At 70.5% G+C, this 57,671-nt stretch carries 47 protein-coding genes (2 of these 47 running past the window's edge); 18 read left to right on the forward strand and 29 right to left on the reverse strand.

The features are described from left to right. The 4 genes in view from ACFQV6_RS03410 to ACFQV6_RS03425 are tightly spaced (at most 2 nt apart) and all read right to left on the reverse strand, a layout consistent with a single transcriptional unit that may run on beyond the window. Nucleotides 1-349, reverse strand: partial view of an SCO2521 family protein gene (locus ACFQV6_RS03410; RefSeq protein ID WP_378025825.1) — the beginning only. 599 nt of this gene lie to the left of the window's left edge; the window shows 349 of its 948 coding nt (coding positions 1-349); it begins with the start codon at nt 347-349; its stop codon lies off the left edge, out of view. Next, nucleotides 330-1,382: an SCO2522 family protein gene (locus ACFQV6_RS03415; RefSeq protein ID WP_378025826.1), complete on the reverse strand. Its 1,053-nt coding sequence runs from the start codon at nt 1,380-1,382 to the stop codon at nt 330-332. Before ACFQV6_RS03415 ends, ACFQV6_RS03410 begins: the two co-directional genes overlap by 20 nt. Next, nucleotides 1,382-2,308, reverse strand: coding sequence for an SCO2523 family variant P-loop protein (locus ACFQV6_RS03420; protein WP_378025827.1), 927 nt, complete (start codon nt 2,306-2,308; stop codon nt 1,382-1,384). Before ACFQV6_RS03420 ends, ACFQV6_RS03415 begins: the two co-directional genes overlap by 1 nt. Before the next feature lie 2 nt (nt 2,309-2,310). Next, nucleotides 2,311-4,173 (reverse strand): SCO2524 family protein, encoded by a 1,863-nt coding sequence (locus tag ACFQV6_RS03425; protein WP_378025828.1) that lies wholly within the window; start codon nt 4,171-4,173, stop codon nt 2,311-2,313. Nucleotides 4,174-4,482: 309 nt separating this feature from the next. Here ACFQV6_RS03425 and ACFQV6_RS03430 point away from each other — a divergent pair, with 309 nt between their 5' ends. Continuing rightward, nucleotides 4,483-9,489: a pentapeptide repeat-containing protein gene (locus tag ACFQV6_RS03430; RefSeq protein WP_378026250.1), complete on the forward strand. Its 5,007-nt coding sequence runs from the start codon at nt 4,483-4,485 to the stop codon at nt 9,487-9,489. 5 nt (nt 9,490-9,494) lie between these two features. Here ACFQV6_RS03430 and ACFQV6_RS03435 read toward each other — a convergent pair whose 3' ends face one another. The 6 genes from ACFQV6_RS03435 to ACFQV6_RS03460 form a co-directional block, all read right to left on the reverse strand. Further along, nucleotides 9,495-13,682 (reverse strand): SAV_2336 N-terminal domain-related protein, encoded by a 4,188-nt coding sequence (locus ACFQV6_RS03435; protein ID WP_378025829.1) that lies wholly within the window; start codon nt 13,680-13,682, stop codon nt 9,495-9,497. Next, nucleotides 13,679-14,698, reverse strand: a complete 1,020-nt coding sequence (locus ACFQV6_RS03440; RefSeq protein ID WP_378025830.1) for an AAA family ATPase — start codon at nt 14,696-14,698, stop codon at nt 13,679-13,681. Before ACFQV6_RS03440 ends, ACFQV6_RS03435 begins: the two co-directional genes overlap by 4 nt. Beyond that, a complete protein-coding gene (locus ACFQV6_RS03445) occupies nt 14,685-16,568 on the reverse strand; it encodes a trypsin-like peptidase domain-containing protein (protein ID WP_378025831.1) in 1,884 nt (627 codons plus the stop codon). Before ACFQV6_RS03445 ends, ACFQV6_RS03440 begins: the two co-directional genes overlap by 14 nt. 157 nt (nt 16,569-16,725) lie before the next feature. Beyond that, a complete protein-coding gene (locus ACFQV6_RS03450) occupies nt 16,726-18,414 on the reverse strand; it encodes a capsular polysaccharide synthesis protein (RefSeq protein WP_378025832.1) in 1,689 nt (562 codons plus the stop codon). A gap of 267 nt (nt 18,415-18,681) precedes the next feature. Continuing rightward, nucleotides 18,682-20,220 carry a serine/threonine-protein kinase gene (locus tag ACFQV6_RS03455; protein ID WP_378025833.1) on the reverse strand — a complete coding sequence of 513 codons (1,539 nt, stop codon included), beginning with the start codon at nt 20,218-20,220 and terminating at the stop codon, nt 18,682-18,684. A gap of 207 nt (nt 20,221-20,427) precedes the next feature. Then, nucleotides 20,428-20,784, reverse strand: a complete 357-nt coding sequence (locus ACFQV6_RS03460) for a nuclear transport factor 2 family protein (RefSeq protein ID WP_378025834.1) — start codon at nt 20,782-20,784, stop codon at nt 20,428-20,430. A 107-nt stretch (nt 20,785-20,891) separates the two neighbouring features. On the opposite strand from ACFQV6_RS03460, the gene ACFQV6_RS03465 reads away from it, so the two are divergent. The 4 genes from ACFQV6_RS03465 (at nt 20,892) to ACFQV6_RS03480 (ending at nt 24,144) form a co-directional block, all read left to right on the forward strand. Then, the gene (locus ACFQV6_RS03465; protein ID WP_378025835.1) at nt 20,892-21,350 is read left to right on the forward strand and encodes a hypothetical protein; all 459 of its coding nucleotides are present in this window, start codon (nt 20,892-20,894) and stop codon (nt 21,348-21,350) included. Between the two features lie 86 nt (nt 21,351-21,436). Continuing rightward, on the forward strand, nt 21,437-21,790 hold the full coding sequence (locus ACFQV6_RS03470; RefSeq protein ID WP_378025836.1) for a VOC family protein: 354 nt from the start codon (nt 21,437-21,439) through the stop codon (nt 21,788-21,790). Nucleotides 21,791-21,931: 141 nt separating this feature from the next. After that, nucleotides 21,932-22,558, forward strand: coding sequence for a TetR family transcriptional regulator (locus ACFQV6_RS03475; protein ID WP_378025837.1), 627 nt, complete (start codon nt 21,932-21,934; stop codon nt 22,556-22,558). Next, a complete protein-coding gene (locus ACFQV6_RS03480; protein ID WP_378025838.1) occupies nt 22,555-24,144 on the forward strand; it encodes an MDR family MFS transporter in 1,590 nt (529 codons plus the stop codon). The genes ACFQV6_RS03475 and ACFQV6_RS03480 overlap by 4 nt, the downstream gene beginning before the upstream one ends. A gap of 90 nt (nt 24,145-24,234) precedes the next feature. Here the strand turns inward: ACFQV6_RS03480 and ACFQV6_RS03485 are convergent, their stop codons facing one another. Next, nucleotides 24,235-24,591: an STAS domain-containing protein gene (locus ACFQV6_RS03485; protein ID WP_328461928.1), complete on the reverse strand. Its 357-nt coding sequence runs from the start codon at nt 24,589-24,591 to the stop codon at nt 24,235-24,237. Between the two features lie 283 nt (nt 24,592-24,874). Between ACFQV6_RS03485 and ACFQV6_RS03490 the strand changes: the two genes are divergently transcribed. Then, a complete protein-coding gene (locus ACFQV6_RS03490; protein ID WP_378025839.1) occupies nt 24,875-25,864 on the forward strand; it encodes an AraC family transcriptional regulator in 990 nt (329 codons plus the stop codon). A gap of 150 nt (nt 25,865-26,014) precedes the next feature. Here ACFQV6_RS03490 and ACFQV6_RS03495 read toward each other — a convergent pair whose 3' ends face one another. Beyond that, the gene (locus tag ACFQV6_RS03495) at nt 26,015-26,344 is read right to left on the reverse strand and encodes a hypothetical protein (protein ID WP_378026251.1); all 330 of its coding nucleotides are present in this window, start codon (nt 26,342-26,344) and stop codon (nt 26,015-26,017) included. Between the two features lie 338 nt (nt 26,345-26,682). Then, nucleotides 26,683-27,594, reverse strand: a complete 912-nt coding sequence (locus ACFQV6_RS03500; RefSeq protein ID WP_378025840.1) for a Gfo/Idh/MocA family protein — start codon at nt 27,592-27,594, stop codon at nt 26,683-26,685. A 66-nt stretch (nt 27,595-27,660) separates the two neighbouring features. Here ACFQV6_RS03500 and ACFQV6_RS03505 point away from each other — a divergent pair, with 66 nt between their 5' ends. Both ACFQV6_RS03505 and ACFQV6_RS03510 read left to right on the forward strand, forming a co-directional pair. Then, nucleotides 27,661-28,026: a hypothetical protein gene (locus ACFQV6_RS03505; RefSeq protein ID WP_378025841.1), complete on the forward strand. Its 366-nt coding sequence runs from the start codon at nt 27,661-27,663 to the stop codon at nt 28,024-28,026. Continuing rightward, nucleotides 28,019-28,450: a hypothetical protein gene (locus ACFQV6_RS03510; RefSeq protein ID WP_378025842.1), complete on the forward strand. Its 432-nt coding sequence runs from the start codon at nt 28,019-28,021 to the stop codon at nt 28,448-28,450. Before ACFQV6_RS03505 ends, ACFQV6_RS03510 begins: the two co-directional genes overlap by 8 nt. Nucleotides 28,451-28,636: 186 nt before the next feature. Here ACFQV6_RS03510 and ACFQV6_RS03515 read toward each other — a convergent pair whose 3' ends face one another. The 6 genes from ACFQV6_RS03515 to ACFQV6_RS03540 all read right to left on the reverse strand — a co-directional run bounded on the left by ACFQV6_RS03515 (nt 28,637) and on the right by ACFQV6_RS03540 (nt 34,518). Beyond that, nucleotides 28,637-30,091 (reverse strand): glutathionylspermidine synthase family protein, encoded by a 1,455-nt coding sequence (locus tag ACFQV6_RS03515; RefSeq protein WP_378025843.1) that lies wholly within the window; start codon nt 30,089-30,091, stop codon nt 28,637-28,639. An 11-nt stretch (nt 30,092-30,102) separates the two neighbouring features. Next, nucleotides 30,103-30,522, reverse strand: a complete 420-nt coding sequence (locus tag ACFQV6_RS03520; protein ID WP_378025844.1) for a hypothetical protein — start codon at nt 30,520-30,522, stop codon at nt 30,103-30,105. Between the two features lie 130 nt (nt 30,523-30,652). Continuing rightward, nucleotides 30,653-31,417 (reverse strand): 3-oxoacyl-ACP reductase FabG, encoded by a 765-nt coding sequence (gene fabG, locus ACFQV6_RS03525; protein WP_378025845.1) that lies wholly within the window; start codon nt 31,415-31,417, stop codon nt 30,653-30,655. Nucleotides 31,418-31,467: 50 nt separating this feature from the next. Beyond that, nucleotides 31,468-33,114: an alpha-amylase family protein gene (locus ACFQV6_RS03530; RefSeq protein WP_378025846.1), complete on the reverse strand. Its 1,647-nt coding sequence runs from the start codon at nt 33,112-33,114 to the stop codon at nt 31,468-31,470. Further along, nucleotides 33,107-34,174: a hypothetical protein gene (locus ACFQV6_RS03535; RefSeq protein ID WP_378025847.1), complete on the reverse strand. Its 1,068-nt coding sequence runs from the start codon at nt 34,172-34,174 to the stop codon at nt 33,107-33,109. The genes ACFQV6_RS03530 and ACFQV6_RS03535 overlap by 8 nt, the downstream gene beginning before the upstream one ends. Then, entirely contained in the window at nt 34,171-34,518 is a 348-nt protein-coding gene (locus ACFQV6_RS03540) for a PadR family transcriptional regulator (protein WP_378025848.1), read from the reverse strand. The genes ACFQV6_RS03535 and ACFQV6_RS03540 overlap by 4 nt, the downstream gene beginning before the upstream one ends. A gap of 100 nt (nt 34,519-34,618) precedes the next feature. Here ACFQV6_RS03540 and ACFQV6_RS03545 point away from each other — a divergent pair, with 100 nt between their 5' ends. After that, nucleotides 34,619-35,275: a DedA family protein gene (locus tag ACFQV6_RS03545; RefSeq protein WP_378025849.1), complete on the forward strand. Its 657-nt coding sequence runs from the start codon at nt 34,619-34,621 to the stop codon at nt 35,273-35,275. Between the two features lie 39 nt (nt 35,276-35,314). On the opposite strand, the gene ACFQV6_RS03550 is transcribed toward ACFQV6_RS03545, so the two are convergent. From ACFQV6_RS03550 to ACFQV6_RS03560, 3 genes are all read right to left on the reverse strand, one after another. Then, on the reverse strand, nt 35,315-36,517 hold the full coding sequence (locus ACFQV6_RS03550) for a chitinase (protein WP_378025850.1): 1,203 nt from the start codon (nt 36,515-36,517) through the stop codon (nt 35,315-35,317). A 25-nt stretch (nt 36,518-36,542) separates the two neighbouring features. After that, nucleotides 36,543-37,859: a chitinase gene (locus ACFQV6_RS03555; protein WP_378025851.1), complete on the reverse strand. Its 1,317-nt coding sequence runs from the start codon at nt 37,857-37,859 to the stop codon at nt 36,543-36,545. A 156-nt stretch (nt 37,860-38,015) separates the two neighbouring features. Next, the gene (locus ACFQV6_RS03560; protein ID WP_378025852.1) at nt 38,016-39,416 is read right to left on the reverse strand and encodes a carbohydrate-binding protein; all 1,401 of its coding nucleotides are present in this window, start codon (nt 39,414-39,416) and stop codon (nt 38,016-38,018) included. A gap of 158 nt (nt 39,417-39,574) precedes the next feature. On the opposite strand from ACFQV6_RS03560, the gene ACFQV6_RS03565 reads away from it, so the two are divergent. Together ACFQV6_RS03565 and ACFQV6_RS03570 are read left to right on the forward strand one after the other, a co-directional pair. Further along, on the forward strand, nt 39,575-40,732 hold the full coding sequence (locus ACFQV6_RS03565; RefSeq protein WP_378025853.1) for a glutamate--cysteine ligase: 1,158 nt from the start codon (nt 39,575-39,577) through the stop codon (nt 40,730-40,732). A 443-nt stretch (nt 40,733-41,175) separates the two neighbouring features. Then, complete coding sequence (locus tag ACFQV6_RS03570) at nt 41,176-42,462, forward strand: polysaccharide deacetylase family protein (protein WP_378025854.1); 1,287 nt, start codon at nt 41,176-41,178, stop codon at nt 42,460-42,462. A gap of 7 nt (nt 42,463-42,469) precedes the next feature. On the opposite strand, the gene ACFQV6_RS03575 is transcribed toward ACFQV6_RS03570, so the two are convergent. Next, the gene (locus tag ACFQV6_RS03575; protein WP_378025855.1) at nt 42,470-43,312 is read right to left on the reverse strand and encodes an Fpg/Nei family DNA glycosylase; all 843 of its coding nucleotides are present in this window, start codon (nt 43,310-43,312) and stop codon (nt 42,470-42,472) included. Nucleotides 43,313-43,493: 181 nt separating this feature from the next. On the opposite strand from ACFQV6_RS03575, the gene ACFQV6_RS03580 reads away from it, so the two are divergent. The 4 genes from ACFQV6_RS03580 (at nt 43,494) to rocD (ending at nt 47,165) form a co-directional block, all read left to right on the forward strand. Then, nucleotides 43,494-44,099: an ATP-dependent Clp protease proteolytic subunit gene (locus ACFQV6_RS03580; RefSeq protein WP_378025856.1), complete on the forward strand. Its 606-nt coding sequence runs from the start codon at nt 43,494-43,496 to the stop codon at nt 44,097-44,099. 117 nt (nt 44,100-44,216) lie between these two features. After that, nucleotides 44,217-44,801, forward strand: coding sequence for a hypothetical protein (locus tag ACFQV6_RS03585; RefSeq protein WP_378025857.1), 585 nt, complete (start codon nt 44,217-44,219; stop codon nt 44,799-44,801). Nucleotides 44,802-45,058: 257 nt separating this feature from the next. Beyond that, nucleotides 45,059-45,865, forward strand: coding sequence for a dimethylargininase (ddaH, locus tag ACFQV6_RS03590; protein ID WP_378025858.1), 807 nt, complete (start codon nt 45,059-45,061; stop codon nt 45,863-45,865). Between the two features lie 85 nt (nt 45,866-45,950). After that, on the forward strand, nt 45,951-47,165 hold the full coding sequence (gene rocD, locus ACFQV6_RS03595; RefSeq protein ID WP_378025859.1) for an ornithine--oxo-acid transaminase: 1,215 nt from the start codon (nt 45,951-45,953) through the stop codon (nt 47,163-47,165). A gap of 216 nt (nt 47,166-47,381) precedes the next feature. Here the strand turns inward: rocD and ACFQV6_RS03600 are convergent, their stop codons facing one another. Continuing rightward, entirely contained in the window at nt 47,382-48,530 is a 1,149-nt protein-coding gene (locus ACFQV6_RS03600) for an FHA domain-containing protein (RefSeq protein ID WP_378025860.1), read from the reverse strand. A 202-nt stretch (nt 48,531-48,732) separates the two neighbouring features. On the opposite strand from ACFQV6_RS03600, the gene ACFQV6_RS03605 reads away from it, so the two are divergent. Further along, nucleotides 48,733-49,545 carry a hypothetical protein gene (locus ACFQV6_RS03605; RefSeq protein WP_378025861.1) on the forward strand — a complete coding sequence of 271 codons (813 nt, stop codon included), beginning with the start codon at nt 48,733-48,735 and terminating at the stop codon, nt 49,543-49,545. A gap of 90 nt (nt 49,546-49,635) precedes the next feature. On the opposite strand, the gene ACFQV6_RS03610 is transcribed toward ACFQV6_RS03605, so the two are convergent. Together ACFQV6_RS03610 and ACFQV6_RS03615 are read right to left on the reverse strand one after the other, a co-directional pair. Continuing rightward, nucleotides 49,636-50,691, reverse strand: coding sequence for a 1-acyl-sn-glycerol-3-phosphate acyltransferase (locus ACFQV6_RS03610; RefSeq protein ID WP_378025862.1), 1,056 nt, complete (start codon nt 50,689-50,691; stop codon nt 49,636-49,638). Next, entirely contained in the window at nt 50,691-51,545 is an 855-nt protein-coding gene (locus ACFQV6_RS03615) for a patatin-like phospholipase family protein (protein WP_378025863.1), read from the reverse strand. Before ACFQV6_RS03615 ends, ACFQV6_RS03610 begins: the two co-directional genes overlap by 1 nt. A gap of 128 nt (nt 51,546-51,673) precedes the next feature. On the opposite strand from ACFQV6_RS03615, the gene ACFQV6_RS03620 reads away from it, so the two are divergent. Both ACFQV6_RS03620 and trxA read left to right on the forward strand, forming a co-directional pair. Then, nucleotides 51,674-52,054: a MerR family transcriptional regulator gene (locus ACFQV6_RS03620; protein ID WP_378025864.1), complete on the forward strand. Its 381-nt coding sequence runs from the start codon at nt 51,674-51,676 to the stop codon at nt 52,052-52,054. Further along, a complete protein-coding gene (gene trxA, locus ACFQV6_RS03625) occupies nt 52,036-52,383 on the forward strand; it encodes a thioredoxin (protein ID WP_378025865.1) in 348 nt (115 codons plus the stop codon). Before ACFQV6_RS03620 ends, trxA begins: the two co-directional genes overlap by 19 nt. A 219-nt stretch (nt 52,384-52,602) precedes the next feature. Here the strand turns inward: trxA and ACFQV6_RS03630 are convergent, their stop codons facing one another. From ACFQV6_RS03630 to ACFQV6_RS03640, 3 genes are all read right to left on the reverse strand, one after another. Then, nucleotides 52,603-52,758 (reverse strand): hypothetical protein, encoded by a 156-nt coding sequence (locus ACFQV6_RS03630; protein WP_378025866.1) that lies wholly within the window; start codon nt 52,756-52,758, stop codon nt 52,603-52,605. A 137-nt stretch (nt 52,759-52,895) separates the two neighbouring features. Continuing rightward, nucleotides 52,896-56,069: a cyclic nucleotide-binding protein gene (locus ACFQV6_RS03635; protein ID WP_378025867.1), complete on the reverse strand. Its 3,174-nt coding sequence runs from the start codon at nt 56,067-56,069 to the stop codon at nt 52,896-52,898. 233 nt (nt 56,070-56,302) lie between these two features. After that, on the reverse strand, nt 56,303-57,671 hold the 3' portion of the coding sequence (locus tag ACFQV6_RS03640) for a trypsin-like peptidase domain-containing protein (protein WP_378025868.1). It continues 332 nt past the right edge of the window; only the last 1,369 of its 1,701 coding nucleotides appear in the window; its start codon lies off the right edge, out of view; the stop codon is at nt 56,303-56,305.

The following is a 57,671-nucleotide window of genomic DNA, read 5'->3' on the forward strand; positions in this document are numbered from 1 at the left end:
TCGTCTCCACCACGCCGGGTTGCGCGAGATAGTGCGACCAGGGGCGCCGATGCCCGCCGGCCACCGGCACGATCCGGGTCAGCGCCGAGCCCTGGAGCACGCGTCCCCCGGTGAGGCAGACCCGGCCGGTCAGGGTACCCACGCCACGCACCCGCGGGCCGGAGCGGGAGACGATGCGGCAGTCCACCCCGGTGAAGGTCATCGGGCTGACCGCGAAGCCGATCGGGCGCTCATAGACGCGCACCCGCTCTCCGGGCAGCAGTGCCAGCGCGCTCTCCGCAAGCTCGCGGGGCACTCCGGCGGAGTGCCGCAGCGCCGCGGTCTGCACCTCACCGAGGACCAGCACCACGCACCGGTCCGGTGTCCACGAACAGATATTCGGTACGGTCGACCACCGCGGCCGGCAGATCGAGTTTCTCGTCGGTGGCGCGGGCCTCGATCTGTTCGAGCACCTTGGGGTCCACGGCCACCTGCTGGAGGATGGTCCGCACCGCGTTCTCGACCGGCAGGAAGAGCGGGGCGCAGACAGTCATGGTGCGGTACGCGCTGAACGGTGCCGGGTTCTCGGTCAGCTGCAGCACCATCGGCAGAGCTCGCCAGTCCTCCGGGAGGTTGTCGTTGGCGAGGTCGTCGTCGGGGAGCGGCTGCGGCACCGTCAGGCGGCGCCCGTTGTCCCGGAGGACCCCGAGCCGCAGGAGCTGCCAGACCGCCGCCAGCATCGCGCACGACCAGAGCCGGCCGTTGTCGCCGTCGCGCCACAACTCGATGTCGGCGAAGATCGAGTGGTTCACCGCCGCGTTCTCCGAGGGCGGCAGCCACGACGCCGCCCGCTTCATCGCCTCGTGGTGGTCGGTGGACGGCGAACGCTGGCCGTTACAGAGCCATCCGGTCTGCTGCACCGGGGGCCGCGCCCCGGTGGTCTCCGGCGGCGGGTCCTCCACGACCCGGGCCAGCACGAGTTCGGCCGGCGACAGATTGTCCGGCGGGTCCGCCATCGGCTCCGCGAGATCGGTGGCGGCCGGTTTCGCCGGGTCGGCGCAGCCGCTTTCCCGCGCCAGATAATCTATGGTCAAGCCGCTCTCCCGAGCCGCCGCACGCAGTTTCGGAATGAGTATCCGGGGCGAGTCCAGCTCACCGAAATAATCGTCGATCAGGACGCAGGTGCTGACTCGAGCGGTCTTTCTGCTGAGCGAGTCCTGACAGGCGGAGCGGGCCACGTCGGCCCATCGGCCGATGCGACGGAAATGGTCGACGAAGAACTTCACATCTCGATCCATGTCGGGCGCGTAGAAGTGACCCACCTCAACCGAGAGGTGCGCCAGCGGTATGGATTCGACCCGTGGATCGGCTGTCGATTCGAAGAATTCGGCGTCGGCTCTCATCAGCTTGCCCACATCTCGTCGTCCACCAGGCTGCTGGCCAGATCGTCGAACGCCTCCACCGTCTTGCGGTTCGCGATGTCCCTGGCGACGACATCGTTGTCAGACAGAAGCTGCTCTCGCCACTGCAGCACCGGATCGAGCGGGACCGAGCCGAGCAGCGACGGCAGGCCGACGTGGTTGTCCGCGGCGAGGCGGCGCAGATCCTGATCGCAGTCACGCAGCCAGGCCACCTGCGCCGGGCGCAGGCCGCGTAGTTCGGCCGAGTCGGGATCGACCACCGCGGTCCGGACGAACTTGACCGACTCGGCCAGCCGCTTACGGCTGTGGCCCGCGCGCTCGCCGACGTCGAGGATCCCGTCCTTGCCGAAGACCAGCCCGGACGCGGCCGGAATGTGCTGCCGGGTCCAGCGGTGGAAAACCAGCCAGCGGGCGATCACGCCACGCAACGCGTCGTCCGCCGTCGCCTCCAGGACGAGCTGAGTCGCGTACGACCGGCCGGCGCTGAGGTCGATCAGGCACATGTCGAACTCTTCGTCCAGCTCGAGGAGGAGCCGGATACACCGGCGCAGGGCTTCCTTGTCCGGGCGGAACTCGCCGCCGTCCTGGTTACCGGGGAAGAGCATCAACTGCCCGGCTCCGGGCGGCCGGTGGCGCAGGCTGGCCCGGGCGGAGTTGTTCCACACGTCTATCCGTCGGGGCTCCTCGAACGCCTTCTGATCGTTCTCCATCAGGTACGAATGCAACCCGCCGTCCCGGACGCCACGGGTCGCGTCGACGATCTGAAAGATCGATCCGGCGGTCGGTGAGCCGAAATCGAAGTCGAGATAGCAGACCTCGGCGCCGGCGAGCGCACGACGATAAACGACGTTGCAGCTCGTGACCGACCTCCCGGTGCCGCCCTTGTCGGACGCCGCGAAGACCAGCACCCCTAGTCCCCAACCTCGCGTTGCCGGGCCGCGGCGAGCTTGTCCAGCTCGCGCAAGACCTCCATGACCAGGGCAGCCGAGGTACCGGGGCGGGTCGGTAGCAGCACGCGCGCCCTCTTCAGGTTGCTCTCCTGCCGGCTCATGCTCTCCCGCAGCGCGGGACCGCCCTCGCTCGAGCCGCGCAACAACTCCTCGTCGAAGACGTCGTCGGCCTCGATCAGCAGCTCGGAGGCGAGCCGCGCCAGTCCCTCACCGGGTGGCGGCTCACCCCTGATCAGCTCGGCCGCGGTGCCCATGCACTGCACCACGCGGTTGGTGAAATACCAGCTCGGCTCCTCGCGAGGGGCCAGGGACGTGAACACGTTGCTCGCGTTGTCCCAGAGGCCGGTGCCCTTGCCCTTGCGCAGCCGGCGCCGGGCCAGGTGGCGCCACACGTCGTCGGAGAGGCTCAGCAGCCGGGCCCGCAACTGGTGGTCGTTGACCTGGCCGGCGAGGGCGAGCGACCGCCCGAGGAGCAGCGTGGCCAGCTCGCCCAGCCGCCACCCGACTTTCGGCGCACCGGGCACCACGGTCTCGGCACCGACCAGCCGGACCCAGGTCCCGGGCTGGTGCAACCGGAGCGCCGGATCGTTCTCCAGCGGCCTGCGCCGGATCCGTCCCCGGTCGGCCAGGTCCTCCAGCGTCTTGGCGATCCGCCTGAGCTCGTCCTCGGGGGCGTTCCGCTCGGCCAGCGAGTGCCGCACGAGGGAGAAGACCAGGAGGCTGTAGTAGTCGCTCTCCTCCTCGTCCGTGGTACGCCAGGGCAGCTCCTCGATCGGCCAGCGATCCGAGCCGAAGGTCGCGATCGTGGACCAGAACCTCTGCGCCAGCTCCCACTGCAACTGCAGGGTACGAGCGAGGTCCTGCTGCTCCTGGTCGAGGATGCCCAGAAGGCGCGTGTCGGTGTCGAGCAGGTCGCGGATGCCGTCGACGGCGACCACGGTGAAGTACAGGTACGGAGCGGACTCGGCGAACCCGGGCTGCGCATAAGCCGTGGTCAGCGTCTTGACCGGCTCGGCGCCCTTCACGATGCCCCAGGACCAGCCACACTCGAAGAGCAGGTCGCGGTCGGCCAGGAGGTTGGCCACGTCGTCAGCGATGCCGCCACCCTCCCGCGGGCCGGCCAGCTCCCGGAGACCGGCCGTCACGTCGTTCAGCGCCTGGCGGAGCCGGCCGACCAGCGCCGGGGAGTAGCCCTCTTCCGAGCTGACGGTCTCGCAGAGCGCGCGGCCCTCGCGGCTGTCACCGGGAAACACGCTGATCGTGAAACTGCGCTGCAGCGCGGCCATCGCCGCGGTGAGGCGTTTCCGCGTCTTGGCCTCGACCTCGTCGATCTCCTTGACGAACGCCTCGCGGGCCTGCGGCCGGTAGCCGCGCAGGAAGTGGATGACGGTGACGCAGAAGACGACGGAGGTCGCATAGGCGTCCACCACCTCGAGCTGCTCCTGCTCGGGCGTGGGCTCGGTGTCGTCGTCGGGCGCGGTGCTCACATATCGGCCGACCGTGAAGACCGGCAAGTCGTCGTTCTGTGGATCCGTGTAGCGATTCAGATAGACCGCGATCAATCGGACGATCTTCTGCGGGATCTCGACCGGGCTGCCGAACGCCGCGAGGGCGGCCCGGACGTCCGGCTTGGTCTCGTCGGGGCGGTCATAACGAATCCCGGGCAGCTTCTGCGGGGGCAGCAGCAAGCAGAGAAGCAGCTCGGAGTCGCTGATGGAGTTGCGCCCCGCACGGTCGTCCCAGAAGAAGGAATCCGGTGAACCGCAATATCTTGATATCGATTTCCACACCGACAGCAATTCCTGGCGCGGCTGAAGTCTCATCGGTCAGCATCCACCGTTCGATTTCTCCCTGGAATGCGGCGCGCGGCGACGCCAAGATCGCACGGCCGCCCTCAGGAACAGCTCCCGTCTGCTGCGCCGTAGCATATCCCGCCCTCCTCTCTCCCGGCAGCCCGTACATTTAGGACATACAGCTTTTTCACCCGTAAAAGGTAATGTGTTGCTAATGGATCATCGACAATTGGTAAGCTCGGCACCGCGCATGGTCATCTGACGGTGCTTCTGGACGCGGTCCGCGTGCCGCACCGCCCACCCGCCTCTTCAGGGGAAAGGCTCCCGCAAGTGGGAGGAATGCCGGTCAACGCACCACAGCCGATCATGATTCTGCACTGCCGGGACTTTCTGGCCACGGCGCGCAAGATCCGCTCCGAGAACCGTTCGCCGTCCGCAATCGTCGAGGACGTTCTTGATCAGCTCAAGGCGCCCGGTGCCACGGCTTCTCCCGATCTTGTGGTGATCACCGGAAATCTCGCCGAGCGCGCCACGCCGGGCGAATATGAAATCGCACGTCAGCTGCTGAGTGCCCTGCGTGACACGCTGGGTCTGGACCACCGGCGAATAGTGCTGGTTCCCGGCACCAGCGACGTGAACAGGCTCAAGTGCCAGGCCTATTTCCTCGAGTGCCAGGGCGACGAGAAGGAGCCGGCTCCGCCGTACTGGGAGAAATGGCAGCCGTTCTCCACCATGCTCAGCCGATTCCACGGGACCGAGTTGCCCAGGGACGAGCCCTGGTCCCTCACCGAGTTCCCCGACCTGCGGGTGGTCGTCGCCGGCTTCAACTCCACGATGGCGCTGAGCCACCTGCCGCAGGACGAGCACGGACTGCTCGGCCCGGAGCAGCTCGACTGGTTCGCCGACCGGCTGAGCGCCGGGGAGCGCGGCGACTGGCTGCGGATCGGCGTGCTGCACCACCGGCCGGACGGGCGGGACGTCGGCGCCGCGCGGCTCGCCGACGCCGACCGCTTCGCCGCGACCCTGGCCCCGCACCTGGACCTGGTGGTGCACGGCCAGCCGGACGAGCCCGCGGTCTCTCGTCTGGCCGGCGAGTGGGCACCGATCATCGGCGGGAGCGCCGCCTGGCAATTGATCGAGACACATGGTGACCACGTGCGGGTGCGGGCGCTGCCGGCCGGCCCGCACCCGGCCGGCAGTGACTCGATCGCGCTGCCACATCCCGCACCCCGGCGGCCGGACACCGTCGCCCACGAGCCCGCGCAGCTGACCGAGTTGCAGCGCGTGACCGATCAGGTGGCCGAGGTGTGCCGCCTGCGCTTCCCGGACGCCGAGGTCACGCTGGTGCCGCAGCCGGATTCGGAGCGGGTCGCCTACCTGCGGATCTCCCCCGACCGGGCGAACAACGACCGTGGCCCGGCCGAGCAGCATCCGATCGGTGTCTGCGCACCGGGCCCCGGCCCGGACGACATCGAATGGTTCGCCCGGGTGCTGGACCGATTCCGCACCGGGGGCACCGGGCGCACCGCGACCCTGGTCCACGCGGGCCCACCGGCCGGCAAGGACCTGATCGCGGCGGCACGCGGCCGGGGCATCACCCTGGTCTCGTTCGCTGATTTCCAGCTCGGGCCGGACCTCGACCGGTTCGCCGAGCGCCAGGCCGCCGCGCTGGACAGCGACCCGGTCTACCCTCCGGCCTCCTACGTGCCGCAGCGCTACACGGAGTTCCTGCCCGGCCCGCGAGCGCCCTCCGAGGCGCCGCCGTCCACCGACCTGCTCGCCTGGCTGCGCGACTGGGTCGACGCACCGGAGGGCCGCCTCGTGGTGGTGCTGGGCACATTCGGGCACGGCAAGACGTTCCTGCTGCACGAGCTCGCCCGGCGGATGCACGACGACGGCTCGCGGACCGTACCGGTGCTGATCGACCTGCGCGGCTTCGAGAAGGCTTACAGCCTGGACGAGCTGATCGCCGTCCAGCTCTCCCGGCACGGCCAGCGGCAGATCGACCTCGACGCCTTCCGTTACCTACGCCGGGAGGGCCGGGTCGCGCTGCTCTTCGACGGCTTCGACGAGCTGGCCACCCGGGTGAGTTATGACCGGGCCACGAACCATCTGGACACCATCGTGCAGGCCGCCGAGGATCGGGCGAAGGTCATCCTGACCAGCCGGGACCAGCACTTCCTCACCGACGCCGACGTCCTCGCGGCACTCGGGGCCCAGTTCGGCGCCGGCCGCCGGCTCGTGCGCCTCGCCGACTTCGACGACCACCAGATCCTCAGCTACCTCACCCACCATCTGCGCGACCCGGCCCGCGCGGAGCGCCGCCTCGAGTTCCTGCGAGAGGTCAAGGACCTGCTCGGGCTCTCCCGAAACCCCCGGATGCTCAGCTTCATCACCGATCTGGAGCTGGGTGAGGAGCCGCTGCCGGCACCGGACGACGCCCGCGACCCGATCACCGCCGCCGAGTTGTACCGGCAGGTGATCGAGCGCTGGCTGAGGTACGAGAGGGATCGCCTCAAGCGGCTGGGCCCGCGGGCACCCGACGAGCACGTGCTGATGGACGCGGTCACCCTGCTGGCGCTGCGACTGTGGGACTCGCCGGACGACAGTTTGAGCCGCAAGGACCTCGGTACCGCGGCGGCCACGCTGTCCGACCTCACCGTCACCACCGCCGGCGAGGCGGCCGGTCTGGAGCCGGAGGAGAGCGCCCATCTGCTCGGCTCCAGCACGCTGCTGGTCCGGTCCGGGGAAGGCCGGTTCACCTTCGTCCACCACTCGGTCCGGGAGTGGCTGATCGCCCGGCACATCGCTCGTCAGCTCACCGACGGGGGCGGCGCCTCACCCGGGCTGGTCGGCAAGTCCATGCCTCCCCTGATGATCGATTTCCTGTGCGATCTGGCCGGGCACGATTTCATCCGTAACTGGGCCGAAGAGGTTCTGGCCGTGCAGCCGACCGCGCGTGGCATGGCGCGCAACGCCATGGAGATCCTCGCCCACATCGGCGTCCCGTTCGCCCAGCGGCTCAACATGCCCGGCCAGGTGCTGCGCGGCAAGGACTTCTCGGGCCAGAACCTGGCCCGCGCCGATCTCAGCGGCGCCGACCTGACGAACGCCCGGCTCGTCGGCACCAACCTGCAGGAGGCGAACCTGAACCAGACGAACCTGGCCTGGTCCCGGATCGATCAGGCGTCCCTGCGCGATGCCGACCTGACCGCGGCGGACCTGACCGGGGCACGGATGCTCGGCACCGACCTCACCGGTGCGAACCTCACCCGGACCCGGTTGCGCCGCGCCGCGATGGTGGCGGCCGTCGGGACCGACGCCGACGAACTGCGCTCCGCCGACACGCTCGGTGCCGCCCTGCCCGGCGTGACCACCGCCGAACCACAGATCGCGTCGTCCGCTGTCGTCAACGCCGTCGCGGTCTCCTCCGCGGTGCGGCTGCTGGCCGGTGGCGGGGAGGACGGCGTCGTCCGGATCTGGGACGCGGCGAACGGCTTCCCGCTGCGGGTGCTGCCCGGGCACACCGGCCCGGTCCGGGCCGTCGCCTTCACCGCCGACGGGCGCTGTCTCGCCAGCGCCGGTGACGACGACGTGATCCGGATCTGGGACATCGCCACCGGCCGTACGGTGCGCGAACTCACCGGGCACAGCAGCCGCATCCGCAGCCTCGCCTACAGCCCGGACGGCGGGCACCTGGCCGGCGGCGGGGAGGACGAGAAGGTCCGGGTCTGGAACACCGCCACCGGGCGTACGGTGCACACCCTGACCGGGCACAGCGGTGGGATCCGGTGCGTCGCGTACCGGCCCGGCGGGCAGCACCTGGCCAGTGCCGGTGAGGACGAGTCGGTCCGGATCTGGGACACCGCCACCGGCCGTACCGAGCACACGCTGATCAGGCACACCGGCACGATTCACGCGATCGCGTGGGCGCCGACCGGTGACCGCATCGCCAGCGCCAGCGACGACCGGCAGATCTACCTGTGGGACGTGGCGGCCGAGGCGACCGTCCAGACCATGGCGGGGCATCGCGGCTGGGTGCGTACCCTGTCGTTCTCCGCCGAGGGCCGGCGGCTGGCCAGCGCCGGCGACGACGGCACCATCCGGATCTGGGACAGCGACAACGGCCGGACCGTACACACCCTCACCGGCCACACCGGGCTGGTGCACTCGGTCGCCTATTACCAGGACGGCCCGACCCTGGCGAGCGCCGGCAGCGACCGGACCGTCCGGATGTGGGACACCGTCGAGGGCCACGGCCTGCGCACCCTGCGCGGCAGCGCCGAGGACTCGCGGTCGCTCTGCTTCTCGCCACGCCGCGACGACCCGTGGCTGGCGGTCGGTTCGGACGACGGCTCGGTACGGATCTGGAGCCCGGTGGCCGGCGAACAGCCCCGCGTCCTGCGCCCGCCGGGTAACCGTGACGTGGCAGTTTCCGCACTGGCGGTCTCGCCGGACGCGCGGCACCTCGCCTGCTCGGGACCGGACGGCTCCATCCGCATCTGGGACCTGACCACGGACACGCTTGTCACGCCGTTCCTGCCGGTGCGACCCGGCGCGGTGCACTCGATCGCCTTCGCTCCCGGCGGACGGCATCTCGCCAGCGGCGGTGCCGACGACATGATCTACCTCTGGGACGTCGTCGACGGGGTGCAGGCGAAGACCTTCGCGGGCCGGCACGGTGCGGTCACCACGCTGGCGTTCACCCCCGACGGCAGCCATCTCGCCAGTGGTGGCCGCGACGGCACGGTGAAGATCTGGCCGCTGGGCGGCCAGAGCAAGCGCCAGATCGTGGTCCGTCACGCCAACCAGATCCAGGCGATCGCGTTCTCCCCCGACGGCCGCCGGCTGGCCAGCGCCGACGAGGACGGGACGATCCGGATCCGGAGCACGGTGAGCCGGGAGGCGCCGCTGGTCCTGAGCGGACACAGCGGCTCGGTGCACACGCTGGCGTTCAGCCCGGACGGCAAGCGGCTGGCCAGTGCCGGCACCGACGGCACCATCCGGATCTGGACCGTCGAGACCGGCCTGCTCGCCGTCACCCTGGCCGGGCGGACAGGCTGGATCCATTCGCTGAGCTACAGCCCGGACGGGCGGCACCTGGCCTGCACCGGCGGGGACCGGGCGATCAGGATCTGGGACACCGTTCACAACCGGCTCATCGCCCTGCTGGTGCCGCTGGCCGCCGGCGGCTCAGCGGTTCTGCTCGACGATCAGTACATGCTGGACGCCACGACCAGCGGCGAGTACTGGTACGCGATCGGCATGTGCCGGTTCGAGCCGGGTGAACTCGACCCGTACCTGCCGCAGCTGAACTGGGCACCGGCGGGCGCCCGGCTCTGGTGAGCCGGCTACTGGTTGCGTTCCAGGTGTTTCAGCACCTGGCGGGCGGCCGCCTCGACCTCCACGGGTACGGCCGGATCCGCGACCGCGGTCATCGCCCACCTGCGGGCGAGTCGGTGCCCGGCGAGGTCGCAGAGGAACTCGACCATCAGCGGTGACAGCTCGCGGTGCAGCAGCCCGTGCAGCCGCCCGGTGTGCCGCCCGGGCTCCAGGTACCCGGCGATCTCCTGAGCGACGAGCCACTCGAGGATCGAGTGGTCGACGAAGTGGAAGCGGTACGACGGGTCGCGTACCAGAAGAGTGCCCGCACCCAGCAGGCGCGCGGTCTCCCGCCGGCCCGGGGTGTCGGCGCCGGCGACGCGGGTCAAGACGTCCGCCGCGGCACCGAGCGCGTCCGCGCCGAGCGCCGGCTCACCCGACTCCCAGAGCCGCCGGGCCAGGTAGGTGACCGCCTGCGCCAGATCGTCGAGCCGGGTGGTGCCGAACCCGACCCCGCGGGCGTCCTCCAGCCACTCGGTGATCAGATACCGGTAGAGCCCGGCCACCGTCGTCTGGCCACCACCGGAGGCAGCCGAGCGCAGCAGCGCCTCATCGATGTGGGCGATGAAGGCGAGCATCCGCGGGTTGCGCGCCATCCCCATCAGGCCGCCGACCTGTTCCAGCAGCTCCATCCTGGCCTGTGCCCGGCCGGCGTCGCCGAGCCGTCGCACCAGGAACTCGCGGATGTTGTCCGGTCGCAGACCCACCAGCTGCATCCAGCGGGTGGTCACACCGGCCGGATCCCCGGCGGTGTACGGCCGCAGCGCGTCGGTGAGCAGATCGGCGTCCCGGCTCACCAGGATCACCTTGCCCCGGCCGGGACCGGTCCGCGCTCCCGCCTCCCAGTCCCGCAGGCGGTCGTGGACGGCGCGCGCCGCGAGGTCGTCGAGCCCGTCGCAGAGCAGCGCGACCCGGCCCTCCCGCAGCAGGTACCGGCCACGTTCCAGATTCACCTCCCGGATCCCGCCGCGAGCCAGGTGCAGTTCCACGAGCTCGTCCAGGCCGACCCGCCAGTCCAGGTTCCGCAGGTCGACCAGAACCGGCAGAACCGGGTCGCGACCGGCGTGCAGCCTGCGCGCCAGCTCCCGGAGCAGGAACGTCTTACCGGTACCGGACGCACCGGCGACCGCGATCATCTGACCCTCCGGCAGGGACAGCCAGCCACGGAGCCTGCCCAGGGCGCCGATCGCGGGGTCGGCCTGCCTCGCGGACCACTCCCCCGTCTGCGGATCGAGCACGACGCAGGGCTGCGGAACGTAGAGTGCGGCGGGGAACTCGGTGTCCGCCGCGAGAGCCGCGGCCTGCACCTGCGCGTATCGCAGAACGTCGCTGCCGAGCTGGAAGTCGGCGAAGCTCACCAGGCGGACACCCTGGCCGCGGGCCCGCTCCAGCAGTCCGGCGTCGTCCGGCGCCGTCCGGCAGACCAGCACCGCGTCGCGGCCCGGCACGCCGAGCCGGACGACGTCGTCGAGGAAACGGCGCACGATCTCCGGTCCCGGCTCGCCGTCGAAGACCCCGATCCGGTACGGGACACCGGAGTCAGCCGGCGTGATCACGAGGTATCCCGCCGCCGCGCCACCAGCCACCGGCCACGGATGCTCCTCGATCGGCACTCCGGGGGTACGGGCCCGGAACGCCTGAACCACCCGTGCCACCAGATCGGTCCGGTTCTCCCGCGGCGGCTCCGCGACCGGCTCCGGCACGGCGGCCGGCCACCAGTGGTCGCCGTACGCGTACGCCTGCTCCCCCGGCAGCACCCGCAGCGTCCCCGGCCGCAGATCCACCACCTGGAGCCGCCCGCCCTCGTCCCGGGCCGCTCCGACCGCCGGCACACCGGTGTACTCGATCTCCCGCACACCGCCGCCGTGCGCGTGCAGGACCACGTCCAGATGGGGCACGAGCGCCAGCGCGAAGTCGTCAGCGTCCCGGAGCCCTCCCGCGGCCGGATCGTGGTGGAGCGCACCCACTCGCAACCAGCCGCGTCTCTCGTACTCCCGCAGCCGGCCGGCGAACCAGCGAAGCTGATCATGGCCGAGCTCGCCGTACGCATCGCCCTCGCGGTGGCTGACGGCCATTGTGGAGTTGAGTGCGGCGACCACGGTCCGCAGGGCCGGGACCGGCAGCAACTGCCACGGCTGGTGCTGCTGGAACGGCGTGGCTCCGGGCAGTCGCGCGGTGAAGTCGGCGAACGGCTCCCACTTCGGCCAGTACGGCGGTATCGGCTCCGCACCCTCGGCGGCCTGGGAGAGGAAGTGCGCCTGGCAGAGCGCCAGGTTGACGTCGGACAGGCCGGGCACCGCGACGATCCGCCCGGCGGGCAGCGCCAGGGCCGCCCGCAGCTCGTCCAGCTGCCGGACGACCGCCTGGTACTCGGTCCGGGTCGCGCGCTCGGCGGCACCGCCGGTCAGCACCACGAGGTGCGGTGAGATCCCGTCCCGGCGGCACTGCGCGACGATCTCCGCGGTGGTGTCCCGGGGACCGGTCAGGTGCAGCACGGTGAGACGGGCGGTGGCTCCTGCGGGCGCACGCCGGCCGGCCGCAGTCGACGGTGTGCCGGGCTCGGCCACCGTTTCCTGGTCGCCGGCCAGGCGGCGCAGCACCTCGGTACGGACCCGGGCGAACGGCTGCCGCAGCGCCGGGAAGTTCAGGCTGCCCACCGGGGCCGCCACCACCGCGGTGAACGACGCGCCGGTCCGCTCGAGGTGCCGCTCGACGTAGCTGGAGACCTCGGCGAGCACCCGGCCCGCCTCGGCGTGGTCGAGCGTGCCCAGCAGTGCGTCGCGGATTCCCCGGCGGAAGTCGAAATGCTGCTCGTCACCGGCCCGCGCACCCATCGGCACCGGCTCGAGCAGCCCGCTGTAGAGCACCTCGGCCAGATGCGAGGGGCCGGAGTCGGGCACCATCACCGCCTGCACCACCCGCATCACCGCCAGGTTGAGCGGGACGGCCGCGGACAGGTAGCGGGCGAGCTGGTAGGCGGGCGCGGTGGCGCCGCCACGGAAGCGGCTCACCCGCAGCTCGGCCTCCCGCCGGGCGGCACCGGGCGCCGGGAGCTCGCCGGGCGGAAGGTCCGGCGCGAGTTCCGGCGGTCGGGTCAGCGGGAGGTCCTCGGCGACGGGTACGACCATCGCGTCGATGCCGCCGACCGCCCGGCCGGCGACGAGGTTCGCCCAGGGGCGCAGCCAGCGGGGTTCGATCTCCAGGACCGGCACCGGGAAGACCTTCTCCGGCCAGGGGCGGCGTCGCAGGGCGGAGACGAACCCGTAGTTCGCGGCCGGGGCGCCGGGCCGCGGGGCGGAGAGCCGCCCGGGGACAGGATCGATTCCGGTACGTGACCACAGCCGCTCCGGCAGCGGCTGGAGGATGGCGACAGGTGCTCGCGCCGCCCATCGCCCGAGCAGCCGGGCCGCCTCCCCGCTGTGCCAGGGACCGCTCACACAGTCGCTGAGCACCAGGAGCAGTTGCGCGTCCGTACGATCGGCCAGGCTGCTCAGCGAGCCACCGAACGTGCCGTCCTCGCGCAGGCGAAGGTTCACCACCCGCATGGTCCGGAACGCGCCGAGCCGTTCCAGCACGACCCGCAGCTCGTGCCCGAGCCGGGTCCAGACGCCGCCGACCGAGCTCTGATCCAGCACCAGGGTCAGGTGCAGCCAGCGGTTCGCCTCCGGCCGCCAGACCGGGGTCCACACTCGACGCTCGGCGATCTGCCGCGCGGTGGCGTCCTCGTCGATCGTGACGCGGTGGCCCGTACGTGTGCTGCGCTTGAGAGGGCGCAACGCACGCAGCACCCGTCCACTGTCCGGCAGGGCCGCGGCGCTGCGCAGCAGCAGCGGCCAGCCCGGCACCGGGTCCAGGCCGAGCGGAGCCGCTCCACCCGGGTCCCGCTCCACCGGCTCATCCCGCGGAGCTTCGCGCGGTTCCGCCGCCGGCTCGGCCGGCCGGGGCTTCGGCAACCGCACGTCGACCCGTTCGGTCGCGGTGTCCCCGGGCGGCGCCGGGCCTGTGGCGGGCCGCTCCGCCGGCGGTTCCGGGCCGGGTATCGCGCCGCTCACGTCCACCCGCATGGCGAGCCAGATCGCCTCGGCCACCTCGGCCGGGGTCAGCCGTACGCCGGCCGCCTCCAGGACGGCGAGCAGGCGCTCTATCGGGGTGCTCATCCCGGCGGCCCGTCCAGCGGGCGCAGGATCACGTCGCTCAGCTCGTCCCGGTCGATCCGGTGGTCACCACCGGCCCTCACCTGTAGATAAATCATGTTGAGCAGCTGGTCGATGGAGACCTGCCCCTGCTCGCGCCGGACCAGGAAGTCGTTGATCACGCCGTCCGCCTCATCGGCCGCCTCGTCGCCGAGGTGCGCCCGGACGATCGCCTGGATCCGGCGCTTGTCGGGCTCGGCCAGGTTCAGCTCGATGCACCGGCGGCGGAAGGCGGGCGGGAACTCCCGCTCGCCGTTGCTCGTCATCACGACGAACGGGAACTCGCGGCACCGGACGTACCCGTCCTTGATCATCACTCGGCCGCCGTTGTCGGCCGGGCGAACCTCCACGGCCGATTTACGGTCCGCGATCCGCTGCAGCTCCGGGATGGTGTACTCACCCTCCTCGAAGATGTCCAGCAGCTCGTTCGGCAGGTCGATGTCGCTCTTGTCGATCTCGTCGATGAGCAGCACGCGCGGCGTCCCGTACGGAGCGAAAGCCGTGCCCAGCGGCCCGAGCCGGACGAACCGGCCGATCTCGGAGTACCCGTCACCGGCCTGCCCGCCGGCCCGGACGTTGGCCTCCTCGATCCGGGCCACCGCGTCGTAGTGGTAGAGACCCGAGGTCAGCGTCGCCCGGCTGGTGATCGGCCAGCGCAGGACCCGGCCGAGGCGCAACTCGTGCGCCACCGCGTAGGCCAGGCTGGACTTGCCGGTGCCGGGGTCACCGGTGACCAGCAGCGGCCGGCGCAGATGCAGGGCCAGGTTCACCATCGTGACGGTGCTCGGGTCCGCCTGGTACGGCACAGCCCTGGTCCGGTACTGCAGGCGCTGCCCGACCGGAGCCTTCCGGTCGAGTACCGCCACCGGTTCCCCGTCGAACACCCGCCACGGTGGTGGTGGGGGCAGACGCCGAATCGGATCGTCATCGTCGTCGGCGACCCCGGTCCCCCGGTAGATCAGAAAGTCATCCGGTTGCATGCCCCTCCCCCATCGGGGACAGCATCCGGGGCCGCGGCAGCCGCCGGCCCGGATCGTCCCAGAGCAGTACGACGTCGTGCCCGCACTCGGGTTCGCCCTCGGCGCCGGCCCGGTTGCGCAACCGCATGATCCGTTCGGGTACGTCGTCCCGGCCGCCCCCGGCCAGCTCGGCCTCGACCGCCTTGGCGAGCCGGCTGCCCGGACAGTCCTGATGGGACTTCTCCGGCTCGCCGTCACACCCGTTGCGCCGCCAGACCATGACCGGTACGCCGCAGTACAGGCCGACCTCGAGCACCGTACGCGTGATCGGCGCCCGCAACGGCCGGGGCAATGTCAGGGCGGCCCTAGCCGGATCAAGCCGGAACAACGAGTACAGCGCCCGGTGGCCGCGCTGCTCCAGGCAGCTCACCGTGGTCAGCGCCGTGCCCATGTCCCGGTCCGCCAGAGCCTGCCAGCGCTGCCGCCAGTCCTCGGTACGCTCCTCCGGCTCGTCGAAACGCTCCAGATCGCGGACGACCACCGGATTGGTCTGCCCGAGAACCGACCACGGATTGCGGTCCGGCGCCTCGGGCCACTGCTCGACATCCTCGTCGAGCAGCTCGTACGGCAGGACCAGCTCGATCATCGGGCGCCCCTCACCGGACACGGCCCGGGCCAGTGCCGGCAGCCGCTCGCGCAGATATCCGCGGAGTTCGCCGAGGGAGCGGTCCGGTTCCTCGGTGGCGATCGGCACCACCTCGTCGGCGCCCGCGTAACGCCACAGTTCGCAGTGGTACCGCTGCCGGTCCTGCCCGGCGGGACGCACGTAGACCAGCACCGACGGCAGACGGGCCGGGCCGGCCGGTGCCGCCTGCCTCTCGCCGGACAGGCGCTTGGCCACCTCGTCCTGGTCGCGGCGGTTCCGCGGGGTCATCCTGGCCCACTGCCGCAGCAGCTCGGCGAGCAGAACCGGCTGCGCGGAGCGGGAGACCTCGATCGCGTACGTCAGCAGGTGCGGGAACCCGTCCTCGGCCGGCAGCAGCCCGGCCAGCTCGGTGACCACGTCGCCGTGATCGTGCAGCGGGTGCCGGGGCGGGTCGGGCAGGTCACCGGCGACCGCCCGGAACGCCGCCAGGTGCTGATCGTGGCCGGCCTCCGGCAGCCGGGCGAGGATGGCGCGCAGCTCACCCTCCGCGCGGCGGCCGACCGGACCACCGCAGCGGGGCAGCTCGTGTGCCAGGCCGGTCCAGCGCCGGTTGCGGCGGTGATAGGCCTCGTGACCTCGGCGCAGCAACCGGTACGGCCCGGGCTCCATGACCTCCCGAAGCGCCCGCACCGGAACCGCCACACCGCCCGAGGGCAGGCCGGGCTCCTCGTTCGCGGTCGCCTTGGTGATCGCGCACACCCCGCCGGTCTCCGCGTTGAGCACCGGGGCACCCGACATCCCCGGCGAGATCTCGTCGTCGATCAGCCGGATCATGTCGCCGTACTCACCGCCGGCCTTGAACCAGCCGGACTTGCGCGCGGCCTCCGGTGTGAAGGTCCGGGCGTGGCCGAAGACGACGAGCTGGTCCGACATGGCCGGAAGCTGGTCGTCCAGCCACACCATCGGATGCCCGGACGACTCGACCTCGACGAGTGCCATGTCGGGGTACGGCACGATCTTGCGGTCGGTCAGCGGTGAGGCCCAGCGAACGACGCCCGGCAGACTGGTGTCCCGCCAGTCGACGCGCACCACGTCACCGGGTGCCCCGGCGACGTGGGCACAGGTGGCGATCATCCCGGGCGCCACGAAGAAGCCGCTGCCGACGAGCCGCCCGGAGACCAGCACGAGACACTCCTTCACCAGCTTGACCAGCTGATCGGCCCCCGCCATCCCGGGTTCGCGCACGCTGCGCCCCTCCGTCCCCGTCCGGTCACTACGTGCAACCGTAATGCCATGGCGCACGGCGCAGAAGGCCCGAACTCGGGAGAAGCCGCCCGCGAGGGCCTGTCCGGGCAGGTCACGGAGTTCGCGGGAATTGTGGATCAGCGGGGCGCGCGGCCGCTCAGGGCAGATCCCCCCGGATGACGCGCGCCAGGTACGACTCGCTGCTCAGCTCCCGCTCCGCGTACTTGTACTGGAGTTTGTGCGCGAACGCACCCTCCACGATCATCTGATACGTATCCGGGTCATACGGCCGGAACATCACCGCCTGCAGCGCGTGCGGCGGTTTCGAGTTGAGCCGCGTACCGGTGTTCCACTCGAGGCGGAAGCGTTCGTCGAGGTGGTGCAGCATCTCGAAGATGTGGTGGTAGAGAAAGTTGTCGGCGGCCGTGCCACGCAGTTCCCACCAGAGCAGCGCCGCCGCCCGCCACAGATGCAGCACGTAACTGTCCGGCCGGGCGGCCAGGAACCAGTTCGAGATGAACGGACCGGTGTAGTTGAAGGCGAAGACTCCGCTGCCGGCGAGGGCCGCGTCGACGCGCGGGCGCAGCGGCTCGGTCACGTAACAGGTGGCGTCGACCCACACGCCGCCGAATTTCTCGAGCAGCAGCAACCGCAGCACGTCGGAGAAGTGCCGGCGATCAAGAGCAAGATCTTCCGGTACGTCTACATAGTTACGAACGTTGGCGTCGGTGATCTCGTGCACCCGGCTGCCGGGGTTGTTCGCCTTGAGCGCGGCGAGACAGGCCTGGACCACGGGTGGCGCCTCGGTGAAGCCCTGCGCCCAGTACATGAAGATCGGCTGGTCGAAGGTGCTGGTGACCGGCGCGGCCAGGCGCTGCTCGGCCTGCGTCCGGATCTGCTCCAGCCGATCGGCGACGAAGATTCCCAGCTCGCGGCGGGCACCGAAGTTCTTGGCGTCGAGGTCGAGCACGGCGCGGCCGTCGAACGGCAGTTTGCTGTCGTGCTCCAGCGCCGTCGCGGAGATCCGCCTGCTGTCGTCGCCCCGCTTCAGCCGGTCGTACGCCGACGCCAGCGCATACCCCCGCTCGTACGCCTCCGGCCGCCTGGCCACCGCGTCGCGCAGCAGCTGCTCCGCCGCCGTCCACCGCTGCTCGGCCAGGGCACGCAGCCCCAGCTCGTACGCCGCCGCCCCGTCCGGATCGCCCGCCTCGAACACGGTCTCCGCGGCAGCGGCCCGGCGGGTACGGCGCGACGGTGACGCGTTCGGCTTCCCGCTCCACGCGTAGGTGTGGACCAGGTCGTCCGGGGTGTCACCGTCGAAGTGCTCGACCGGCGCCGCCGTCTCGGTGAGCGTGAAGTCGTACCAGTGAACGGCACCGCCGCCCCCGGCCATCCCGCTGTGCAGGCTGATCCACACACTCGTCGCCCCGGCCGGCACGGTGAAGGTCACGCTGATCCGATGGTGGCCGAACTCGTTGCGCGCCGGCGGCGACACGGGCAGCACCTGCCGGGTGCCCGAGTCCACCACACAGCCCGGGACCAGCCGCAACGCGGCCGGGTGCAGCCCACCGGTCAGCGGTGCGGGCAGGAAGACCGAGACGCTCGCGGTGTAGGTCGCCCCGGCTCGCATGCCGAGCCGCATGGCATCGGGTGCCTCGTGGCCGCCGGGCGAGATGTACGTGTCGTTGGTGCGGCCGACACCCTCGACCCGGACACCGGACGTGCCGGGCCGGCCGGGGATCTCGCCCGCTTCGCACGAGTTGTGGGAGTGCACGTGGACGCCGCCCGCCTCGAACGGCCGGTCCAGCGGCCCCCGGAAACCGGGGTCGGGCACCAGGTTGACCACGACCGGCGACCTCGGGACCGAGGGTGGCGCAACCGGGCGGTTTCCCCCGGTCGCCGCTGCCCGAAGCCGGGCGAGTCCGGTCCTGAGGGTGATCGCGGTCGTCATCGATTTCCCTTCGCACCACGCGTGAGGGCGCAGTGAGCAATTTTCCACCTGTCATCGGGCTTGAAGCTGCCGAGCCGTTGTCCGGCGCCGGCGGCCGAGGCCCTCGCCATGTTGAAAAAGGCTCAGTCTAGGGCCTGCTCCGCCCTCCGGATCCGGGGCGTCTCAGAGCGGCAGGACCACAGCGGACGGACGCGATCCGACGCAGGTCACGGTCATCCGATGACGCGCCAGGTCCTTCGCGAAGACCACCGACGGTGCGACAGCCGGGCCCGGATCGGCGCGCTCCACCGTGAAGCCCTCCCGCGGTTCCCAGGTCAGCAGTTCGGCCTTTCCCTCGGAGCAGCGGGCCACCACCGATCCGCCCGCCGAATCGAGCCGGACACTTTCCGCGGCTGCGGGCGCGGTCGGCGATCCACTGCTGCCGCTGGGTGGCGGTGGTGCCTGCGAGGTGACTGACGGCGGCGACAGCGAGGGTGCCGGTGCGGGCGCGACCGAGGCGCTACCAGCGGCCTGAGGTGCGCGTTCCGACCTGGTGGGCCCGGCTGCGGTGCGCGTCCCGGCAGTCGCACCGGGGACCATTTTGCTCACTGCCGGTGACGGGTCCGGCGGCGCGGCGACCCCGGGCACGGGTCCCCTCTTGTCGCCGGAGGAGGGCCAGAGGATCGGCACGGCGACGAGCAGGGCCGCGATGACGGCGCCGGCCAGGAGCTTCTTCCGCTTCCACCACGGGGGTACGCCCGGAGCCCGGTCTACGACCGTTCGCGCGGGGGCGACCAGAACCGTGTCGTCCCCGGCGGCGGTGCTGTCGTCGACGTCCACCGCGGTGACCATCCGGGTCGGGTCGGTTCGGCCGTTTCCGCGTACCCCATCGGTGTTCTTCGCACTCGCGGCCTCGGCCGCGTCACCCAGCACGCCCGCCACCTCGGCCGCGTCCGGACGGTCCGCCGGGTGCTTGGCCAGGCACTGGGCCACCAACTCGGCGATCTCGTCCGGCACGCCGGGCAGCGGCGGCAGCGGCGCCGGCTCCAGATAGACATGTGCATTGATCATCTGGGTGGTGGTCTCCACGCTCCACGGCGCCACCCCGGCGAGCAGGCGATAAAGGAGCACACCGAGTGCGTACACGTCGGAGGCCGGCTCGATCTCGCTGCCGGTCAGGCGCTCCGGCGCGAGGTAGGCGGGCGTGCCCAGCAGCGCGTCCTCGGGTTTCGCCGGACCCGCGACCGCGGCGATGCCGAAGTCCACCACCTTGGCCCCCGCCGGGGTGACCATGACGTTCGCCAGCTTGATGTCGCGGTGCACGAGGCCGTCCTCGTGCGCGACCGCGAGGGCCGCGGCGATCTCGCCGCAGATCCGGAAGACGCGGCGCGGCGGAATCCGGCCGCGCGCCACACGCTGTTGCAGCGTCGGCCCATTGATCAATTCCATGACGACGTACGGGACCGGGCGGCCGTTCTCCTCGGACTCCCCGAAATCGTAGATCTGCGCGATGTTCGGGTGCGAGAGGGTCGCGGCGGCTCGCGCCTCGTGCAGGATCCGGGCCCGGAACCGGGGTTCACCGGCATAGCGCCCGGCCAGCACCTTCACCGCGACCGGCCGATTGAGCACCTCGTCGAGGGCACGCCAGACGACGGCCATGCCGCCACGGCCGAGTTCGGTCTCCAGCCGATATCGGCCGCCGAGTTTTCTCTCCACCTCCACGGAGGCGAGTCTGCCCAACGGCCCGGGAATTCGCACATCCGGGCGACCCCGAGCGCCATTCATCTTTCACATTTCGTATTCAGCGGATATCGCCGGGAATTCTGCTGTTGTCCAGGCCCTGGAGACATTCCGCAAAGTTCGGCATCAGCCATTTATCGGGCCGAATCGGCGCGAAACCATCGTTGACCTTTTCATCCCGGAGGGCGACTAGTCAGGCTCCTGCATCCACCACTCGGTGAACTGGCGCGCCTGACCGGTCTCGTCCAGGCGCAGCACCCAGAGGTTGCGATAGACCCGATCCGGATAGGTGGTGCTCGCCTCGATCACCGCCAGGTCGTCGCTGACGATCAGCGGGTGCCAGGTGAAGGCCGTCGTGCCCGATTCGTCCTGGCGCTCCAGCCAGGCGGTCACGATCGCCTCCCGGCCGACCCACGGCTTCGCGTACGGCTCGGTGAAGTAGGCCGCGTCGTCGGCGAAGAGGTCCCTGATGTCGTCCGCGTCGTTCGACTCCCAGGCCTTGCGGTAGTTGTCCACCCAGGCCGTCACCGCGTTCAGGCTCGTCATGGCAGGTCCTCTCCTCGCGCCTCGTGCCCTTGTGCTCACCTTGCCGGCGTTGCTCACCTTGCCGGCCGTTGCTCACCTTGCCAGCCCGGAAACGTAGGGTCGCCCCCATGACCGAAAGCTGGCGGCACCTGCCACCTCCGGCCCGCCCGATCGCGGCCGCCACCGTCGCCGCCGTCGGCGCCGTCCAGGCCGGCGACGCCGGCGCACTCGACGACGCGACCGGCACACTGGCGGGCCTCGACCCGGCCCAGAGCGGCCTCATTCTGGGTACGACCGTCCGGCTCCTCCTCGAGGACGGCCACCCGGACGGGCTCACCGCCGACGACGTCCGGGCCGCCCTGGCGAGTTGCGTCCGGTCCTCCCCCGACGCGGACCCGCAGGTGGTCCTCTGGCTGCTGGCGGGGGCTCTCGGCGTGCTGGACGAGGACGGCGTACCCGCCCCGAAACCGGACGCCCTGGCCCGGCACGCCGCCATCCTGCTCGCCGATCTGCTGGCCGGCCGCCCGGCCGCACCGTGGCTGACCGCGGCCCTCACCGAGATCGAGCAGTCCCAGCTGAACGACTGACCGTCCCAGCTGAACGACTCACCAGGCCTGCTGATCGTTGAACCCCGGTACTGCCTCGCGGGGGACGACGAACAGGGAGGATTGCCTTGGGCCTGCAATTACGGCCGCTGATACACGTCGCGGACATGGCCGCCGCGATCCACTTCTTCGAGCAGCTGGGCGGCGCGCTGATCCACGGTGACCAGGACTGCGGGTGGGTGCTGATGCAACTCGGCACCACGCAGCTCGCCCTGACCCGTGACGAGCAGTCGCGGCCCGGGGTGGAACTCTGCTTCGGCAGCGTCCTGCCGCTGGACGAGATGCAGGAGCGGCTCAACGCGGCCGGGCTGACGGTCACCGAACTCAGCACCGACCGGGATTTCGGCGAACAACTCGAGGTACGCACACCGGACGGCCTGCTCATCAAAATCAACCAGCGGGAGCCAAGTCCGGTCCTGTGACCTTCGAGTGCCCCCGCGCCCGCACAGAGGTCGCCGCGAGCGGCACCCGGCCGAGGCGATGCGAGCGGCACCCGGCCGAGGCGATGCGAGCGGTACCACAAAACTTTGCAGAGACTGCAAGTTTCCGCGTAGCCTGCCCGGGTGCCCGCCACACCACCACCCAGCCGCCGGGAGAGCAAGCGGCAGCAGACCCGGTTCGCGCTGATCACCGCCGCGCTCCGGCTCGTCGACGAGCGCGGCGCCGACCGGGTGACCGTCGACGAGATCAGCGCGGCCGCCGAGGTGTCACCGCGCACGTTCTTCAACTACTTCCCGGCCAAGGAGGACGCCCTCGTCGGCGACCCCATGGAGGGCTGCACCGACATACGGCAACAGCTGCTCGCCGTCGCACCCGGTACCCCACTGCCGGCCGCCCTGATGGAGGCCCTCGCCCCCGCGGTCCACCACATCCAGGAGGACCGGGAGCTCTGGCTGCTCCGAATGCGCGTGATCGAGGCCAACCCGCAGCTGCTCCCCCAGCTCATCGCCGCGGCCGCAACCGCGGAACAGAGCCTGACCGACGCCGTCGCCGAGCGCGCCGGACTGCCCGTGGACCACGCCTATCCGGCGGTCGCCGCCGCGGTGTCCAGCGCCGCCCTTCGCGTGGCCGTGATGCGCTGGGCCGCCGACACCGCCGCGCGCCCCCTCTCCGACCACCTCCGTGAGGCCTTCGACACCGTCGCCGGCGGCCTCACCGCACCCACACCTCCTCAGAAAGCGAACCGATGACCACCACCCCAGAAGAAGCTCCGGCCGACGCACCGGCCGACGCTCCGGCGGAGACGTCCGGCCGGATGACGCACCGCGAGGTGATCCAAGCCCTCTCCGGCCTGATGCTCGGCATGTTCGTCAGCATCCTGGCCTCCACCGTGGTGGCCAACGCCCTGCCCCGGATCATCGCCGACCTCCAGGGCAGCCAGTCCGTCTACACCTGGATCGTCACCGCCGAGCTGCTCGCGATGACCGTCACCGTCCCGCTCTGGGGCAAGATGGCCGACCTCTGGAGCAAGAAGCTGCTGATCCAGCTCTCGCTCGGCCTCTTCGTGACCGGCTCGCTGATCGCCGGATTCACCCCGAACGTCGAGGTACTGCTGGTCAGCCGTGTCGTTCAGGGTGTCGGCGCCGGCGGCATGACCGCGCTCGCGATGATCGTCATGGCCGCCATGATCCCGCCCCGTGAGCTGGGCCGTTACTCCGGCATCTTCGGCGCGGTCTTCGGTGTCGCCACCATCGCCGGCCCGCTGATCGGCGGCGTCCTCGTCGACACCTCGTGGCTGGGCTGGCGCTGGTGCTTCCTGATCGGCGTGCCGTTCTCGCTGGCCGCCATCGCGCTGCTGCAGAAGACGCTGCACCTGCCGGTGGTGCGCCGCGAGGTGAACATCGACTGGCTGGGCGCGATCCTGATCACCGCGGGCGTCAGCACGCTGCTGATCTGGTCCACGCTCGCCGGCCAGCGCTTCGACTGGGCCTCCTGGCAGACCGCGGCCCTGGTGGCGGGTGGCCTCGTGCTGCTCGCGCTCGCCGTGTTCGTCGAGTCGAAGGTCAAAGAGCCGATCATCCCGCTCGGCATCTTCCGGCACCGCACCGTCACGCTCACCATCGTCGCCAGCGTCCTGGTGGGCGTCGCCATGTTCGGCGGTACGGTCTTCCTCTCCCAGTACTTCCAGGTGTCGCTCGGCAAGTCACCGACCGTCGCCGGCCTGATGGGCCTGCCGATGATCTTCGGCCTGCTGGTCTCGTCCACCGTCGCCGGTCAGCTCATCACGAAGTACGGCAGGTGGAAGGCCTACCTGGTGGCCGGTGCGATCGTGATGACCGTCGGAATGCTGCTGCTCAGCACCATCGGCGCCGGTACCAGCGTCGTGGTGCTCTCGGTCTACATGGCGGTGCTCGGCGTCGGCGTCGGCCTGCTGATGCAGAACCTCGTGCTCGCCGCCCAGAACGACGTGCCGGCCGCGGAGCTGGGTGCCACCACCTCGGCGCTCACGTTCTTCCGCAGCATGGGCGGTTCGATCGGGGTGAGCGCGCTCGGCGCCGTGCTGGCCAACCGGGTGACCACGCTCTTCGGCGAGCGGTTCGGCGCGGCGGCCGCCGAGGGCCCGGCCCAGGTCCCTGACCTGGAGACGCTGCCGCCGGAGGTGCTGACCGTGATCAAGGACATCTACGGTACGGCGACCGCCGACCTGTTCCTGATCGGTGCGCCGATCGCGTTCCTCGCGGTGATCGCGGTGATCTTCATCAAGGAGAAGCCGCTCTCCACGCTCACCGGTGACGAGCGCGCCCGGCAGGAAGCCGCGGCGGCGGCGATCCACTGACCTTGATGAACACGCCCTGGGGGTGCCGGTCGAAATCGGTCGGCCGGCGCCCCACGGAAGCGTGATAATCGGCCCGCGAGGGACGCCCGGTCAGGAGGGGCGCAGCCCCACCGAAGTCCGCGGGGACGGCGGCTCGGCACACCCGAGCAGGCCGACCAGCCCGGAGACCCAGAGCTGCCGGTAGACCGTGGCGCTGGGATGGCTGACAACCAGCTTGACGCCGCTCGCGGCGGCGGTGTGGAAGCAGGCCACCAGAATGCCGATCCCGATGCTGTCGATCAGCATGACCCGTTGCAGGTCCAGACAGATCTTGCTCGGCGTCATGCTGGTCAGGACGTCATTCACCGCGTCCCGCATGACATGAGCGTTGTCCAGATCGATCTCACCGCTGGGTGCGATCTCGACGGTCCCGTCGGCCAGCTGGCGGGTCGTGATCGGCAGATACACAGCTGCCCTCTTCCTGGCATCGAGCCGGGGCTGACGCCGACTTTCCGCGGTATTTGCGCCGGCCCGGAAAGGCCGTACGCGAGGGGCGCGCGCTGGGGACGCCGTCTCGGAACCCGCGTTCCTACAACAATCCGCTGGTCTGCAAGTTACGCCACGTAGGCGCGGAACGCCAGAGTAGTTCATATGGCCGGAATGTGCTGGAACGGTCACTGCGTGGCGCCCACGTTGACTGTCCACTGACTTTGACCGAATACTCACCGTATGCGATGGAGCGCCACGCGCAATGGTTGACGCCTTACCGCGCGCCACATCAGCGACGGGAACTGTCTACTTCGACAGCGTCGACGCGAACAGGGCCAGGGAGGCTCTGAATCGTTTTTACCATCCCGTGTCCCTCGGTTTCCCCGACGGCGGTGACCCGGCGATCGAGGTGGAAATGATCCAACTCGGACCGCTCACGGTGGGATATCTGACCTTTTCGGGCCGTGCCACTGTCGACGCACCCGAGGTGGACGCGTACCACGTCACGCTGCCCACGACGGGGCGGGTCCGGGCCCGGCAGGACGGCCGCGAGGTGACCGCGACACCGGACACCGCCCTGGCCTTCCGGCCCGGCGACCCGATTCACCTGCGGCACGAGGCGAACACCGCCGAGCTCGAGCTTCGCATCGAACGCTGGGCGCTCGAGGCCGAGCTCGCCGCCCTGCTCGGTCACCCGATCGAGGGACCGATCGACCTGCCGTCGACGTTCGACCTCACCGAGGGGCCGGCGCACAGCTGGAGCCGGCTGGTCAGACTGCTCCGCGACGAACTGGACCACGAGACGAGCCTGCTCTACCAGCCGCTGATCGCCGAGCAGTTGTGCAGCAGCGTGCTGAGCGGCCTGCTGCTGAGCGTTTCGCACCGCTATCACGACGAGTTGGTCGCGCCGGCCTCCGTGGGACCGCCGCGGGCGATCCGGCGCGCGGTGGAGGCGATCAACGAGGAACCGGAGCGCGCCTTCACCGTCGCCGACCTCGCCGTCCTCAGCGGGATGAGCGTCCGGTCGCTCCAGGAGGGCTTCCGGCGGCACGTCGGCCTCGCACCCATGGCCTACCTGCAGCAGATACGGCTGACGCGAGCCCGTGAGGCCCTGCGGCGCGGAGACCCGGCCCGGATCACCGTCGCCACCGTGGCGCACCGCTGGGGTTTCGCCCACCTGGGCAGGTTCGCGTCGGCATACCGCAAGCGCTTCGGAGAATCACCCTCGGAGACGCTGCGAACCGCGCCCTGACGATCCCGCTCTCCAGAGCACAGCAAGGCGGGAGCCAGGGCCAGAGCAGGGCGGGAGCCAGGGCCACAGCAAGGCGGGAGCCAGGGCCAGAGCAGGGCGGGGAACCGCCGCGTCACTCTCCCGAGTCGCAACGGGCCGGCAAAGGTGGCGTTACTCCCCCGGGTCGCAGCGGGGCTGGGACACGTCACGGACCGGCCCGTGCGACGCGGAGGCGCCGAACAGGTGGCCACGTGTCGGTACCCAGTCGCGCCAGGGAGCCAGCCGGGACGGCACCGTGGCCATCTCTCCGTCTCCCGCGCCGCGTTGGTCACGCAGGTAGGACACGACACGCTGGGCGGCTTCCTCGCCGTTCTGGGCGAGGCTCAGCAGCATGCGCTGATCCGTCTCGTCGGCGGGCGCCCGGCTCGCCGCTCGTAGCAGGGCGGCCATGCCGGCCAGCGCCCGCGCCGCGTCGTACGCGTCTCGCTCGGCTTCCCACATGCCCGTCACGCTCGTGCTCCGCCGCACGTGGAGACGGGCCTTACCTTCGCTGCGGTGCAGTCGGTCATGCGGTGCATCCCCTCACCCCCCACACTCACTCCGGGGTTACGTCGCGAGGCTGCCGAGCCATCGCTGGACGTGCGACCCGATGAGTGTGACAAGCCGAAAATGTATTCGGCTCGCTACTTTGCGTCCATCCGTAACGCGCGGGTTCTGTCCAGTTAGCGCTCAGTTCGGACACTCTGGGGTGGCTGACCGGTCGGTGACCGCGTGTCCGTCTCGTTCCGCGGCTACCCGACCTGGAGATCAGAAAACCTGAAACGGGACATTGTGACGGGTCAGTTTTCGAGGCGTACGGTCGTGCCTTCCCGGATAGCTCGCTCGGCCGCGACCAGGACCGCAGTCACCGTGACGCCGAAACGCACGTCGCAGTCCGGCTGCGCCCCGCCGCCGGCGGCGGTGATCAACTGGTCCAGCGCCCGGCCCAGAGCCACCTCCGGCCGCCACCGCGTCTTCGGCGGCTCCAACAGGCCGGCCTCTCCCGCGAAGACCGCCTCTTCGCGGGCCGCGGCGGCCGGCGCGTCCACCGAAAGGGTGAGCCGGCTGATCGCGCCACCGGCGTGCCGCAGCAGCAGGTGGGTCAGATCACGCTCGCCGGCCATGCCGGTCACCTCGGTCACCGGGCCGAGCACCGGCACTACCAGGGCGAGCGCGTGCGGCCCGACGTCCCAGAGGCCGCCGCGCTCACGCCGCCACGGCGAGGCGCCGAACGGGTTGCCCTCCTGGAAGATCGAGCCGAGGTGGTCGACCCGCGCCTCGGTCCAGCCGCCGGTGGCGATGGCACCGGCGAGGAACTCCTCGCTCTCCGGCGTGAAGCGCCGGGTGAAGAAGACCACCGAGGCCAGATCACGCGCGGCGACGGCCGCGGCGACTGCTTGCGCCTCTTCGGTACGCAACGCGACGGGCTTGTCCAGTACGAGGTGGCGTCCGGCCTCCGCCGCGCGCAGGGCGAGCGGCGCCTGCACGTCCGGCGGCAGGGCGATCGCGACCGCGTCCACGTCGGCGATCAGGTCGCCGGCGTCGGCGTACGCCCGGACGCCGTACTCATCGGCCAGCGCTGCCGCCTTGCCGGGGTCCCGGCCCCACACGCCGGTGAACTCCACCCCCGCATGTGCCGCCAACGCCGGTGCGTGGGCGAAATGCGCCCAGGGTCCCGTACCGAAAAGTCCGAAGCGCACTGGATCGCCCATCCGTAGCCACTGAAGATCGCCAGGCCGGAAGTTACCAGCCCAACGGCACATCAGTAACCTGGCCGGGTGAACGGTCCCCTCTCGACGGCGACAATTGTCGCCGCTCTCGTGCTGGCCGCGTGGTATCTGCTGCGCGCAGCCCTCGATCGCGCGCCGAGCCGGATCGACCTGGCAGGCACCGCCGCGCTCAGCGTCCTGGTCGCGATCCTGGTCGCGGTCGCCGTGGCGGGTCTCTTCGACGGCAGCCGCCCGCAGGACGTGCCCACCTTCGCCGGCTACCTGATCACGACGATCGGCTTCGCACCCACGGCGGTCATCCTCGCCAAGATGGAACCGACCCGCTGGGGCAGCCTGATCCTCGGGATCGGCTGCCTCGTCCTGCCCGTCCTCGTGCTGCGGCTGCAGCAGATCGCGTCGGTGACCGGTGCCTGACGAATCCGCCCCCGCTGCCACCCGGCCCCGCGACGCCGCGCTCAACACCGGGCTCGGCCGGGTCCTGCTGCTGGTCTACGGCATCTTCGCGCTCTCCGCGAGCGCCCGGGCCCTGGTGCAGATCAGCACCCACTTCGCCGAGGCGCCACTCGCCTACCTGCTCTCCGCCTTCGCCGGCCTGGTCTACATCGCCGCCACCGTCGGGCTGGCCCGGGGCGGGCCGCGCGGCCGGATGATCGCGCTGGTCAGCTGCAGTGTCGAGCTCGCCGGCGTACTGGTGATCGGCACCCTCAGCATCGTCGACGCGGTCGCCTTCCCGGACGACACGGTGTGGTCCCACTTCGGCAGCGGCTACGGCTACGTCCCGCTCGTCCTGCCCTTCATCGGCCTCTGGTGGATCTGGCGCCACCGCCCCACCACCTAGCCGACCGGGCTGGTCATGAGTGCCCTCTCAGAGCCGCCGAGTCAGCACTGGCAGCCAGCCGAGACCGACCGGCTGGGCGTGAGCGCTCCCTCAAGACCGCCGAGTCAGCAGTGGCAGCCAGCCGCACGCCGCGAGACGCCAACCGCAAGCCGAGGGCCGCGAGACGCAGGCCGCGAGGCAGGGCCGTCAGACGGAGCTGTCGATGGCGTGCGGGACGAAGTTGCAGGTATTGCCGGTGACCAGGCCCTCGGTGCCGACACCCTCGCGGATACCCATTCCGGCCGGCTCCCCGTCGATCAGCCAGGCGCCGATCACCGGGTGCAGCGTGCCCTCCAGGCCGTCGAAGGACGGTAGTTCGCAGAGCTCCTGCACGATGTAGCGGCCGTCCGCACCGTACTCCGACGGATTCGCCGTGATCGGGACACCGTCGCGGACCAGCGTGACCGAGCCACCCTCGCGACCCCAGACCGGCTTTTTCGCGTACGACGTGAGCTTCGCGGCGCCGGACGAGTCGGCGAAGTAGGCGGGTAGCAGGTACTTCCCGCGCTCGGGATCGTCACCGAAGAGCATCCACAGCACCGGCAGCAGTGCCTTGTTGCCGAGCAGCGCGGCCTTGTAGGGCGGCTCGATCCACACCGTGCCCCGTTTCTCCGGGTCGGCCATGTTGCGGAAGAAGGCCTTGCCGCCCTCCTCGTGCCAGAACCACTCCCACGGGTAGAGCATGAAGATCACATCGATCGGCTCGGCCTTGTGCTCCTGGCCGGGAGCGGGCACGAAGACGACCCGGTCGCCGGCCACGTCCCAGCCGATCTGGCTCATCGCGATCAGCTCGACCGGGTATCCGGCCTCCTCCGCCGTCGCCATCAGGTAGGCGACGTTCATCCGATCCTCTCCGGACGTCTCGCTTGTCTCGTACGCAAAAAAGATCTTGGGTTTTTCCGGAAGCCACGTCCGCGCCTCGCGCAACTTGCCGATGTTGCGCCGCCAAGCACCCGGATCGCCCGGCTCGCCCGGTGTCGCTTCCCAGCCCACCAGGCGCTCGTGGATGGAGTTCCACTGACGCCATTCGTGCTGGGTGACGCCGGTCTGGTCCATCCAGTGCCACTGGATGACGGCGGCCTCGACGAGCGAGGTCGGCGTCTGCGCGTTGAACTCGAGCAGCCGCGGAACGCTGCCGGCGCCGTTGTACCAGAGGTCGAAGCGGCCGTAGATGCTCGGTGAGAAGTCGGGCGTCTGCATCGGCAGACGCATGTCCGGATCTTTGTCGTAGTGCGTCCACGTGTCCGCGTCGCCGTCGAACCAGGTCCGGATGATCTGCTCGTGGGCGTATTCCGGTATGCCGATCCGGGCCAGGAAGCACGTCTCGTCGTTGCAGACCGAGCCGAAAAAGCCCTGCTTACGGCCTTCGACGGTGCGCCGCGGGCACTGGCGGACGATCCAGTCGCCGGCCTCCAGGCACATCGAGTGCAGCGTCGAGGTGGCGGTCTCCAGCTCCTCGATCTCGGCGGCGGTGAAGTCGTAGAACGGACCCTCCCGCCAGTACGACGTCATGGTGCCGTCCGGCAGCTCGGTGTCGTTGTACGTCAGGCCGAGGCTGAAGTTGGTGAGCTGCCAGCCGTCACGCACCGGCCCGTACGCCACACGCCGCACCGTCAGCCCCCGGACGAGCCGGACTTGCCGCGGGAACCGCCGCCGCTGCCACTGCCGCCCTTGCCCACGACGCTCGTCTTCACGGTGCCGTTGCTGATCTTGCCGCTGGACGGCAGGCCGAACTTCGAGCGCGAAGCCGCGTCGTTGTACGCGAACTTACTCCCGCCGGACGGCAGCCGGTGGCCGATCGGGTAACCGGACCGGTAGCCCGACGAGTGCCAGATGAAGAAGCCGCCACCGCCACCGCCGCCACCGTTGTCGTCGTCGCAGTAGTCCTCGTCGACGACAACGCCGTTCGCGTCGGCGCAGTAGAAACCCTCGTCGACATATTCGTCGTTGTCGCAGGCCGCCACACCTCCCGCGGCCAGCAGGAGGAACGTGCTGGTGAGCGACACGCTACGGGAACTCATGCGTCGGTTCATGATTTCTTTGTAACTCTTCTCAGCAAGTTGCCAGCATCAGTGAGCAATTTTCAACCTGGCATCGGGCCCGAGGCTGCCGGGCCGTTGTCCAGCACCGGCAAGCGAGGCCCTCGCCACGTTGAAGCAGGGCTCAGTCTTTGGGCCCACCGGCGACATAAATCACCTGTCCCGATACAAAGCCCGCCCCGTCACTGACCAGGAAGGCTACGGTGTTTGCCACGTCTTCGGGGCGTCCGGCCCGTCCTACGGGAATCTGGCCGATCGCGGCCTTCTCGAAATCGGTGAATTCCACCCCGACCCGGGCCGCGGTGGCCCGGGTCATGTCGGTGACGATGAAGCCGGGCGCGACCGCGTTGGCGGTGATGCCGAACTTGCCCAGCTCGATCGCCAGCGTCTTGGTGAAGCCCTGGACGCCGGCCTTGGCAGCCGCGTAGTTGGCCTGGCCCCGGTTGCCGAGCGCGGAGGTGCTGGACAGGCTCACGATCCGCCCGAAGCCCGCGTCGACCATGTGCTTCTGCACGGCCTTGCTGAAGAGGAAGGCGCCACGCAGGTGCACCGCCATGACGGTGTCCCAGTCGTCCTCGCTCATCTTGAAGAGCAGGTTGTCGCGAAGAACCCCGGCGTTGTTGACCAGGACCGTCGGCGGGCCCAGCTCGGTCACCACCCGCTCGACGGCCGCTGCCACCTGGGCCGGATCGGCCACGTCGGCGCCGATCGCGACAGCGGTGCCGCCCGCGTCGTGCACCGCTGTCACCGTGTTCGCGCAGGCACCCTCGTCGAGGTCGACGACCGCGACGGCCAGCCCGTCGGCGGCGAGCTTCATGGCGATCGCCTCACCGATGCCGCGGGCGGCACCGGTCACGATGGCCACCCTGCTGGGTGCGGACTGCGACATTGCGGCCTCCGATAGTGATCTTCGCTACTGATGGCCGATGCTATCCCCGCTCAGGCGGTTCTGCGCATCCGGATCCACCGGTACCCGTATCCCTCGACGCGGATCTTGTCGAGCTTGCCCGGTTCCGGGTACTCCTGGTCGGCCAGGACGTCGTTCGGGAACTCCGTCTCACCGGCCAGGCTGCTGAGGTCGACCTCACCACCGTCGGGACCCAGGTTGTGCACGAAGACCATGCTCCCGGTGGTGTCGTCGGCCCGGTGCACCAGCATCGTGCGCCCCGCGGGCACGTCTACGTGGGTGCAGCTCCCGCTGCCGATCTCCGGCGCCTCCTTCAGGGTCCGGATCATCCGCTCGAACCAGGAGAGCAGCGAACTCGGGTCGTGCCGCTGCTGGGTGGCGTTGAGGGTCTCGTAGCCGAATTCACCGCCGGAGATGACCGGCCGGCCCAGCGAACCCGGCTCAGCGGCCGAGAACCCGCCGTTGGGCAGCATGTTCCACTGCATCGGGGTACGGATCGCGTCGCGGCCCTTGAGCGACAGGTCGTCACCCATGCCGATCTCCTCGCCGTACCGCAGCACCGGGGTACCACGCAGGCTGAACTGCAGCGAGTAGGCGAGCTCCAGCCGCCGCCGGTCGTTGCCCAGCATCGGCGCGAGCCGGCGGCGGATGCCCCGGCCGTAGAGCTGCATGTCCTCGTCCGGCCCGAACTTGGCGAAGACGTCCTCGCGCTGTTCGGCGGTGAGCCGGGACAGGTCGATCTCGTCGTGGTTGCGCAGGAACGTGGCCCACTGCCCGCCCGAGGGCAGCTTCGGCGAGTCACGCAGCGCGTCGATGATCGGCTCCGGGTCCTCCCGGGCCAGGCCGAGGATCACCCGCGCGTTCAGCATGAAGTCGAACAGCATGTGGATGCGGTTGCTGGAGCCGCCCTCGTCACCGAAGAACTTGAGCAGCTCGTCGGGCTCCACGTTGGCCTCGGCCAGCAGGACCGCGTCACCCTTGCGCCACTGGACGTGCTGCCGCAGCTCGGTCAGGAAGCCGAGGTCCTTCGGCGAGTTCGCGTTGCCCGGCTCGGTCTGCTCGATGATGAACGGCACCGCGTCCATCCGGAACCCGGAGACACCGAGCTGCAGCCAGAACGAGCAGATTTTCTTGATCTCCTCGCGGACCAGCGGGTTGTTGATGTTGAGGTCCGGCTGGAACTTGTAGAACCGGTGGTAATACCAGAGCTTGGCGGTCCGGTCGTAGGTCCAGGTCTCGGCCTGTTCACCCGGGAAGACCATGCCCTGGTTGCGGTCGGCGGGCTCGCTCTCGCTCCAGACGAACCAGTCACGGTACGGAGAATCCGGCGACGACCGCGCGGACTGGAACCACGGGTGCTGGTCGGACGTGTGGTTGACCACCAGGTCGATGATCACCTTTATGCCCCGGTTGGACGCCTGGTGCAGCAGCTCGGCGAAGTCGCCGAGGTTACCGAACCGAGGGTCCACGTTGTAGAAGTCCGAAACGTCGTAGCCGTCGTCCCGGCCCGGGGACGGGTGGATCGGGTTCAGCCAGAGGCAGTTCACGCCGAGCCGGGACAAATAGTCGAGCCGCCCGATCAGTCCCTGGATGTCCCCGACACCATCACCGTTCGAGTCGGCGAAGGAATCGATGTCGAGACAATAGACGACGGCTTTCGAATACCACCGGTCACTCATACGCCCTTACATGTCCCCGCCTGCGGACCACGAAACGTTCGCCGGCCACCAGCACGACCAGCCCGCCCGTGAAGAACAGGACCGGTGTCCCGATCAGAACGATCGCCTGGCTCGTCACGATCCCCGGCGTGATGTCGACGGCGAGGGCGAGCCGCATCAGATCCCACGAGTACAGAAAGACGGCCGGGACCGCGAGGATCGTGGTCAGCAGGACCGCCACCCGATTGCGGACCGCGGGCCGGGCTGCCGTGACCGCGGCGACCAGCAGCGCCATCGGCACCCAGAACCGCACCACGTCGGCGTTGAGCGGATCGGGAAACCGCACCGTGCCGGCGTGGACGACCAGCGAGCCCACGATCATGACCGCGATCCCGGCAGCCAGGAAGCGAGTGCCCCGGCGGCCCACGACCTCCCGCACCGGGCGCGCCGGACGAGCCGCCACGAGGACCGCGAGGATCAGCAGGGCGACCGTGGGAGCCCAGGTCAGCCGGAGCGACTGCCACGGCGCCAGCTCCCACCACCAGAGCACCGCGCCGGCCTCGACCACGACCGCGGCGGCGGCCAGCCCCGCAGCGGTCCGGCGCAGGCCCGCCAGGAGCGCGGCGGAGACCGCGATCCAGGCGAGCGCACGCAGCCCCGGATCGAGCAGCAGGAGCCCGTCCACACCGTGCGCCCGCATCCGCTCGCCGGACTCGAGGACCATCCGCAGGCCGCCGGCGAACCGCCCGGCGGCGATCCCCGCCAGAACCAGGGCGGCGACCAGCCCGGTCACGGCGGCGGCGTCGCGCCACCCCGAACCCCGGCGGCTCTGCGGCGACCGGCCGAACCGGGCCGTGAGACCCGCACGCAACAGGTCCAGCACCTCGGCCGGAGCCGGAAAGCGCCGGCCCGGCTCGGCATCCGCCATCAGCACGCCGATCATCTCCTCCTCGTAGTCGGCCCGGTGGCCGGCCGGATAGACCCGCAGCAGCCTGCGATAACGCGTCTCCAGGGTGGTCACGCCGAGCCTGCCTGCCGCACGCCCTCCCGGCGCCTGCCTCACTGCCGTCCAGTCGGTCATGCGGGGGCTCCTCCGATCTCGGGGCGGCGCGCCCGCAGGCGGCGCTCGGCGATGGTGGCCTGCTGGCGCAGCCGGGCGGTCTCGGTGGCAAGGCTCCGCTCGCCGGCCGCGGTGAGCCGGTAATAGCGCCGCAGCCGGGACTGCACGATCTCCTCGCGGTCCACCTCGATCAGGCCCTCGGCGCGCAGCCGGTCGAGGGCGGCGTAGAGCGTGCCGGCTCGCAGGCGGACCCGCCCGCCTGTCATGGCGGTCACATCCTCGATCACGGCATAGCCGTGCCGGGGCTCCTCAGCCAGCGCGGTGAGCACCAGGAAGGTCGGCTCCCGCATGGGTGCGTCGGTCATGGCGGAAGCATATACCGATGGCAGGTATATACAAGCCCCGGTTCGTAGGCTTGGCGGTGGGTAACCCTTGACCACTGACCTAACCCCAGGAGGACGGCACATGGCCGAAGGCGATCTCTCGAACCTCGGTGGACTGACCGGCTGGGTCGCGTCAGTCATCGAGTCGCTCGGTGAGGTGGGCGTCGGCCTGCTGGTGGCCCTGGAAAACCTGATCCCGCCGATCCCGAGCGAGATCGTCCTCTCGATGGCGGGTTACCTGGCCAGCGAGGGCAAGGTCAACCTGGTGCTCGTCTGGTTCACCGCGACGCTCGGCGCGCTGATCGGTGCGCTGCTGCTCTACTGGCTGGGCCGTGGCCTCGGCGAGGAGCGGCTGCGCCGCTGGCTGGACAAAGTCCCCCTGGTCGACCTGGACGACCTGAACAAGGCGGACCGCTGGTTCGAAAAACACGAGAAATCGGCGGTGCTCTTCGGCCGCTGCATGCCGGTGGTGCGCAGCCTCGTCTCGATCCCGGCCGGCGCGAACCACATGCCGCTGGGCCTGTTCGCACTCTGCACCGCCATCGGCAGCGGCGCCTGGAACGCGCTCTTCGTGGGTGGCGGTTACGCCCTTGGCTCCCGCTGGCACAACCTGGAGCAGTACGCGAACTGGTTCGACTACGCGATGTGGGCGTTCTTCATCGTGGTGATCGGCCAGTGGGTGATCAAGAAGACGCGCCAACGCCGACGCGCGGCCGCCCGGGTGGACGACCGCGCGTAAGCGGTTGGCTCAGAGCCGGTTGGCTCGGAGCCGGTCATCTCAGAAGCCGGCGCTCACCTTCGTGAAGGCCCAGTCGGCCTGCGCGATGCCGGAGCAGTTGCTGACCACGCCACCACCGGCGCAGCCGCGGTCCCGGTTGACCGCCCAGAAGGCGAAGCGGGCCAGGCCCTTGCTCTTCGCGTAGTCCCGGATCCGGGTCCAGGTCTCGACCGAGGTCAGCTCCTGCTGGTCGGAGAGACCGTTCATGCCGGAGATGCCGATCTTGGCGTAGGCCTGGGCGTCGGTCCAGCCGAAGGTCGACTTCAGTACGTTCTTCAGGCCCTCGGTGGCGCCGACGTTCGCCGCGTACATGTCGGCACCGCCGCTGAAGTCGAACGGCATCTGGGTGAAGACGTCGATGTTCGCGTTCTTCGCCTTGGCCTGCTGGATCAGCCGGACGCCGTGCGCGTTCGGGCCGGTCGTCGTGGTGCCGAAGGTGAGGATGGTCTTCACGCCCGGGTTGCGCTGCTTGACGATCTTCAGCGCGTCGACGATCCGGTCGGCCACCACGTAGTTCTCGAACTCGTCGGTGTTCTCGATGTCGATGTCGATCGCCTTGAGCTGGAAGGTGTCGATCACCTTCTGGTACGCGCCGGCGAGCGCCTCGGGGGTCGAGCAGTTCGGGCCGAGCTTGTTACCGCTCCAGCCGCCGATCGACGGGACCACGTCGGCCCCGGCCGCCCGGATCGCCGCGATGGTGCTGGCGTGCGCGCCGCCGGTGAGGCCGGACGCACCGTCCCACGCCGGGTTGCAGCCGTTGCTGGCCAGCACGAACGCGATGGTGAACGCCTTGATGCCGGTCGCGTTGACGACGGTGGCCGGCGCCGGCGGGTTACCCCAGCCGGGGTAGATGTACGGCGCTGCCGCCATCTTGGTGCCGGTCGGCGGCGGTGTCGTGGGCGGCGGTGTCGTCGGGCCGGTGGGCGGCGGCGTGGTCGGGTTGGTACCGCCGCACACGCCGTTGTCGATCCAGACGGCCCACTGGCTGCTGTTGGCCGCCGGCGACTCGTTCTGGGTCCACCACTTGGCGGTGTAGTTGTGGCCGCTCTGCGAGGCCACGTTGTCCTTGACGTAGACCGTGGACGCGCTCCACGCCGGCGCACACGCGGCGGCGGCGCTGGAGCTGGCCATCGGGAGGATCGCGGCGGCGGTGCCCGCTGTCGCGATCGCCGCCACGACGGCGATCTTCCTGCTCAGTTTCACGGGGACTCCAGGGATTTCAGGGGTGTCAGGGGAGGGTGGCGAGGTGCGGGTCGACCGTGTTGGCCCAGCCGTTGCCGTTCGTCACGTCCCAGTTGATCGACCAGGTCATCGCGCCGCGGATCCCCGGGTAGGTGGCCGGCGGCTTGAAGGAGCCGCAGTTGGTGCCCTTGGCCAGGCAGTCGAGTGCGGCGTTGACCACTGACGGGGCGACATAGCCGCCACCGGCCGCACGGGTGCTCGACGGCAGGCCCAGCGCGACCTGGTCCGGGCGCAGGCCGTTCTGCAGCGGGATGCAGGCCAGCGCGGTCAGGAAGTTGACGTTGCCCTGGCCGTACGCGGCGTTGTTGTCGCAGCCGAGCATCGCGCCGGAGTTGTAGTACTGGGTGAAGACGACGGTCAGGATGTCCTTGATGTCGAGCGCGAGCTTGAAGTACGAGGACTGCGGGTTCTGCATGTCGATGGTCTGCGGTGCCATCGTGATGATCAGGCCGCTGCCGGCCTTGGCCCGCAGGCTGCGCAGCGCGCTCGCCATGTAGGTCGGGTTGAGTCCGTTCTCCAGGTCGATGTCGACACCGTCGAAGCCGTACGTCTGCATCAGCCGGTGGACCGAGTCGGCGAAGGCGGTGGCCGCGACCGGGCTGTTGACGGCGACCGTGCCCTTCTCGCCGCCGACCGAGATGATCACCTTCTTGCCGCGCGAGTGCAGCGTGGCGATGTCCGCCTTGAACTGCGCGTCGGTGTAACCGCCGACCGCCGTGGCCAGGCCCGGGTCGAGGTTGAAGGTGACCGCGCCGGCGGTGGTGGTGGCGTCCGCGAAGGCGACAGCGATCAGGTCGTAGGTGGCCGGAGTCGCGGCGAGCTTGAGCGGGGCGGCGCCGTTGTCGAAGTTCTGCCAGTACCCGGTGAGGAAGTGCTTCGGCAGCTGCCCGTTGCTGGGCGGAGTCGTCGGCGGCGTGGTGGGCGGAGTCGTGGTGGGCGGTGTGGTGGTGGGCGGTGTGGTGGTGGGCGGTGTGGTGGTGGGCGGTGTGGTGGTGGGCGGCGTCGTCGTGGGCGGGGTGGTGGGCGGGGTGGTGGGCGGGGTGCCGCCGTCACAGACACCGTTGTCGGCCCAGACGTCCCACTGGCCGCTGCGGACGGCGGGCGACTCGTTCTGCGTCCACCACTTGGCCGTGTAGTTGTGGCCGTTCTGCGAGGCCACGTTGCCCTTCACGTACACGGCGGCCGAGCTCCACGCGCCCGCGCACGCCGTGGCCGCCGACGCGTTCCCCGCGAAGTAGGTCGCCGCACCTCCGGCGACCAGCGCCGTGACCGTAGCGAGGATTACCGATCTGGAGCGCTTCATCGCCGTCCTTCCATGCACACCCGGTGAGATGTATCAATCTTTAGGACTGTTAACAGTCAAAGTAAAGAGGACGGACCTTAAACTTCCTTAAATGACAAATGGGCCGTAGTCGCTGGTCAGCGACTACGGCCCATCAGTTTCGGTCGATAAAAATGATTACCGGCGGAACTGGATCCAGTTCACGTTGGCGAAGTCGGCCGGCTGGCCACTGCTGAAGGTGAGGAAGACGGTGTGACGGCCGGTGACGTTCGAGACGTTGCCGGGGATCGACTGCCAGTTCTGCCAGCCACCGGTGCCGCCGAACGCGAAGCTGCCGATCGGCGCGTTGGACCGGCTGTCGATACGGACCTCGACCAGGCCGCTGACGCCACTGCCCGCGCCCGAGGCCACCCGGGCCACGAAGTCACGCACCCCGCCGTTGCCGAAGTCGACGTTGTTGAACTGCAGCCAGTCGCCGTTGGCGATGTAGCCGACGTCCTGACCACCCTCGGAGCAGCTCTCCACCTGCACGGCCGACGCCGAGTTGTAGGACTCCGCCTCGATCCGCGCGTACGCGTCCCGCACCGAGCCGGAGGGCGGCGTGGTGGTGGGCGGCGTCGTCGGGTTGGTCGGGTTGGTGCCCCCGGACGACTGCCAGACGGCCACGTAGTCCACCAGCATCGGAACACCGGACTGGGTCTGCGCGGTCGGCCCGCCACCGAACGCGGCCGGGAACCCGCCGCCCATCGCCACGTTGAGGATGACGAAGAACCCGCGCTTGGTCGCGTTGTTCCAGGTTGTGGCGTCGACAGCGGTCGAGGGCAGGGTCCAGTAGTTGACACCGTCGAGGTACCAGCGCATCTGCTCGGGTGAGGTGCTGCGGTCATACTCCACCGCGTAGGTGTGGAAGCTGTTCAGGCAGCCGTTGCAGGCCCGCTCACCGCTGGTCAGGCCGGTGGTCTCGTTGCACGGCCCGCCGGGGTTGCTGCCACAGTGCAGCGCGGCGAAGACGCTGGGCCGGCCGTTGACGTTCTCCATGATGTCCCACTCGCCGATGCTCGGCCAGTTGGTCGCGCCCACCGGCCGGGCCGCGTCGCCGAGGGCCCAGAACGCGGGCCAGTACCCGGCGGCCGCCGCCCCGGAGACGTTGGGCTGCTGGATCCGGGCCTCGATGCGCACCTTGCCACCGGACGGTGCGGCGAAGTTGGTCCGCTGGGTCTCGATCCGGCCGGAGGTCCAGCGGCCGCCGGAGTCCCGGATCGGCTTGATCGCCAGGTTGCCGCCGCCGTCGTGGTAGACGTTCGCTGTCGAGTCGGTCATCGTCTCGACCTCGCCGGTACCCCAGTTGGACGCACCTCCGGGATAACCGGTGCCGGTGGAGTAGAGCCAATTCGACCGGTTCACCCCGGTGCCGGCCGCACCGGTGAAGTCGTCGCTGAACACCAGGGACATGCCGGAGGGCGGCGGGGGAACCGCGGCTTCGGCGCTGGCCACGATGCTGACGGACGCACCGACCGTGAGCATCGCGGCAGCTACGGCGAACAATCGCCGGGCCGCTCTGCGGGGGATTCTGTTCATCGGGACACGCCTTTCGGGGGACGAGGGCGAGCCGTGAGAGCGCTCTCACAAAGTTTCACGCTTGTTTCACATCTCTGTCAATATGGACGGCTCCCGATCGGCACGGACTGGCCCCACCCACGGTTTCCGGAGAAAAATCTTCGGGTACACCAGCGGCCATGGAGACCGTCACCGAGGGCACCGAGCTCCCCGCCGAAATCGCCGCCGAGGCCGAACGACACGACCTCATGACCCTCGGCATCGAGGAGGAGTACCTGCTGGTCGACGCCACGGAGCCACGCGCCGTGGAAGCCGTCGACGCGGTCTTCGCCGAGTTGCCCGACGATCTTCGCCCCAGCGTTCAGCAGGAGTACTACCGCAGCCAGATCGAGGTGGCCAGCCCGCCGCGGCTCGAACTCGGCGAGCTGCACGACGCGATGCGGACGCTGCGCTCCGGACTTGCGGCGGCGACCGAGCGGGCCGGGGCCCGGCTGATCGCTGTCGGCACCGGCCCGGCGGCCGGACCCAACCTGCGGATCGTCGACAAACCCCGGTACCACCAGATGCGGGAGCGCTTCGGCGACCTCTCCCCCGGCCAGGGCATGTGCGGCACGCACGTGCACGTCAGCATTCCGGACCCGGAAACCGGCGTGCAGGTGCTCAACCACCTGCGGCCGTGGCTCCCGGTGCTTCAGGCGGCCGCGGCCAACTCACCGCTCTACGGCGGCCGGGACACCGGTTACGCCAGCTGGCGCTCGATGCTGTGGGAGCGCTGGCCCACCGTGGGCCCGACGCCGTACCTGCAGTCGCACGAGCACTACCTGACGCTCATCTCCGATCTGGAGGCGAGCGGGGCGATGCTCGACGAGGGAATGCTCTACTGGTACGCCCGGCTCTCCGCCAGCTATCCCACGGTGGAGATCAGGATGGGTGACGTCACACCCACTCTCGACGACGCGATGCTGCTCGCGGCGCTGGCCCGGGGACTCGTCGCCACCCTGGTGCGCGAGGTGCGCGCCGGCGTCGAGGCGCCGGACGTCCCGTCCCCGCTGCTCAGGGCGGCACACTGGCGGGCCGCGCACGACGGCCTCGAGGGCGTCAACATCGACATGGCGACCCGGGAGCCCCGCCCGGCCTGGCGGCTGATGCGGCAGCTCTTCGACTACGTGCGCCCGGAGCTGGAGCGGCACGGCGACCTGGAGACGGCCACCCTCCTGATGGGGCGGCTGCGGTCGAACGGCACCGGGGCGGCTCGGCAGCGCGCGATTCTCGCCGCCGGCGAGCCGGTCGACGCGGTCGTGGACTGGCTGGCCCGCACGACGCGCGGCGAGGAATGACGCCCGGTCGCACCGTGGGAGCGTTTCCAAAATCTAAAACACAGATGTACGTCAATGCGCTATGAGGATTCGGAGAGCGGATTCTCAGAAAGCACTCAGCGAGGACACCCGCATTGAGCAGCTAATATGTCTCTGAGTAATGCGGCGGTGACCAAATCGGTATCGCGCTGGATCTTGTAGCACGGTACTCATGACGGATGCCGCCGCAGACCTCGACTTCACCGACGCCGACGTCCGGCGTGGAAACACCGGCGGGCGGGCGGCACCGGCGGGCGGAATCACTCGCCGAAGTGGTGCGGGAACAGCCCGCGATTCCTCGCCAGCTGAGGCCACGAGTCTCTTTCACCGACGTGACCGCGGGACGTCACCACGCGACGCCGGAGACGCCTCGGTCCGCCCGGCACCGCGCTGACGCGTACGCATCGAACGGCTCTTCCCGCGCCGTGACCGCCTCTTCCCGCGCCGCCGGTTCTTCCCGTGCCGCCATCGCCTCTTTCGGTGCTGCCACGTCGAGCACGTTTTCCCGCGCCGCCACCCGCGCTGCGCGTGGCACCCGGCCGCGGCACTCCCGGCAGGCGGACGCACCGGCCCGGTCGAGGTCGCAGCGCACCCTCACCGGCGCGCACCGCTCGCCCGGCACGCTGCCGGTGGAAGCCTGGCTCGACGCCGCGAAAAGCCGGCCGCAGATCCTGCTCGGCACGCTTGTCGCCGCCGGCCTGCTGCTCACCGCGGTGCCGATCCAGCAGCCCGGCGGCGAGACCGTCAGCGTGATGAACGCCGCGGCGCAGGCGGTGGCCGCTCGGATGACGAGCGAGCAGCCGCAGCAGAAGAAGGAGCGCAAGGCCGAGGAGGAGGCGCCCGTCGCGGCCCGGCCGGCCACCCAGACCACGGCGCCGCCGGCACCGGAGGCCGCACCGACCACAGCGCCGGATCGTGGCGAGGACAGCCCGGTGCAGCAGGTGCGGGTGCCCAAGGGCGACGGGCCGTTCAACTCGCTGCGCACCACCGGCTCCCAGGTCGTCTCGCTGACCTTCGACGACGGCCCGGACCCGGAGCAGACCCCGAAGATCCTGGCGATGCTCGACAAGTATCAGATCAAGGCGGTGTTCTGCCTCGTCGGCACGCAGGCGAAGGCGCACCCCGACCTGGTCCGCCAGATCGTCAACTCCGGGCACGTCCTGTGCAACCACACCTGGAGCCACGACCTGGCGATCGGCAAGAAGAAGGCGGACCGCATCCGCGCTGATCTGGATCGGACAAACGCGGCGATCCGCGAGGCCGTTCCGGATGCCGAGATCCCGTTCTTCCGCGCACCCGGCGGCAACTTCACCGACCGCCTGGTCAAGGTCGCGTACGGGGACGAGATGACCTCGCTGTACTGGGAGGTCGACCCGCGCGACTGGGAGCACACCGAGGGCGAGACCCCGGCGGACCACGTCAAGCGGATCGTGTCGCTGGTGAAGAAGGAGACCCGTCCAGGCTCCATCGTGCTCTCACACGACTTCAACCAGCCCACCACGATCGAGGCGTACGAGAAACTGCTCCCCTGGTTCGTCGACAACTTCAAGATCGGCCTGCCCGGCGACACGGCTCAGCCGGCACCCAGCACGCCGGTCACCACCGCACCGACCCCGGCACCGAGCACCACACCGGAGACACCCGCCCCCACGCCGACGGTGACACCCACCGAGGCACCGGCCGCCGGCGTCACACCCTCACCGGGCGCCTGACCGGCCGTCAGGGCTTTCGGGGGCGTTTGGGCGGGCGGGTGACGGCGGGCTGGCAGGCCGGGCACCAGTAGAGGTTGCGCCCGGCCATCGGGCCGCGGGCGACCTCGGTGCCGCAGACCAGGCACGGCTGACCGGGGCGGCGGTAGACGTACACCTCACCGCCGTGCCGGTCCACCCGCGGTGCCCGGCGCATCGCCTCGGGGGTGTGCCGGGTGTGCACGGTGTCGATCCGGCCGCGGGCGACACCCTCCTTCATCAGGGCCCGCAGATCCTCCCAGACCGCCGTCCAGACCGCCGGATCCACCGTGTTGCCCGGCGTCTCCGGTGACAGCCCGGCGCGGAACAGCACCTCGTTGGCGTAGATCAGGCCACAACCGGCCACGATGGACTGGTCAAGCAGCAGGGCGAAGAGCGGCTTCGTGCTGGCACGGACCCGGCCGTACGCGGGCGCGGGATCCGCGTCGTCGCGCAGCGGGTCGGCGCCGAGCCGGTCACGCAGGGCGTCCACCGCGCCGGGGTCCAGCACCTCGCACGCGGTCGGCCCGCGCAGATCGAGCCAGTGATCCGAACCGGTCAGCCGCATGCGGATCTGCCCGACCGGATCCGGCACCGGCAGCTCGCCGTCGGTGAACTTGCCGTACAGGCCGAGATGGACGTGGACGACACGGCCGCCCTCGTAGTGGTGCAACAGATGCTTGCCGTACGCCTCGGTGTCGCGCAGCACGCGCCCGTCGATGAGCGCCGCACCAGCGGTGAAACGCCCCTGCGGGCTGCTCGCCGACACCCGGCGCCCGGCGAAAAGCTCGCGGTGACGCATCGCGAGGCGGTGAATCGTATGTCCCTCCGGCACGCCGACCAAGGTAGCCGCCGCTCGTCGCCGCGCCGATCGGGCGTGATCGAAGCCACTTCCCGGTGTCGTTCGCCGCCATTCTGCCATCAGCGGATTCGCCCTGAGGGGAATCACTGGGCTCCGGCGGTCACCCTGGGGGAGGGTGTGAGACGTGGAACAGCGGATGCGAGAGGGTGGGCTCATGACCATTGACACGACCATGCGCGGTGGCGGCGGGTCCTTCGACGACCAGGTGTTCGAGCGCCTGCTGCGGGAGCGCATCATCTTCCTCGGCAGCGAGGTCAACGACGAGGTGACCAACCGGATCTGCGCCCAGATGCTCCTGCTCGCCTCCGAGGACTCCGAGCGCGACATCGCTCTCTACATCAACTCGCCCGGCGGCTCGATCAGCGCCGGCATGGCGGTGTACGACACCATGCAGTACATCAAGAACGACGTGGCCACGATCGCGATGGGCATGGCCGCCTCGATGGGACAGTTCCTGCTCTGCGCCGGCACCGCCGGCAAGCGGTACGCGCTGCCCCACGCCCGGGTGATGATGCACCAGCTCTCCGGCGGCATCGGCGGCACCGCCGCGGACATCGCCATCCAGGCCGAGAGCATGCTGCACATCAAGCACGTGATGAACGAGCGGATCGCCTTCCACAGCGGGCACACCGCTGAGGAGATCGAGCGCGACTCGGACCGGGACCGCTGGTTCACCGCCGAGCAGGCGAAGGACTACGGCCTGGTCGACCACGTCATCCGGCAGGCGTCCGACGTGCACACCGGTGCGCCGCTGCGCTGACGGCAGATCAACACCAGGGGGTACGCGTCCGCGTGCCCCCTGTGTCATTTCCGGTGTCATTTCCGGGCAGTACGGGTATAGGAGCGTCAACCCCGTATCTGTCAAGGAGGTGCTGACGTGAGGATCCCTACGTTCTCCCGCCAGACCACGGCCGATAGCACGGACGACGAGCGCACCACGGCGGTTGCGACGCGACGTGACGAACGGCCGGCGGTCAGCCCGCGCCGGGACGACGCCACCACGGCGACCATTCCGGCAGCCCGTACCGAGACCGAGCGCGCCGCGACCGTGACCGCCGACCGGCCCGTGACCGCCGACCGGCCGGTCATGGAGCGGCACGGCGGCCGTTCCGCGGTGCCGGCGCCCATCGCCGGCCCGAAGGCCCGATCCAGCTTCATCGCGACGCTGGGCCTGATCCTCTCGGTCGCCGGCGCCATGCTGGTGCTCTCCGGCCCCCTGCTGGGTTACGGCATGGGCGTCGCCGGACTGGCCCTGGTGCTGTCCGCCGCCGGCCTGTTCTCGACCCGCAAGCGGCACATCGCGGGCAAGACCGAGGCCATGATCGGCATGCTCCTGTCGATCGCCGCCCTGGTCGTCGGCGTGCTCGCGCTGACCGGTCAGCTCAACTGGCTGGGCACCGACGTGCAGCCGGTAAACAATCTTCGTGAGTGGCTCGACGCACAGTTTGCGACCCGCTTCTGACGGGTACCAGACGACTACCGCAAGCGATGCGCTGGCGGGGAATACCTCGGAACCGGGACGACTCGGCGGTCGGCCCGCCCCGAACACCTCCGGCGGTTCGCTGGAGACAGCAAAAGCGGCGTGGAGTGGCGGTTCGCCACTCCCACGCCGCTTGCGCAATGAATCACCGCGGCGTTCGGTGATCACGCAACGATCCACCATGCGACGCATGAATGATCCAGGGCGTTCGTCGGTGGTTGCCGCCTAGCGTTTCCTGCATGACGTTTCCCGCAGCGCCGCGCAGATACCTCATGTGCCGGCCCACCCATTTCGCCGTCACGTACCGGATCAACCCGTGGATGGATCCCGCGGCGCCGTACGACAGCGCGCTGGCGATCAGCCAGTGGGAGAACCTGCGGCAGACCTTCCTCGGCCTCGGCCACACCGTCGACCTGATCGACCCGCTCCCCGGGCTGCCCGACATGGTCTTCGCCGCGAACGGCGCCACCGTGGTCGACGGCCGGGTGCTGGGCGTGCAGTTCCGCGACGCCGAGCGGGCCGACGAGGCACCGGCCTACGCCGCCTGGTTCCGGGAGCGCGGTTTCGACGTGCACGCGCCCAAACACACCAACGAGGGCGAGGGCGACATCCTGCTCGCCGGTGACGTCCTGCTGGCCGGCACCGGGTTCCGCACCGCGCACGCCTCCCACGCCGAGACGCAGGAGGTGCTCCAGCGGCCGGTGATCACCCTTCAGCTGGTCGATCCCGCCTACTACCACCTGGACACCGCGCTCTGCGTGCTCGACGACGTCACCATCGCCTACCTGCCGCAGGCCTTCTCACCGGGTTCGCAATCCGTGCTCCGGCAGCTCTTCCCGAATGCGATCATCGCAACGCCGGAGGATGCGGCCGTTCTCGGCCTCAACGCCGTCAGCGACGGTCGTACCGTGGTACTTCCCGAGCAGGCCGTGCAGCTGACCGAGGCGCTGCGCTCCGCCGGCTACCAGACCATCGGGGTCGACCTGTCCGAGCTGCGCAAAGCCGGCGGAGGGCCCAAGTGCTGCACGTTGGAGGTTCGGCCATGACCGCCTGCACCGAGCGGCACCCAGCCGCACCGATCTACGGCCTCGCAGGCGAGGGCCAGAAGGGCATGGCAATGGAGGCACAGGCATGACCACGGTTGAGTTTCGTACGCCGGAGGCGCTGGCCGAGGCCGAGCGCTGGACCGCGCACAACTACCACCCCCTGCCCGTTGTCGTCGCCGAGGCCGACGGCGCCTGGGTCACCGACGTCGACGGCCGCCGCTACCTGGACTTTCTCGCCGGTTACTCGGCGCTGAACTTCGGGCACCGCCACCCCGGGCTGATCGCCGCCGCGCACGCCCAGCTGGACCGGGTCACGCTGACCAGCCGCGCGTTCGTGCACGACCAGTTCGCTGTGTTCTGCCGGGGCCTGGCGGAGCTCTGCGGCAAAGACCTGGTGCTGCCGATGAACACCGGGGCCGAGGCGGTGGAGACCGCGATCAAGGTCGCCCGCAAGTGGGGCTACCAGGTCAAGGGCGTCGCCGACGAGCAGGCCGAGATCATCGTCGCGGACGGCAACTTCCACGGGCGTACGACGACGATCGTCAGCTTCTCCACCGATCCGGAGGCACGGGCCGACTTCGGGCCGTACACGCCGGGCTTCGTGGTGGTGCCCTACGGCGATCTGGCGGCCGTCCGCGCGGCGATCACCCCGAACACGGTGGCCGTCCTGATGGAGCCCATCCAGGGCGAGGCCGGCGTGCTCGTGCCGCCCGCCGGGTTCTTCGGTGGCCTCCGCGAGCTCTGCACCGAGCAGAACGTGCTGATGATCGCCGACGAGATCCAGTCCGGGCTGGGCCGGACCGGCCGCACCTTCGCGATCGAGCACGAGGGTGTCGTACCGGACATGTATGTTCTCGGCAAGGCACTCGGCGGGGGCATCGTCCCGGTCTCCGCGGTCGCCGCCGACCGCGACATCCTGGGTGTGCTGCGGCCCGGTGAGCACGGCTCCACGTTCGGCGGCAACCCGCTGGCCTGCGCGGTCGGCGCCGAGGTGGTCCGGCTGCTCGCCACCGGCGAGTTCCAGGAGCGCTCGGCCCGGCTCGGTGCGCGGCTGCACGCCGGTCTGGAGGCGCTGATCGGCAAGGGCGTGATCGCGGTGCGCGGTCGCGGGCTCTGGGCGGGCGTCGACATCGATCCGGCCCTGATGACCGGGCGTCAGGCGTGCGAGCGCCTCGCCGGCCTGGGCGTGCTGGCGAAGGACACCCACGGCTCGACGATCCGGCTGGCGCCGCCGCTCGTCGTCACCGAGGCCGACCTGGACCACGCTCTGGCCCAGTTCGCCGCGGTCCTGGCGAGCTGAGACGAACAGTCCGCCGCGGCCCCGGCGAGACAGTTCGCCGCGGTCCTGGCGAGCTGAGACGAACAGTTCGCCGCGGCCCCGGCGAGACAGTTCGCCGCGGTCCTGGCGAGCTGAGACGAAAGCGCCACCGCCGGGACCTTCGAGAACTCGGCGGTGGCGCTTCAACTATCCAAAAATGAAAAGCTGTGTTCCGTACGATCAAAGCTGTTCTGGGTTTCAGCGACCCACTGGCCGGAAGGCCATCGTCGGCGCCTCGCCCATCACCGACTCGGGTTGGACGTTGCCGCCTGTCGCCCAGAGTGCGGACCGCCCGACGTTGACCCCGGCGTAAAGCTCGACCACGTCGTCCGCACCGAGGACCCGGCTCTCATCACGCTTGAGGGTGATCCGCGCCTCGTCGTCGGCGGAGTTGCCGGGGCGGATGCCGCTGCCGTTCGTGCTGATGTCCTGGACGGTGATCTCGCCGCCACGCAGTATGAACTGCACATGCCCGCGGCTGATCCACTTGCGGGCGTCGTCGGTCAGCCACTGCCCCAGCATGATCCCGGAACCACCCTCGGGGGCACGGCCGACCACGACCGGCTTCTCCTCCGAGACCGCGAACCGCTGGCGGATCACGCCGTCGATGCGCACCGAGAGGACCTCGGTCGCCGGGCGCGCGCCCACGTCCCGCAGCCGTTCACCGTGCCGCGGACAGGTCGGTGCGCCGGCCCGCAACATCGGCGGAGGCTGCGCGACCGGGCTGGCGTAGGTACGCATGTCGGCGAACGGACTGTCCGGGTCGCCGCCGCTGCCGTAACTGGTGCAGTTCGGCGCGGGACAGCTCCACACCCGGGCGAGCAGACGCTCACCCAGTGGCGACCGGGGCACCGGAGGCGCCGCCTCGCCGCGGCCGACCCTGGCCACCAGCGCCGGGCCGCCCTGGTTCGACACCAGCGCCAGCAGCCGGCCCGGCTCGGTCACCCACGGACGGCGGTCCCGGAAGTGATCCTCCCGGTCCCGGGTGAGCACCGGCAGGCCGAGCAGCTCGGCCACCTCGAGCACCCGGTCGTCGAGCTGCGGAACCACCTCGATCTTGCCGTCGTCGGCCCAGCGCCGGACCACCATGCGCTCGTTCGAGGTGAGGTCGGTGTCCGAGATGAGGCCGCGTGGAGCGACCGCGTAAACCGGGACGTTCTCCTCGGCCACGTACCGGCCGAGAGCGTCCACCAGTAGGCCGAGCCGCACCAGACTGGCCGGGCGGCCGCCGTCGAGGTCGGCGTAACGAACCACCTCGGACAGATCGACGACACCCCGTGCCAGAGCCGGGTCGGTGGTGAGCCGGGCCTCGATGGCATCGAGGACCTTGCTGACCTCGAATCTCACGAGTCCTCCCCCTTAGCTGCGCGTTCCACACATCATGCCCCGCCCATGATCGTCCCCAAAACCGGGCCGCCGGGTAGTGTCCGTTCGGCCCTGCCTGTCCGTTTACCGTGTGTCGCTTGTCCGTTTGCCGTGCGCGGCTATCGGGAACGTTCGCCACCGACCGGCGCCACCCCCGACCGCCGGCACTGCAGGAGGACTGACAATGCGGACACCACGGCTTGCCGGACTCGGCCTGGCGGCGGCGACAGCCGCCCTCGCGGTGACCGGCTGCGCTGACAACGGCACCGCCGGGCCCTCCACCTCCGCTTCCGCCACCGCCTCGGCCCCGGCTTCGGCACCTGTCGCCCCCGTGCCGTCCGGTTCGGCCTCGGCGGACCCGGCGGCGGTGTCGGCGCTCTCCGACGCGGCGGCCAAGCTCGGCACCGACAGCTTCAAGATGACCGTCACGGCGGGCGCCGGCTTCCGGCTGACCACGATGATCGACGCACCGGGCAGCAAGGGCACCGCCGAGCTGACCGCCGAGGGCACCAACACCAAGCTCACCGTGAAGTCCCTGCTGATCGGCGAGGACCTGTACGCGCAGATCCCCGGCATCACCAAGGACAACACCTGGACCCACCTGGACATGACCCGGCTGCCCGAGGGCGCGAACGTCGGCCTGCGCCCCGGCCGCATCGACCCGGTCGACACCGGCAAGCTGATCAGCTCGACCACCGACGTGCACTCCACCGGCGCCGGCAGCTACGCCGGAACCGTCGACCTCACCAAGGCGACCGGTATCGCCGGCCTCGACCGGGTGACCATCGAGGGGTACGGACCGGCGGCCCAGCGGGTGCCGTTCACGGCCGGCCTGGACGCGCAGGGCCGTCTGTCGGTGCTCACGCTGCAGCTGCCGCAGGCCACGACGCTCGAGGCGCTCTACACCGACTACGGGACCACGGTGACCGCCGAGCGCCCGCCGGCCGCCCAGATCGTCGAGGCTCCGGAGGACGTCTACCGCGCCCTCGGCAGCTGACACCCCCGGCTGACCGTTCCCGACTGATATTCCCCGGCTGGCTTCCAGTGCTCTCTCACCCGCGGTGAGGCAGCACTGGGAGCCAGCTGGCTATGGGGTAGTGGGTGGCTTCGACCGGGGCGTCCACAGTGGTCGCGGCTCGGGGCTCTGCTCGTCGATCCAGGCGTCGATGCGGGCCCACCAGTCGTAGAGCCAGTCGATGCGCTCCTGCTCCCCGGCCGGCACCTCCTCCGGGGGCACGCTCCAGAACCGCATGACCAGCCGCTTGTCCATCGGCAGCTCACGCCAGACGTCGGAGACGGTCATCATGCGGTCCAGGCCGGTGTGCGCCACGAAGATGACGCCGGCGTCCGGTGACGCCTCGATCGCGGCGAGCAGGCCGCCGGGCTTCGGCGGCAGCAGGTTGCGCAGGCCCTCGGCCCGGGTAGCCATGTCGTGCAGGCCGCGGGCCCGCAACCGGGCGATGGCGCTGGTCCGGCGCCGGGGCGTGAAGTTGCCGCCCTCCGGGAAGATCACGAAGGCGTCGTTGTGGTCCAGCCCGGTGGCCAGCTCACCGATCTGGTCCTCCAGCGTGGCCGTCCTGGTGCGGCCCGGCGAGATGAACCGGTTGGGCAGGCGGTTGAGCAGCACGTCGACGGCCGGATCCCACTGCAGGGCGGCCTTCAGTACGATCCGCGGCTCCCTGGCGAACCAGTTGACCAGGGCGTGGATGAGCGTGAACGAGTCACCGGGACCGGCGTGCCGGCTGACCACGATCTCCGGGCGGCCCGGCTGGGCCGTGTCCGGGTCGGTGCCGACCACGTCGATCTCCAGGTGCAGGGACCAGCGGGCGAACCAGAACAGCACGCTGAGGAACCGCCCGGTGAGCACGTAGTGCGCCCGCTGGAAGCCGGGGCTCCGGATCCACCGGCCGAAGCCGGCGGCGACCCAGAGACCGGCGAGCAGGACCAGCGCCACCGCGTCCCAGATCAGGTAGGCGATGAGCAGGAACACCACCCGGGGCACCCGCAGCCGGCCCGGCACCAGCGGTGAGACGGCGAGCGCGAGCAGGAGCCAGATCGGCAGGGTGGTGAGCAGCACGAACGCGAGCACCACGACGGTGGGTGCGATCACCAGGCGGCGTACCCAGATCGGCGGCAGGCTCATCAGCGGCCGCCCGGCTCCGGCAGCGGGTTCACATTGGCCGCGAGGTAGCGGCGGGACGCGGTGTAGGCGCGGCTGATCCGGCGGCCGACGGCTGCCATGTCACGGTAGGCCCACGGCGAGTCGTCCCGTCCCTCGCCGCCACCGGCCGGAAGCACATGCACCCGTACATCGTCGGGCAGCGAGGCAAGCTCCCGGGCGAACCGGTGCCGCCGGGCGATCTCGAACGCCACCTGGGCCACCTCCCACGGGCGCCGTGGAACGGTGAGCGGGCGCTCCACCCGGCCGACCTGGAGCACGAAGATCATCTTTGCCCCGACCCGGACCGCCTCGCCGATCGGGATCGAGTTCACGATGCCGCCGTCCACATAGTGCTCACCGCTGATCTCCATCGGTGGCAGCAGACCCGGCACCGCCGACGAGGCGAGCACCGCGTCGATGAGCGACCCGCTGTCGAACCAGTGCTCGGCTGCTCGCTCGATGCTCGCCGCACAGCACCGGAACGGGATCTTCAGGTCGGCGAACGAAACACCCTCGCCCAGCTCGCTCTCCAGCAGGCGGCGCAACGGCCGCGGCGAGTGCAGATGGGTACGCGCGGCGAACCGGCGCATCTGACGGCCGATCGAGTCGCCGTAGACCGTTGCCGCCTCGGGTGACGTCCAGAGCCGGACCAGCCGGTCGGTGACCGCCTCGGAGGGGTCGGAGGCGACCAGGGCGCCGTTCACCGCGCCGATCGACGTGCCGACCACCACATCCGGCCGGAACCCGGCCCGGAAGAGGGCCCGCAGCATCCCGACCTCGACGGCACCCAGGACACCGCCGCCACCCAGCACGAACGCGACCGGACCGTCGACCATGAACCCATCCTCCCACGATCTTGCGCACAACCCGGTGCCACGAGGCCGCGGGCTGGTCTTGCCAGGAGTCAACCTTGCGGGAACGCGGGTCTTGCTTTGACGCCGGTGTCAAGGCATACCGTCGGCTCATGCTTATCGGAGAGCTGGCCGAGCGGGCCGGCACCAGCCCCCGCACGCTGCGCTACTACGAGGAGCACGGGCTGATCCGCCCGCGCCGCGACGCCAACGGATACCGCCAGTACGACGACGCCGAACTGCGCGTGGTCCACGAGATCCGGGCACTGCTCGCCGACGGGTTCGGCGTCGACGACATCAAGCCGTTCGTCGCCTGCCTGCGAGCCGGCAACAGCGCGGGTCACGTGTGCCCCGACTCGGTTGCGGTGCTGCGCCGGCGGATGGCCGAGGTGGACGACTACCTCAGCCGGCTCACCGACGTGCGGCAGCGGTTGCAGGAGCAGCTGAGCCAAGCGATCGAACACCGGGAGACCCGATGCCTGCTGAATCCCTGATCACCGTCACCGACGCCACCTTCGCGGAGGTGGTGCTCGCCTCCCGTACGCCGGTCCTCGTCGATTTCTGGGCCGAGTGGTGCCCGCCGTGCCGCCCGATGGCACGGGTCCTCGCCGAGCTCGCCGACGAGTTCCGGGATCAGGTGCTGATCACGACACTGGACGTCGACGCGAACCCGGAGACCACCCGCCGGTACCGGGTGATCTCCATGCCGACCCTGCTGGTCTTCACCGGCGGTGTGGTCACCACGTCCCTAGTCGGCGCCCGCCCCAAGTCGGTGCTGCGCGGCACCTTGACCGCCGCGACCACGCCCTACGCCAACATCTAGTCGAGGCCGACATCTAGCGCCTGTTTCGGAATGGGGGTCGGAGCGAGGCGAGGTCCAGGTGTCGTCTGGGTGTGCGGCGCGGGCGCCCAGATACCGGGGTTGTATCTGGGTGTGCGGCGCGGGCGCCCAGATACCGGGGTTGTATCTGGGTGTTCGCGCCGTGCGGCCAGACGGCGGCTGGGCCTCTCCGCAGCCCGGCCATCCATTCCGAAACAGGCGCTAGTCGAGCTCGGGCATGGCCACCGGCTGTGGTCGCGGGCGGCACGTCCCGCACTGCACCGCGTCCTCGACGACCAGCGCCTCGCTCCGGTTCCGCTCGACCGACCGGCTGACCTCCAGCAGGAACGGCCCGAAGCGCGCGTGCTCTGCACACACACCCCGGCCGCAGAACCGGCACGTGCCACGTGCCCCCTCGGCGCAGAACCAGCACAGCATCGCGACCTCCCTCTCTACGGAGGCGGCGACCGCCGGCGAAGTGCTGTCCCCAAGATGGCCCCCTTGAGGAACACGCCTCAGCGCGTGGCCGTGGCGGGCCTGTTCGCGCTGGCGGTCGACGCCGTCGGCTCGTTGGTGCCTTCGGGCGGGTCTGTCGGCGCCGTCGTGGTCGGTTCCGGCTCCTCCGTGGGCGCGGTGGTGGTCGGCGCCGTCGTCGGCTTGGTCGTCGTCCGGGTGGGCCGGATCGTCGGGACGGTGATCGTGGGTTCGGTGGTCGCCGGCCGGGTCGTGGTGGGCGCGGTCGTGGGATCGGGGTCGTCGGTCGCCGGCGTGGTGGCGGGTGTCGTGGCCGGCGTGGTGGTGGGTGCGCTCGAGGGTGCCGTGGTGGGCGGCTCCGCCGGGTACGACTCCTCCGTGGTCTCGCCCGGGTCCGCACTCGGATCCGCCGACGGCGGTGTGACCTTCACGCCGTCACCGCAGGTCAGCTCCGCGCCGTCGGTCGTGGCGGCGGTTCCACCCACGGCGACCTCACCCGACGAGACGGTCACCGTGGTCAGGTCGGCGGAGAACCAGGCAGCACCGGCGTTCGTGACGTTGCCCTGTGTCCGCAGAACCGTCAGGCCGAGAGCCGCGAACGCACCGCTCGAGCTGGTCGTGTCGGCCAGCAGCCGCCCGTTCTCCAGCGTCAGCCGCCCGGACGGTGCCGGCTCGCGGCCCGATGCGACAGCGACCTCGTTCACCTCGGTACGCGAGCCGGCGCACAGCACCACGCTCGCCCCGCCCGGGAAGGTCAGCTGCGCCCGCCCGGAACCGGGCACCTCGACCCGGGCACCGGCGCTGAGGTACCGCTCGTCGCCGGCCTGCAGCGTCTCGGCATCGCCCGCGCCGCTCGTCGTGGCCCGCCCGCTGCCCACGGTGAGCATCACGCGCTCGGCGGGCATCTCGGCCCACGCCGGGCCGGGTCGCAGGTTGAGGCCGACGCTGACCAGGGCGAAGACCAGGAGCAGGCTGGCGAACACCCACATCCGGCGCTCGAAGTGGCTGTCCACGTCGTACTCGTCGGAGGTTTCCGGCGGGCCCGGCGGCACCGCCAGGGGCGGGTGTGCGGCACCCGGCCGCACAGCGACCGGCGCGCTGGGCCGGACCGACGGCATCTGGGCGCCCGAACCGTAGCCGCCGACGAGCGGGGGCAGGTCCGAGGCGTCCGGGATGATCCAGAGCCGGACCGGGGTGCGGGCCTGCGCCACCATGCCGGGGGTGCCGTCGCCGACCGGGCCGACCAGGGTGCCGCGGCGTAGCTCCACGCCGTCCGGCATGGCGATGACGCCGGACTCGACAACGATCGCGTGGGTCGGGCCCTGCAGCACCACCGGGTCGCCCGGGTCGAGGTCGACCGCGTGGGACGCGGCGATCAGCGCGAGACGCTGGTCCTCCTCCAGCGCGGCGAGCGCCGGGGTGTCGGCGAAGAGCTCCTCGGCCTCGGCCCGCTCCTGCGGCGGCGGGCCGGGCATCGGGCCGACCACGGTGGCCACTGTCGAGGCGGGCAGGGCCAGCAGCGTGGTCCCGGCGGTGTGCCAGTCCAGCTGGGCACTGCGCCCGGTGAGCGCGTTGGCGAGGCCGACAACACCGCCCGGTCCGACGTGGTGCCGGATGGTGCCGCCCGGGTCGCCGGGGCGGCGGCCGTGCATGGCGCCCTCGACCACGACGTAGACGGCGGGCTGGTGCTCGCCGGCCAGCACCAGCTGGCGGCCGGTCGGCGGGTGCATCCAGCGGGCGCGGGTGGCCAGTCCTTCCAGGGCCGGCTCGGGCAGTCCGCCGAGCTCGGAGGCGTGCAGCGCGGCCAGGCGGCGCGGCAGGTCGGCCTCCCTGTCGCGTTCGGCGGCCCGCTGACGCCACCGGCGCCAGGCCTTGCCGAGGCGGCCGAGCAGGAAGTAGAGCGGCGGTGCGGCGATACCGAGAACGATCACGATCAGCAGGAGGCGGCCGAAGAAGCCGGAGAACCACAGGCCGACGGCGAGTCCCCGGATCCGGTCGGTCCAGAGGCGGTAACCGAGCCCCAGCGCGGCGACCAGCCAGAGGACCGCGAGCAGGCCGTAGAGGGCGACGAGCCGGCCCTCCCGGTCCAGCGACTTCCAGCCCGGCCCGCGCCGGCGCAGCCGCCCGGAGATCCAGGCCAGGGCACGGGCCCGCACGTCGGGGATCTCCAGCCAGTCCATCAGCAGGTATTGCCCGTCCAGCGGCAGCAGCGGGCTGAGATTGAAGAACGCGTGCAGATAGAAGAGGAAGGCCAGCTTGAAGGCGATCCCGCCGGTCGCCGGCACGGCCAGCCCGATCACCTGCACCAGGCCGGCCAGGCCGAGGGCGGTGGCCGGTCCGGCCGCGGTGACCGCGATCCGGGCACGCCGGCCCGCCATCCAGACGTCGCTGGTGTCGACGAAGACCGAGGGGATGCCGAAGTACAGCAGCAGACCGGCGGCCGGCACCTCACGGCCGACTCGTTTCGCCGCGAGCGCGTGACCCAGCTCGTGGGCGGCCAGAGCGAGCACGTTCAGCAGTACAAGAGCGATCGCACCCAGCAGGTACGAGTCGCCGGCCAGGAAGAGTGAGCTGCTCCCCCGCTGCCAGGTGAACAGGAAGAGCACGAGACCGGCGAGCGAGAACAGCGAACCGGCCCAGACCGCGGGCCGGGTGAAGAGGAACCTGCCGACCGACCGGTAGAGCCCGGTGATGAGGCCGTCGACGGAGAAGGAGAGCACCTGACGGCCGCGGGCGGCGGCGCGCAGCGTCTCGCTGACCCGCCGGGGCAGCGGCTCGCGGACCATCTCCCGCAACGGCCGGAAGGCGTCGGTCGGCAGCTCCTCCAGCATCCGGTTGGCGGCCAGGTCGGCGACGACGCGGCGGACCTGGTCGGGCGCGAGGCGGCCGGCGATGCGGGCGAACTCGGCGACCAGCCGGGCCACCGTGTTGACGCCGTCCATCATCAGCGAGAGCTGGTATTCCTCCGGGGTGAGCCGCAGGTAGGAGCTGCGGCCGCCCTCGTCGGGCGAGCGGAGCATCACATAGCGCCCGCCGCGGACCGCGGTCCGGTGGCGGACCTCGATGCCGGGACGCAGGACGGGACGGGCACTGGCCGGGTTGAGCCGCTCGGCCACGGTGTGCCAGAGCCCGGCGTCAGCGGGTCCGGAGGGCACCCCGGGAGCCCGGCCGGCCAGGGCTTCCCAGACGTTTGTCCGGGTCTCGACGTACGTCAACTCAGGGGGCCTCTCACTCCGCCGAGCGGATCTCAGACAACACGCCGGACACTCGCCGACAGCGAATGGAGATTAGGCGGTTGCCTGGGCAAACGCGAGTCCTCCGAGGCAAAACCTGCCTGTTGGTCGCGAAGGTCCTGAATCACGGCATAGATAGGAATACGGCGGGTGACGCGCCCACCCCTGGTCGCGTCACCCGCCGTAGCGGAGAAGAATTTCGCCTGCGTGCCCCGTTACTGGGCCTCCTGCAGCGTGACGGTGACCGTCTTCTCGCTGCCGTTACGGGTGAAGTTGAGGGTCATCTTCTGACCGACAGCGCCGGCCTGAACCGCGGCCACCAGGTCGTCGGAGTCCTCGACGGTCTTGCCGTCGACCTGGGTCACCACGTCACCCTGCTGGAGCTCGGCCTTGGCGGCCGCGCTGTTCGCGGTCACGCTGCTGATCAGGGCACCGCCGTTCTCCGCGTCGGCGACGCTGACGCCGAGCGCCGGGTGGCTGACCTTCTTGCCCTGCATCAGCGACTCGGCGACCTGCTTGGCCTTGTTGCTCGGGATCGCGAAGCCGAGGCCGATGTTGCCGGAGTTCGACCCGGAGGTGGCGATCGCCGAGTTGATGCCGATCACCTCGCCGTTCGTGTTGACCAGCGCGCCGCCGGAGTTGCCCGGGTTGATCGGTGCGTCGGTCTGCAGCAGGCCGGACATCGTGGTCGTGCCCTGCTGCTGTTGCTGGCCGCCGCCGAACGGGTTCGGCTGGTTCTGGTCCTCCTCGCCGCTGGACTGGATCGACCGGTCCTTGGCGCTGATGATGCCGGCGGTCACCGAGCCCTCCAGCCCGAGCGGGCTGCCCAGGGCCAGCACGGTGTCACCGACCTGGGTCTGCGCGCTGTCACCGAAGGTGGCGGCCTTCAGGTTGGAGACGCCGTTGGCCTTGACCACGGCCAGGTCGGTCCGCGGGTCGGTACCCACCACCGAAGCGGCGGCCTTGGTGCCGTCCGCGAAGATGATGTTGACGGACTGCCCCTGCGCGGTGGAGACCACGTGGTTGTTGGTGACGATGTAGCCGTCCGCTGTCAGCACCACGCCGGAGCCCTCCCCGGTGCCCGTGGTGATCGAGACGACGCTGTCCGTCACGGCGGCGGCGATCTGGGCCAGCGACGAGCGGTCCACCACACGGGTGACGGACGAGTTGCCGGTCTGGACGCTCTGCCCGGACCCGCCGTCGTCCAGTGCCAGGGCGGTGGCGGCACCGACGCCGCCCGCACCGAGCGCGATCACCAGGGCCGCCGCTCCGGCAACGAAGACCTTGCGGCCCCGGCCGCTCGGGCGCTGGTCGACACCGACCGGGCGGGCCCATGCCGGAGCACCCTCGGCGCCCGGCTGGCCCTGAGCGGCGGCCCAGGCGGCGTAGGGGTCGTGCTGGTAGGCGGTGTGCGGCTGCTGGTAGCCGGGCTGCGCATAGCCCTGCGCGGGCGCATAACCCTGCGGAGGCTGGTAGCCCTGGTGGTCGTGCCCGTAGGGCACCGCGGTGGTCGGGTAGTCCGGCGAGCCGGGCTGACCGGGCGCGGGCTGGCCCGAGACGGGGTATCCGGCCGCGGGTTGGCCC

The sequence above is a fragment of the Actinoplanes sp. GCM10030250 genome, from assembly GCF_042666575.1.
Classification (GTDB): Bacteria; Actinomycetota; Actinomycetes; order Mycobacteriales; family Micromonosporaceae; genus Actinoplanes.

Bases quoted from the DNA above. Each gene is read 5' to 3' on its own strand.
- ACFQV6_RS03415 (WP_378025826.1), bottom strand. From the start codon at position 1,382: ATGAGAGCCGACGCCGAATTCTTCGAATCGACAGCCGATCCACGGGTC.
- ACFQV6_RS03425 (WP_378025828.1), bottom strand. From the start codon at position 4,173: ATGAGACTTCAGCCGCGCCAGGAATTGCTGTCGGTGTGGAAATCGATA.
- ACFQV6_RS03430 (WP_378026250.1), top strand. From the start codon at position 4,483: ATGCCGGTCAACGCACCACAGCCGATCATGATTCTGCACTGCCGGGAC.
- ACFQV6_RS03435 (WP_378025829.1), bottom strand. From the start codon at position 13,682: ATGAGCACCCCGATAGAGCGCCTGCTCGCCGTCCTGGAGGCGGCCGGC.
- ACFQV6_RS03440 (WP_378025830.1), bottom strand. From the start codon at position 14,698: ATGCAACCGGATGACTTTCTGATCTACCGGGGGACCGGGGTCGCCGAC.
- ACFQV6_RS03460 (WP_378025834.1), bottom strand. From the start codon at position 20,784: ATGACGAGCCTGAACGCGGTGACGGCCTGGGTGGACAACTACCGCAAG.
- ACFQV6_RS03465 (WP_378025835.1), top strand. From the start codon at position 20,892: ATGACCGAAAGCTGGCGGCACCTGCCACCTCCGGCCCGCCCGATCGCG.
- ACFQV6_RS03480 (WP_378025838.1), top strand. From the start codon at position 22,555: ATGACCACCACCCCAGAAGAAGCTCCGGCCGACGCACCGGCCGACGCT.
- ACFQV6_RS03490 (WP_378025839.1), top strand. From the start codon at position 24,875: ATGGTTGACGCCTTACCGCGCGCCACATCAGCGACGGGAACTGTCTAC.
- ACFQV6_RS03495 (WP_378026251.1), bottom strand. From the start codon at position 26,344: ATGTGGGAAGCCGAGCGAGACGCGTACGACGCGGCGCGGGCGCTGGCC.
- ACFQV6_RS03500 (WP_378025840.1), bottom strand. From the start codon at position 27,594: ATGGGCGATCCAGTGCGCTTCGGACTTTTCGGTACGGGACCCTGGGCG.
- ACFQV6_RS03520 (WP_378025844.1), bottom strand. From the start codon at position 30,522: ATGAACCGACGCATGAGTTCCCGTAGCGTGTCGCTCACCAGCACGTTC.
- fabG (WP_378025845.1), bottom strand. From the start codon at position 31,417: ATGTCGCAGTCCGCACCCAGCAGGGTGGCCATCGTGACCGGTGCCGCC.
- ACFQV6_RS03530 (WP_378025846.1), bottom strand. From the start codon at position 33,114: ATGAGTGACCGGTGGTATTCGAAAGCCGTCGTCTATTGTCTCGACATC.
- ACFQV6_RS03535 (WP_378025847.1), bottom strand. From the start codon at position 34,174: ATGACCGACTGGACGGCAGTGAGGCAGGCGCCGGGAGGGCGTGCGGCA.
- ACFQV6_RS03540 (WP_378025848.1), bottom strand. From the start codon at position 34,518: ATGACCGACGCACCCATGCGGGAGCCGACCTTCCTGGTGCTCACCGCG.
- ACFQV6_RS03545 (WP_378025849.1), top strand. From the start codon at position 34,619: ATGGCCGAAGGCGATCTCTCGAACCTCGGTGGACTGACCGGCTGGGTC.
- ACFQV6_RS03555 (WP_378025851.1), bottom strand. From the start codon at position 37,859: ATGAAGCGCTCCAGATCGGTAATCCTCGCTACGGTCACGGCGCTGGTC.
- ACFQV6_RS03560 (WP_378025852.1), bottom strand. From the start codon at position 39,416: ATGAACAGAATCCCCCGCAGAGCGGCCCGGCGATTGTTCGCCGTAGCT.
- ACFQV6_RS03565 (WP_378025853.1), top strand. From the start codon at position 39,575: ATGGAGACCGTCACCGAGGGCACCGAGCTCCCCGCCGAAATCGCCGCC.
- ACFQV6_RS03580 (WP_378025856.1), top strand. From the start codon at position 43,494: ATGACCATTGACACGACCATGCGCGGTGGCGGCGGGTCCTTCGACGAC.
- ddaH (WP_378025858.1), top strand. From the start codon at position 45,059: ATGACGTTTCCCGCAGCGCCGCGCAGATACCTCATGTGCCGGCCCACC.
- rocD (WP_378025859.1), top strand. From the start codon at position 45,951: ATGACCACGGTTGAGTTTCGTACGCCGGAGGCGCTGGCCGAGGCCGAG.
- ACFQV6_RS03605 (WP_378025861.1), top strand. From the start codon at position 48,733: ATGCGGACACCACGGCTTGCCGGACTCGGCCTGGCGGCGGCGACAGCC.
- ACFQV6_RS03610 (WP_378025862.1), bottom strand. From the start codon at position 50,691: ATGAGCCTGCCGCCGATCTGGGTACGCCGCCTGGTGATCGCACCCACC.
- ACFQV6_RS03615 (WP_378025863.1), bottom strand. From the start codon at position 51,545: ATGGTCGACGGTCCGGTCGCGTTCGTGCTGGGTGGCGGCGGTGTCCTG.
- ACFQV6_RS03620 (WP_378025864.1), top strand. From the start codon at position 51,674: ATGCTTATCGGAGAGCTGGCCGAGCGGGCCGGCACCAGCCCCCGCACG.
- trxA (WP_378025865.1), top strand. From the start codon at position 52,036: ATGCCTGCTGAATCCCTGATCACCGTCACCGACGCCACCTTCGCGGAG.